Source organism: Streptomyces sp. NPDC002386, assembly GCF_053593175.1.
In genome coordinates, this window is sequence record NZ_JBSFBX010000007.1 from 1 (window position 1) to 57,671 (window position 57,671).

Here is a 57,671-nt window from a genome sequence, read left to right on the forward strand (position 1 = left end):
TCCCCCCCTCCTCCCCCCCCCCCCCCGCCCCCCCGTCCCGCCTGGGGGCCGGGGGTTCCCTTGGTGCCCTACCCGGTCTTCCCTACCCCGCCGGCCGCCCCCCCCCCCCCCCCCCACGGCTCTGTCCGGGCAGGTGAACGGCGGGAGGGGTGCGGGTGATGGCGGTTTCCGTCGCTGTGCCGGCCGTGCTTGTCCCGCTACTGGTCTCCCTGGTCGTGGCCGTCCGGGCGGTGCGGACGGCCGGACCGCAGCGTGTCCTGTTCCCCCGGCTGCGGTCCGGCCGGCCGCGGTTCCACGAGGCCGTGGGCCGGTCAGCCGATGCCCGGACCCGCCGTGCCGGCGAGGGCCTCGAGATCGCTTCTGCGCACCCTGATCACCAGCCAGGCGGTGAGGAACGCGAGCACGGCCATGGCGGCGGCCGGGACGAAGGCCGCGGAGATCCCGTGAGCGAGCACCTCATGCCCCCAGGGCGCGGGCAGCTGCTGCGTCCTGACGAACTGCGCCTTCTGTTCGGGCGTACCGTCGGCGAGGAACCTCGGCAGTTGTTTCTTCGCCTCGTCCGTGCTCGCGGAGCCGAAGACGGTCGTCAGGATGGACAGGCCCAGCGAACCACCGACCTGCTGAGTGGCGTTGAGAAGCCCGGAGGCCGCTCCCGCCTCGTGCTGCGCCACACCGGAAACGGCCGTGACGGTGACCGTCACGAAATTGAGGCCCATGCCGAAGCCGAACACCACCATCGGTCCCAGCACGCCGCCGAGGTAGGAACTCTCGGGCGTGATGAAGGTCTGCCACACCAGTCCGATCACCACGAGCGCCGAGCCGGTCATCATGAAGGGCTTGGGTCCGAGCGTGGGCAGGAAGCGCTGGGACAGACCCGCGCCGACCGCGATCGCGAAGGTCACGGGAAGGAAGGCGAGGCCCGCCTCGATCGCGCTGTAGCCGAGTACGTTCTGCACGAACAGCACGATGTAGAAGAACATGCCGAACATCGCCGCAGCGAGACTCAGCATGATCACGTACGTGCCCGAGCGGTTGCGGTCGGCGAACATCTTGAGCGGGGTGATCGGCTCCTTGGCCCGAAGCTCGGTGAAGACGAAGGCGAGAAGGAGCACCACCGCGGCGCCGAAGGACCCCAGGGTGAGACCGTCCCGCCAGCCCTCCTCCGAGGCGCGGATGAACCCGTACACCAGCGTGGCCATGCCGGCCGTCGACGTGAGCGCGCCCGCGATGTCGAACCGTCCCGGGTGCCGCTCGGACTCGCTGATGTACAGCGGGGCGAGGAACGCGATCAGCAGCCCGATCGGCACGTTGACGAAGAGCACCCACCGCCAGTCGAGCCAGTCGGTCAGCATCCCGCCCGCCAGCAGGCCGATGGCACCACCGCCTGCGGACACGGCGGCGAACACGCCGAAGGCCCGGTTGCGCTCCGGCCCCTCGGGGAACGTGGTGGTGATCAGGGCGAGCGAGGTGGGCGAGGCGATCGCGCCGCCCACTCCCTGAAGAGCGCGCGCCGCGAGGAGTTGCCAGGGTTCCTGGGCGAGCCCGCCCAGCAACGAGGCGAAGGTGAACAGCAGGATGCCGGCCATGAACACCCGGCGCCGGCCGAGGATGTCGCCGGCCCGCGCGCCGAGCAGCAGCAGGCCGCCGAAGGTGAGCGTGTAGGCGCTGACCACCCAAGTGAGGTCGGTGGTGCTGAACTTGAGAGCGTCTTGAATGTGCGGGAGCGCGATGTTCACAATCGTCGCGTCGAGTACCACCATGAGCTGGCAGGCCGCGATGACCGTGAGCGCGATGCCGGGATGCCCGTCCCGGCGGGCCGCGCCCGGTTGCCGTTCTTGGAGCAGCTGAGAGGTTGTCACTATGGGTCCCCCACAAAGGCTTTAGTGAACGCTCGCGTTCACTTTCGCGTCAACGGTAGTGAGTCCCCAACAGTGAACGCAAGCGTTCACTTAATTCCGCGTCGCGTGTCGTGTCCCCCTTGCTGCGACGTGACGCGGCCCCGCCCCGGAACCCCCGCTTCCCCTTGCATGCTGGAGAAACACAGATGGATACCTCGCGCTGGACGGCCGCTCCCGCTCAGGCGGCCTCCCCCCGTCGGCGCGGCGCGGTGCTCGAGCGCGCGATCCTGGACGCCACCCTGGAGCAGCTCAGCACGGTCGGCTGGAGCGGTCTGACGATGGAGGGTGTCGCGGCCGGCGCCCAGACCGGCAAGGCCGCGGTCTACCGCCGCTGGCCCTCCAAGGAAGATCTGGTCGCCCACGCCCTCGAGGCCGGACTGCCCCCCGTCGAGGAGGTCCCCGACCTCGGCGGCGTCCGGGAGGATCTGCTGGCCCTGTGCCGGCGCGCGCGGGACGCCATGTTCTCGCTTCCCGGTTTCGCCCTGCGCGCCGTCATTCACGAATGCGATCCGGCTCAGGTCGAGCGCTTCCACAGTGTGATCTTCGACGGAGTGGTCGAGCCGATGATCGAGCAGCTACGGGAGGTCGTAATCCGAGGTATCGGGCGGGGAGAGGTGCGCCCCGACGCCGACAACGGCTACGTCTTCGACGCCGTCCCGGCGATGATGATGTACCGGACCAAGATGTGCGCCAGCGAATGGAGCGACCAGGATCTTGAGGAGATGATCGACCGGCTGATGATGCCGCTGTTGCGGCGGCACGGGTCCTGAGGGGGGTCGGGCGCGCCCCCGGTCCGATCTTGGGGGCCGGGGTGTCGCGTGGTCCCACCGGCGGCGTAACCTAAGGGCGCCATGCCGTACGAACCACCTACACACACCGTCGAGCGCTCCCTGCGCGCCACGACCGGAGCGAAGGTCATTGCCGGTGTCGACGAGGTGGGGAGGGGTGCGTGGGCCGGCCCCGTCACCGTCTGCGCGGCGATCACCGGACTGCGCCGGCCGCCCGAGGGCCTGACCGATTCCAAGCTGCTGACCGTGAAGCGGCGTACGGAACTGGCCGGGATACTGCGGTCGTGGGTCACGGCCTACGCCCTGGGGCATGCGACGCCCGAGGAGATCGACGCCCTGGGGATGACCGCCGCGCTGCGGCTGGCCGCCGTCCGCGCCCTGGAGCTCCTGCCGGTCCGCCCGGAGGCCGTGATCCTGGACGGCAAGCACGACTACCTCGGCGCCCCGTGGCAGGTACGCACGGTCATCAAGGGTGACCGGTCCTGCGTGGCCGTCGCGGCGGCGTCGGTGATCGCCAAGGTGCAGCGCGACAAAATGATGGCCGAACTGGGTGTCGACCATGCAGACTTCGGATTCGCGGACAACGCGGGATATCCGTCGCCCGTGCACAAGGCGGCACTGGAGGTACGGGGGCCCACCCCGTACCACCGCTTGTCGTGGGCGTATCTTGATGCGCTGCCCCAGTGGCGGCACCTCAAGAAGGTCCGCAGCTGGACGGAAGGAAGCGTTCCGGAGATCGAGGGCCAGCTCGGCTTCGACTTCTGACGGTTCCGCTCGCACTGATGTGCCACCCGGCCAACCATGCCGCACCAACGTTTGATAAAAATCAGCTCATGCCTCTCATTCCCGAGGAGCCTCAGATTCACGAGAGTGCCCAGGGTCCCCGCACCGCGCCGACCCCACGCCCCGTACCCGGCCCCCGTCCCGCGGCTCCGTCCCGCCCCGGTCGTCCAGGCCCCCCGCGGCCCGCGCCGCCGGTGCAGCGCGCTTCGCGTGACACGGCCCCGGTCAAGCCGGCCCCGTCGGGCCCGGCCGCTCCCGCCGCCACGGCTCCGGCCGCCTCACCGGCGACTCCGCAGATCCAGCTCATCCCCGCCTCGGTCGAGGGCGCGCTCGACGCCGCCGAAGAGGCAGTGGACCTGCTTCTGGACTCGGGCCGCGCCCCCGGAGAGGTGCTGGTGGTCACCACCGACTCCCAGCACCCTTGGGCGGAGCACGAGTTGTCCTTCGGAGAAGCCTCCTACTGGAAGCAGCACGACTCCGGTGACGACGTCTTCTACACGGACGCCGTCCACGCCCCCCGTGCCGCGACCCGCCCCGTGGTCGTCGTGGCCGTCAACGGTGAGTCCGCCGCCACCGCCCTCCCACTGGCCCACTCGCGGGCCGGAGCGCTGCTGATCGTCTGCGGTGACCCGCAGCAGATCAACGCGGTGCTGGGCGCGGGCGTCTGAGGAACGTCCGGGCCCCTCGGGGCCGGGTATGACGAAGAGCCGCCCCGGCGACATACGTACGGTGCGGCTTTCGGCATGCCCGGTCAACCGGCGGCGGCGGTTTCGCGCGCGTTGAACGGCCCCGTTCGCGAGCGTCCGAAGTAGCGGTGTGGACCCGCGCCTGTCCGTGGCAGCGCGGTGGGCAGCCCGCGGGACGGCAGCCCTCCCGGCATCGCCGTAGCGCGGGGGGTTCCGTGCCCCGCCGCACCCTGGCCCTACCCGAAGGTCCGACCCTCGGGCGTGCCCGCGTCAGCGGGCAGCCGCGCGGCGCAGGACTTCGGAGACCGGGCCACCGGTGCGGGGAGGCAGCGGCGGGGCCTGCGACATGGCGAAGGACTCGGGTTCCGAGTGGGCGTTCGGATGGCGTCCACCCCGGCCCTCACCGAGTACCTGCCAGCCGTCGCCGGTCAGGGTGATGTACGCCCCGCAGCGCAGCCCGTGCAGCGTGCAGGCGTCACGCAGCCCCCACATCCAGGCGCCGTCCTCCGCCGTCCAACGCGCTTCGCCCTCACGGCAGTAGAGCAGCACGGCGGTGCGTACCGGCGTGCGGCGGCGCAGGTCGTGCGGGATGACCCGGCGCAGCTGGTCCAGCAGCGCGTTGCGGAACATCCAGCCGTCGGCCGGCGCGGGGCGCCGTATGAACGACGCGCTGGCGCACAGCCGTTCCTCCGGATCCAGGACGGCGACGACCGCCATGGAAGGCCGGGGGCGATGGCGGGCGTGCAGACCGCCTACGACCTCACGGGGGTTGCGCAGCAGGGGGATTCCGGCGGCTGCCCACTCCGCGGGCTCGAGCAGGCGACTGGCGGAAGCGGCGGACGCGGACGTCGACAAGGAGGCCGCCGAGGACGAGGCGAATCCGAAGGTCACGTTCCTCCCTTCGGCTACGCGCCCACACTGCGGGCGAGGTCGGGTTCGTGGGAGCGCGCACCGCGGCGAAGCCCACGGATCGTGGGCGAGCCGTGCGGGGAGCGGACTTCAATTCTTCCTGTCGAACTTGGATGCGGCAACGAGCAATTGAGGCCGCCGACGCTTATCTGGTGGTGCGTGGCTTATATCCCTACCCACAGGGGTCGCCGGCGACCCCTGTGAGGCTCGGCCCGGGCACGTTGTGTCGCACGCGAGCTGTGCCGACCGGGCTCGCGGGGTGCGCCGTCACCCCTGGACGGCCAGCACCAGGGGCAGCACGCCTTCGGCACCGGCCTTTCTGAGCAGGCGGGCCGCGACGGCCAGGGTCCAGCCGGTCTCGGTGAAGTCGTCCACCAGCAGGACCGGACCACGCGCCTCGGCGAGCGTGGCGGCGAGGGCGGGCGGCAACGTCAGCGAGCCGTCGAGAGCCTTCAGCCGCTGGGCACTGTTGCTGCGCGGCACCCGGGGCGCGTCCCCGGCGTACTCCACGGAGCCGAGCAGCGGCAGCCGGCCGACCTCGGCGATGCGGGCGCCCAGTGAGCCGATCAGGACAGGCCGGGAGCGGGAGGCGACGGTGACTACACCCATCGGCCGGGCCTGGGCGTCGGCCGCCCCCGGGGCCCAACCGCCTGGCCCCTTCGCCCAGTCGGCCAGTACGTCCACCACGGCTCGCGCCACGTCGTCGGGCACCGGCCCGTCGGGAGCCTGGGATGCCAGCAGGGGCCGCAGCCGGTTACCCCAGCCGATGTCCGACAGCCGGCCCAGGGCCCGCCCGGGCGAGGCCTGTTCGGCGGCCGCGATGCGGCCCTTGAGACTGATCCCGATCGCCGGGAGCCCGGTCGGCCACATACGGCGCGGCTCCACCTCGACCCCGGCACGCCCCAGGTCGACGCGCGCGGCGTCCAGCGCCGCCGTCGTGGTGTCGGCGCTGAAGCGCGGTTCCGCACAGTTGTCGCAGCGGCCGCAGGGCTTGGCGCCCTCGTCGTCGAGCTGCCGCTGCAGGAACTCCATCCGGCAGCCCGTGGTGGACGCGTAGTCACGCATCGCCTGTTGCTCGGCCCCGCGCTGCCGGGCCACCCAGTCGTACCGCTCGGTGTCGTAGGACCACGGCTGCCCTGTCGCGATCCAGCCGCCCTTGACCCGCCGCACCGCTCCGTCCACGTCCAGGACCTTCAACATCGTCTCCAGCCGGGAGCGGCGCAGTTCCACCAGCGGTTCCAGGGCCGGGAGGGACAGCGGCCCGTCGGCCCGGGCGAGAACGTCCAGAGTGCGGCGCACGAGGTCCTCGGAAGGGAAGGCGAGCGAGGCGAAGTACTGCCAGATCGCCTCGTCCTCCTTGCCCGGCAGCAGCAGCACCTCGGCGTGTTCGACACCACGGCCCGCGCGGCCGACCTGCTGGTAGTAGGCGATGGGGGAGGACGGCGAACCGAGGTGCACCACGAACCCGAGGTCCGGCTTGTCGAATCCCATGCCGAGCGCCGACGTCGCGACCAGCGCCTTGACCCGGTTGGCGAGCAGATCGTCCTCGGCCTGCTGCCGGTCGGCGTTCTCCGTCCTTCCCGTGTACGAGGCGACGGTGTGGCCGCGCTGGCGCAGGAACGCGGTGACCTCCTCGGCGGCCGCCACGGTGAGCGTGTAGATGATGCCGGAGCCCGGCAGGTCGTCCAGGTGGTCGGCGAGCCAGGCCATCCGGTGCGCCGCGTCCGGGAGGCGCAGCACACCGAGGCTCAGGCTCTCCCGGTCCAGCGGACCCCGCAGCACCAGGGCGTTCGAGGTACCGCCGGTGCCGAGCTGCTCGGCCACGTCGGCGGTCACGCGGGCGTTGGCAGTGGCGGTGGTGGCCAGCACGGGGACACCGGGCGGGAGCTCGCCCAGCATGGTGCGCAGCCGGCGGTAGTCCGGGCGGAAGTCGTGCCCCCAGTCGGAGATGCAGTGGGCCTCGTCCACGACGAGCAGTCCGGTCGCCGCGGAGAGCTTGGGCAGGACCTGGTCGCGGAAGTCCGGGTTGTTCAGCCGCTCCGGGCTGACCAGCAGCACGTCGACCTCGCCGCGCTCGATCTCGGCCTGGACGCCGTCCCATTCCTCGGTGTTCGCGGAGTTGATGGTCCGGGCGTGGATGCCGGCACGCGCCGCGGCCTCCACCTGGTTGCGCATGAGCGCGAGCAGCGGGGAGACGATCACCGTGGGCCCGCTGCCTCTGGCCCGCAGAAGCGACGTCGCCACGAAGTACACCGCGGACTTCCCCCAGCCCGTGCGCTGCACGACCAGGGCCCGGCGCCGCTCGGCGACCAGCGCCTCGATCGCCCGCCACTGGTCCTCACGCAGCCGTGCCGTTGCCGTGGTGTCCCCGACGAGCCGGGCGAGAACGGCGTCGGCCTGCGCCCGGAGGTCCGCGTTGCTGGTGTGCTCCATGCGTCCCATACAACAGGACGGGACTGACAATCGGGCGGGACCGAGGTGGAGTGCGGCCATCCACCGCACTCGGACCGTGGAAAATCGCGTGCAGCGCGGGTCACTCGGTCGCGCGTCTTGTCGTGTCCCTGATTCGAGTTGTCCACAGGCTCAAGCGGGATCCCGGTATCCGCGAGATCGTCGGCGCATGACGAATCACGGCGAAACGACCGGACCCTTCGAAAACGGTGACCTCACGGGGCACGAGCCGCTGGGCGGCCCACCGAACGACCAGTCCGCCCACGACCCCCAGGTCACCCTGCGGACCCCCGCCGAGCTGGCCGACGCCCTGCCGTACCTGCTCGGCTACCGCCCCGAGGACAGCATGGTGCTGGTCGCCCTGCACGACCGGGAGGGCCGCGGCAGGTTCGGCGGCCGCGCCCGGTTGGGTATCCCGGCGAGCCGGGAGGACTGGCCGGAGGCCGCCCGGCAGCTGGCCCGCGGCTTGGTGGCCGGCAGTGAACGACGCGGCACCCGGCCCGAGCAGATGGTCGCCTACGTCTGCCAGGAACCGGCCGCGGGCGAGACGGGCCGGGACGTCATGAAGCGGCTCGCGCCGCTCGCCCAGCTCCTGCGCACCGAATGCGGCGGGCTCGACGTGCCGGTGATCGAGGCCCTGTGCGTCGCGGACGGCCGGTTCTGGTCGTACTGCTGTCCGGTCAAGGGGTGCTGCCCCGACGATGGAACACCGATGGGTCTGCCCGGCACCTCGGTGCTGGCCGCCGCGGCCACCTACGCGGGTATCCAGGTGCGCGGCACGCTCCGTGAGCTGCGGGCCAGGCTGCTGCCCTGGGAGACGGGCGCGGCCTTGGAACAGGAGGTAGCCCTGGACGCGGCAGGCATGTCCCTGGTGCCCCGGATTCTGGACGACGCCGAACGTGTGCGCGTCGCCGAGGAGACCCTCGGTCTCGCCGACCGGGTAATCCGTCGGTTCGCCGCGGCTGCGCCGGCGTCCGGTGTCCATCAGGCGGACCTCCGCGACGACGGCCTGCTCGCGCACGACGAGGCGGCGGCATTGATCCTCGGACTTCAGGACCGCACGACTCGCGACCGCGCGGCCGCGTGGATGGAGGGCGACGACGCCGGTCCGGCCCTGAGGCTCTGGCGGGCGCTGTCCCGCCGCTGCGTGGGCCCGTACGGCGAGCACGCGGCCGCTCCGCTGACCCTGGCGGGCTGGGTCGCCTGGTCTTCCGGCGACGAGCTGGAGGCCCGGGAGGCCCTCGCCATGGCCCTCGGCGCCGACCCCGACTACCTGTTCGCCCGGCTGTTGCACCAGGCCTGCAACGAAGGGCTCGACCCCGAGTCGATCCGCCGCTGTCTGCGCGCCGAACGCGAGCGGCCCGTCGAGCGGGAGGCGGAGCAACGGCCTGTCCCGGCGGCCGGGGCCGCGTGCGACGAGTCGTCGTCCACCCCTGCCCGAGGATCCGGCGCCACCACACGGCCCGGCGGTCCCGGTGCCGAGCGCGCCCCGGCGGCCGGTGGCTCACGGCGTCGGCGCCGGACCCGGACCACAGGGTCCGTCGACGGCACCGCCCGGCCGGCACGAGGGGACGAAGGGCACCGGCGCCCGGCCGGCTCCCACCCCCGGGCGTCGGGCGCCGGACCTTCCCGGCCGGGCGACGCCAAGCCGGGCGCGGCCCGCGTGGGGGCGGGTGAGGGCATGTCCCGCGGCACTGCGGCGGCCGGAGGAGAACGAGAGAGCGAGGGCGAGGGATGAGAGCCAGGGGTTGAGGCGGCACGGGTGACGGATGAGAGCTCAGGGTTGAGCCGGGTGAGGACGCGGATGCGCCGGACGCGCTCCGGGCCGTCCCCTGCCACACGGCCCGGTACAGGGGTCTGACCTCGTGCGACACCGGTGGCACGAGGAGGGGGAGTCCGTATCGCGCTCATACCGGAACGAAGTGGATCCGGTTCCGGGACGGCCGGCGAAGGGAGTGTTTATCGTCAGGCAGACGACTATGATCGCCGCATGCCCTACGACCCGTCAGCCTTTCCCCCCTTCGCCGTCACCGTGGACCTGGTCGTGCTGACCGTGCGCCGCCATTCGCTGTGTGCGCTGGCGGTGCGCAGGGGTGAGGCGCCGTTCCAGGGGCGGTGGGCGCTTCCCGGCGGTTTTGTACGGGCCGACGAGGACCTCTCCCAGGCGGCGGCGCGGGAGCTGGCCGAGGAGACCGGGCTGCGCGCCCATGACCCTGCGGCTCCGGCCCAGGACAACGGCGCCCATCTCGAACAGCTCGCCACCTACGGTGACCCGAAGCGGGACCCCCGGATGCGGGTCGTCAGCGTGGCCCACCTCGCGCTCGCCCCGGATCTGCCCGCGCCCCGGGCGGGCGGCGACGCGAGCAATGCGCGCTGGGCGCCCGTCGAGGAGCTGCTCCAGCAGAGCGGATACGGCCGCGACGGCGAAGCAGTGGCACCGCTCGCCTTCGATCACGCCCAGATCCTCGCCGACGGGGTCGAGCGGGCCCGATCCAAGATCGAGTACTCCTCGCTGGCCACCGCGTTCTGCACGCCCGAATTCACCGTGGGGGAGCTGCGGCGGGTCTACGAGGCCGTGTGGGGGGTGGCCCTCGACCCGCGCAACTTCCATCGCAAGGTCACCGGGACACCTGGATTCCTCGTGCCCACCGGCGGTACGACCACCCGCCAGGGTGGCCGGCCGGCCCAGCTCTTCCGGGCCGGCGGCGCCACCTTGCTCAACCCGCCGATGCTCCGTCCAGAGGTCTGACCGGCGCGGGACCCCGGCACCCGCTGGGCCGGTGTCGACAAGGGCGCGGCAGGCACCTTTCCGCCTATTGGCGGACGCGTGGACCTCTCGACTTGCGCACCACGGAAGAACAGATAGGGGGATACCAGGAAATCCGGACATCGCGCGCTATCTTGCTGCAGGTGATCCAGGCCTTCGGATTGACCAGCAACCCCCGCAAGGCGCACCCGCCCGCCGTCGACGACGTCTCCTTCGAGGCGCGCGCCGGTCATGTCACTGCGCTCCACGGCGCCGGGGGAGCGGGCAAGACGACGACGCTCAGGCTGATGCTCGAACTGCAACCGGGCCGTGGCATCACCCATTTCCGGGGCCGGCCCCTGCACCGGATCGCTCATCCGTCACGGGAGGTCGGCGTGCTCCTCGGGGACGTGCCCGGTCATCCGGCCCGCTCGGTCCGCGGCCACCTGCGCATGCTGTGCGCGGCGGCGGGTGTTCCTGTCCGCCGCGCGGATGAGGTGCTCGAAGTCGTTGGTCTCGTCAGCCTCCGTGAGGAACGCCTCGGGACCCTGTCGCGTGGCATGGACCGCAGACTCGGACTGGCCTGCGCGCTGCTGGGCGACCCGCACACGCTGGTGCTGGACGCGCCCACCGCATGCCTGTCCGCCCGGGAGGCGCGCTGGCTGCACGGCATGCTGCGCGCGCACGCGGACCAGGGCGGCACCGTGCTGTTCACGACGGCCGACCCGAAGGAGGCCGCTCGCACGGCGGACCGGGTCGTGACCCTCGACGGCGGCAGGCTCTCCGCGGATCAGGAGGGCAGGGAGTTCGCCCGTACCCGGCTGCGCCCGCGCGTGGCCGTCCGCAGCCCCTATGCGGCCCGCCTCGCGGCCGTGCTCACCAAGGAGGCCCGTACCGCCCAGCGCTCCGTCGAGGTCGTGCGAGAGACCGGCAATCGCCTCTCGGTGTACGGCAGCACGACCGCAGACGTCGGTGAGATCGCCTTCCGGCACGGCATCCTCGTCCATCAACTCGCCGACGAGGTAGGCGACATGGGTCCCGGACCGGGATCCGGAGGCGGGGTGGGCACGGACGGGGAGCCGCCGTCCGCCGGGCGGGGCACTGCCGTCCCGGACCACTCCCCGCAGGGGTGGAAGCAGGCCGCGTCCGGCTCGTCGCCGCAGGGGAGGAACGCGGCACCCGCGTCGGCGGTGCCCGCTGTTCACTCCGAGGAGCGCAAGCGATCGGTGTCCCGTGTCTCCCTGCCGGACGACGCGGTGGAGCAGAACGCCGACGGCCCGAGCCTGGTGTCCGTGGGGACGCCCGACGCGCTCCCCGGGAGCGCGGACACGGCCGAGGGAACGCAGGCGGAGGGCTCGAAGTCCGGCGCCGCATCCGCGAAAGGACGTACGCCCGCCGGCGCCGCTGCCGTCGCCGAGGCACCCGAGGGCGGTGCCGACACGGCGGCCGCCGACGTTTCCGCCGTCGCCGCCGATACCCGACCGGACGTGCCCTCTGCGGAGACCGACTCCCCGCAGACCGCCCTCGGCGCACGAGTCAGAACCGATGTCACGACGGCGGTCGCCGTCGATGCCCCCGCCGTCGGCACTGTCCCCGGCGCGCGGACACCGGGCACCGGGCATCCCGGCAGCAGGCGGTCCCGGACTGAATCGCCGTCGGCCTCGCTCGCCGAGACGGCCCGCACCCTCGACGCCCAGTCCCCCCTCCCGCCTCCCCTCTCCGTCCGCACCGCTCGCGGCCCCCTGCGCCCGCTGCGCTACGAACTGCGGCGCGCCGCGGGAATCGGCACCGGCTTCCTCACCTGCGGGGCCGCACTGCTGGTGTCCGCGCTCACCGCCGTCCTCCTCGCCCGGATCGGCCACACCCCACAGGCTCGGCTCTTCGCCGCGTGGCCGCGGGAACTGCCGCTCCCGCCGGCGGCGCTCGCAGCGGGGCTGCTCGGGGCCCTGGCCTTCGGGGACGAGTTCCGTCACCCCGCCCTGGCGGCGGACCGCGGCACCGTGCCCCGTCGGCTCGGGCTGCTCACCGCCAAACTCTTCGTCTCCGGAGCCACCGGACTGATGCTCGCCTTCCTCACGGTGGGCTGCGACGCCGAGGTGCTTTACCTCGTCTACGGTCGGGAACTGACCCAGGTCCCCTCGGACTGGCTTTCGCTGAGCGCGAGTTGGTTCGCTCTGGTGGTCGGCTGCGCCTGGGCCGGGGTGCTGGCGGCCGGGGTCTTCCGGTCCACCACGGCTGGTCTCGCCGCCGTCCTCGCCGTCCCCGTCGTCCTCGTCCCCGTCCTGCGGTGGGTGCTGGGCGGACCGGCCGTGCGAACGGCGGCCGGCATCCCCGGGCGGATGCGGGAGGTGCTGCTGGTGCAGTGGCCCTTCGGAGGTGACCGCTACCTACTGGCCACGGTCCGGATCGTCGTCCAACCGGTCGGTAGCGCAATGACGTTGTCGCTGGCTGCGCTGTTGTGCGCATACCTGGTCACGACGGTGCGGACCAGGGTCCGATGACCACCGGCGCGAACGCATCCGGTCCCGCCGTGCCAACAACTCCCCGAATACGGCTCGTTTCCTTCCGATAAGGCGTCAATTGCGACGGGGTGAGCGATCACCCTTTCGTGTGCTTTTCACCAAAGACCTCAAGGGAGTTGAAGACGACGCCGACAAAGGATGCGTGAGTACCCTTGCGCACACCATGATGACCGCCGCCCGCTCCTCAGACTCCGGTCTGGTCGGCCCGGGCGAACTCGACCGCTACCCCTACACCGACGCCGCGGTGAACGACCGGGTCGGACCTCCCGCCGCCTGGGAGGGGGCGGAGCCCGAGCTGGGCCGCGTGGGCCGGCGTGCCGCGGGCAGTCGCGGACGCGGACTGCACGGCCAACTCGTTCAGCAGCTCGGTCAGATGATCGTATCGGGCGACCTGGGGGCCGACCGCCCGCTCGTGCCCGAGGAGATCGGCCAGCGTTTCGAGGTCTCCCGCACCGTCGTTCGTGAGTCCCTCCGCGTCCTGGAGGCCAAGGGCCTCGTCAGCGCCCGCCCGAACGTCGGCACGCGCGTGCGTCCCGTCAGTGACTGGAACCTCCTGGACCCGGACATCATCGAGTGGCGCGCCTTCGGGCCGCAGCGCGACGACCAGCGTCGGGAGCTGAACGAGCTCCGCTGGACGATCGAGCCGCTCGCCGCCCGCCTCTCCGCCGGGCACGGACGTGAGGAGGTGCAGCAGCGCCTGTCCGACGTGGTCGAGATCATGAGTCACGCCATGGCGCAGGGCGACGCGCTGACGTTCTCGCGTGCCGACACGGAGTTCCACGCGCTGCTCATCCAGATCGCGGGCAACCGCATGCTCGAGCACCTCTCCGGGATCGTCTCGGCCGCTCTTCAGGTCTCCGGAGGTCCGGTCACGGGCTGCGACCGGCCGAGCGAGGCATCCCTCGCGCTGCACGCGCGGATCGTCGACGCGCTGGGCACGGGCGACGGCACCGCGGCGGAGACGGCCATGCGCCAGCTGCTCACCGTCCACCCCGAGGTGGAGCGCGTGGTTCCCGCGCCGCGCGAGCACTGACCCGTTTCCCAGTGGTGCGGTCGTCGGTGTGCCGCGGTGCCGTGGCCGGCGCGACGGCCGGGCTCGGGGACCGGCCGTCGCCGGCCCCCGCCGGAATCCTCGGAGTCCGGCGGGGCCCGGCGTCGCCCTGGCCCTACGCGATCGGCCCCGGCCGACGGGGTGGCTGTGCAGGTGATCCTGTATGACAGTCTTCGACAGCTTTTGACCGCTTACGGGGTGTGACTCGGGCCACGCAGATTGGGCGTAACGCTCGTGGGAGCAGCGCGATGACCTAAGAGGTGACAGCCGCGAAGGGAATACGGACGCCTGGCAAGGCGCTGTGCATCCTCCCGGCTCCCGCCCGCTCCGTCGGCCCACCCCCGGCCGGTGGTCGGCTCCTGTCCGCCGTGGACGGGGCCGGAAGCCGTTTTCCAACGTTCCGAGAGGTTGTTCGTGTCGGCCAGCACATCCCGTACGCTCCCGCCGGAGATCGCCGAGTCCGTCTCTGTCATGGCTCTCATTGAGCGGGGAAAGGCTGAGGGGCAGATCGCCGGCGACGATGTGCGTCGGGCCTTCGAAGCCGACCAGATTCCGGCCACTCAGTGGAAGAACGTACTGCGCAGCCTCAACCAGATCCTTGAGGAAGAGGGTGTGACGCTGATGGTCAGTGCAGCAGAGCCCAAGCGCACCCGAAAGAGCGTCGCAGCGAAGACCCCGGCCAAGCGCACCGCCACCAAGACGGTCGCGGCGAAGACGGTGACCACCAGGAAGGCCACCGCCACCACGGCCGCCCCGGTCGCACCCGCCGCCCCGGTCGCCGACGACCTCGCCGAGGACGCCGCGCCCAAGAAGGCCGCGGCCAAGAAGACGACCGCCAAGAAGGCGGCCACGAAGAAGACCGTCGCCAAGAAGACCGCGGCCAAGAAGACCACGGGCAAGAAGGACGACGCCGAACTGATCGAGGACGAGGTCCTCGAGGAGACCAAGGCCGCCGACGAGCCCGAGGGTACCGAGAGCGCGGGCTTCGTCCTGTCCGACGAGGACGAGGACGACGCTCCGGCCCAGCAGGTCGCCGCCGCCGGTGCCACCGCCGACCCGGTCAAGGACTACCTCAAGCAGATCGGCAAGGTCCCGCTGCTCAACGCCGAGCAGGAGGTCGAGCTCGCCAAGCGCATCGAGGCAGGCCTGTTCGCCGAGGACAAGCTGGCCAACGCCGACAAGCTCGCTCCCAAGCTCAAGCGCGAGCTGGAGATCATCGCCGAGGACGGCCGCCGCGCCAAGAACCACCTGCTGGAGGCCAACCTCCGACTGGTGGTCTCCCTGGCCAAGCGCTACACCGGCCGCGGCATGCTCTTCCTGGACCTCATCCAGGAGGGCAACCTCGGTCTGATCCGCGCGGTCGAGAAGTTCGACTACACCAAGGGCTACAAGTTCTCCACGTACGCCACCTGGTGGATCCGGCAGGCGATCACCCGCGCCATGGCCGACCAGGCCCGCACCATCCGTATCCCGGTGCACATGGTCGAGGTCATCAACAAGCTCGCGCGCGTGCAGCGCCAGATGCTCCAGGACCTGGGCCGCGAGCCCACCCCGGAGGAGCTGGCCAAGGAACTCGACATGACCCCGGAGAAGGTCATCGAGGTCCAGAAGTACGGTCGTGAGCCCATCTCGCTGCACACCCCGCTGGGCGAGGACGGCGACAGCGAGTTCGGTGACCTCATCGAGGACTCCGAGGCCGTGGTTCCCGCCGACGCGGTCAGCTTCACGCTGCTGCAGGAGCAGCTCCACTCCGTCCTGGACACCCTGTCCGAGCGTGAGGCCGGCGTCGTCTCCATGCGATTCGGTCTCACCGACGGCCAGCCGAAGACCCTCGACGAGATCGGCAAGGTCTACGGCGTGACGCGTGAGCGCATCCGCCAGATCGAGTCCAAGACCATGTCGAAGCTGCGCCACCCCTCGCGTTCGCAGGTGCTGCGCGACTACCTCGACTAGGTCCCGGCCGTAGCGACGCCGAAGGCCCGGCTCCTCTCGGGAGCCGGGCCTTCGTGCTGCGCGCGACGCCAGGCTGAATGACCCTGGGTGTCCCAGTGACGCCTCAGAGTGAGGAAGCCGTATGCGTCGTTCGATTGCCCGGGCACTGATCGGGCCGCTGGCCCTGGCGGCCGTGATGACCGCCATACCCCTGACCACCTCGGCCGCCGCGGCCCCGGGCGGCGTGGTCGTCGGCGGGTTTCCCATAGACGTCTCCCAGGCTCCGTGGACCGTGGCGCTGTCGAGCCGTGACCGGTTCGGGGGTACGCGGGCGGGGCAGTTCTGCGGCGGTGCGGCGGTCTCGCGGACCACCGTGCTCACCGCGGCACACTGCGTGGCGGACGAGGTCCTGGGAACGCCCCCGAACCGGGTGCGCGACCTGCGGGTCATAGCGAACCGTACGGACCTGCTGTCCGCCAAGGGCGAGGAGATCGCCGTACGGGACGTCCGGGTGAATCCGCGCTACGACGTCGACGGCAACTCCGGCGACTTCGCGGTGCTCACACTGGCCGAGCCGCTGCCGCGCGGTGCCGTGGTGGCGATGGCACCCGAGGGTGATCCCGCGTACAAGCCCGGGACCAAGGCCCTGGTCTCCGGCTGGGGCGACACCACGGGCGGCGGCGAGTACCCGCGTCACCTCCGTGCCGCACATGTGCGGGTCCTCGAGGACGGCGTCTGCGCCCGTGCCTATCCCGGAGGTCCGGACGGAACCTACCGGGCCGACACCATGCTCTGCGCGGGAGAGCCCGCGGGTGGCCCGGACGCCTGCCAGGGCGACAGCGGCGGCCCGCTCGTGGCATCGGGCAGGCTGATCGGGCTGGTGTCCTGGGGGAGCGGGTGCGGGCAGCCAGGAGACCCCGGTGTCTACACACGGGTGTCCGACATCCTCCGGAGCCTGGGAGGGCCGGCAGCGGGTCCCCAGCGGCCCCAGAGGGGCTCCTGAGGGTTTCACGGAGGTACGAGCGCGGGCGGCCGCTCCTGGAAAGGGAGCGGCCGCCCGTTCACCGGCCTGTGCCGGGGCTGGCTCGTCGTGGGTGCGAGATTCAGCGCTCTTCGTCGGAAGTGGTGCTCGGAGCGGACGTCAGCCGCTCTGTCTCGTCCTGTATCTCAGCGGCGATCTTCTTGAGTTCCGGCTCGAACTTGCGACCGTGGTGGGCGCAGAAGAGCAGTTCTCCGCCGCTGAGCAAGACGACGCGCAGGTATGCCTGGGCGCCACAGCGGTCGCAGCGATCGGCGGCCGTCAACGGGCTCGCGGGGGTCAGAACAGTAGTCACGTCGCCTCTTCTCTAGCTCGACGAGCTGTCGTACCAGGGTCAACATCCAACCAGCCCGAAAACGTTCCCGCTCGTGGCTTTTCCTCGAAAAAATCTTCCGGGGCGGCTGTCTGCTGCCGGTTGGCGGCGAATGTGCCGTAGTGCGTGTCTTGGGTGCTTACGGTTTCGCGCGGTATCCGGTCTTCCGTCCTCCCGGCTGGGTTGCCGGTTGTTCATGAGGACGTGCCCGGAGCCTAAATGGTTCATGCCTCCAAGGGAACGTGATGTGGACTTCACCCCATCGAGGGATCGAACATCCATACGACTGTGGACTAGGGTGAGATTTCGACGAGGGTGGCGTTACAACGGCTCTACCAGGCCTCGGTACCCTCTGAGCGGCAACCGAAGCCGCCCCCTTACCCACAAGGGGGTCACCTGAAATTCAGCGAGGAGCGAACCGCGTGACCGCCGATACGTCCGTGCCGTCCACAGCGCTGCTGGCAGGAGCAGACCGGGACGGTTCCAACTACACCGCGCGGCACCTGCTCGTCCTCGAGGGCCTCGAGGCCGTGCGGAAGCGCCCGGGCATGTACATCGGCTCGACCGACAGCCGCGGTCTGATGCACTGCCTGTGGGAGATCATCGACAACGCCGTGGACGAGGCCCTGGGCGGGTACTGCGACCACATCGAGGTGATCCTCCACGACGACGCCTCCGTCGAGGTGCGGGACAACGGCCGCGGCATCCCCGTGGACGTGGAGCCCAAGACCGGCCTCTCCGGCGTCGAGGTCGTGATGACCAAGCTCCACGCCGGCGGCAAGTTCGGCGGTGGCTCCTACGCCGCCTCCGGCGGTCTGCACGGCGTCGGCGCCTCCGTGGTCAACGCCCTCTCGGCCCGCCTCGACGTCGAGGTGGACCGCAGTGGCAACACCCACGCCATCAGCTTCCGGCGCGGCGTTCCCGGGGCCTTCCGCGGGAACGGGGCCGATGCCAAGTTCGAGGCCGGAAGCGGCCTGGCCAAGACCAAGAAGATCCCCAAGTCGCGTACCGGCACACGCGTGCGGTACTGGGCCGACCGGCAGATCTTCCTGAAGGACGCCAGGCTCTCCCTGGAGACGCTGCACCAGCGCGCCCGGCAGACCGCGTTCCTGGTTCCGGGCCTGACGATCGTCGTCCGGGACGAGTTCGGGCTGGGCGAGGGCGGCAGCAAGGGCGAGGAGTCCTTCCGCTTCGACGGTGGCATCAGCGAGTTCTGCGAGTACCTGGCAAGCGACAAGGCGGTCTGCGACGTCCTCCGCTTCTCGGGTCAGGGCACCTTCAAGGAGACCGTCCCGGTCCTGGACGAGCACGGTCAGATGACCCCGACCGAGGTCGCGCGTGAGCTCGGCGTCGACATCGCCCTGCGCTGGGGCACCGGCTACGACGCGAAGCTGCGGTCGTTCGTGAACATCATCGCCACCCCCAAGGGCGGCACCCACGTCGCCGGCTTCGAGCAGGCCATCACCCAGACGATGAACGAGGTGCTGCGGACGAAGAAGATGCTCCGCGTCGCCGAGGACAACATCGTCAAGGACGACGCCCTGGAGGGTCTCACCGCCGTCGTCACGGTGCGCCTCGCCGAGCCCCAGTTCGAGGGCCAGACCAAGGAGGTCCTCGGTACCTCGGCGGCCCGCCGCATCGTGAACAACGTCGTCACCAGGGAACTGAAGGCGTTCCTGACCTCCACCAAGCGGGACGCGGCCGCCCAGGCCCGGGTCGTGATGGAGAAGGTCGTCGCCGCCGCCCGTACCCGGGTCGCGGCCCGCCAGCACAAGGACGCGCAGCGGCGCAAGACCGCCCTGGAGTCCTCGTCCCTTCCGGCGAAGCTCGCGGACTGCCGCAGCGACGACGTCGACCGCAGCGAGCTGTTCATCGTCGAGGGCGACTCGGCGCTCGGTACGGCGAAGCTGGCCCGGAACTCCGAGTTCCAGGCGCTGCTGCCCATCCGCGGCAAGATCCTCAACGTGCAGCGGTCGTCGGTGACCGACATGCTCAAGAACGCCGAGTGCGGCGCGATCATCCAGGTCATAGGAGCGGGCTCGGGCCGTACCTTCGACATCGACGCGGCCCGCTACGGCAAGATCATCATGATGACCGACGCCGATGTGGACGGGTCCCACATCCGCTGCCTGCTGCTGACGCTGTTCCAGCGCTACATGCGGCCCATGGTCGAGTCCGGACGGGTCTTCGCCGCGGTGCCGCCGCTGCACCGCATCGAGCTGATCCAGCCCAAGAAGGGCCAGGACAAGTACGTCTACACGTACTCGGACCGCGAGCTGCGCGACAAGCTCATGGAGTTCCAGAGCAAGGGCGTCCGGTACAAGGACTCCATCCAGCGCTACAAGGGCCTGGGCGAGATGGACGCCGACCAGCTGGCCGAGACCACGATGGACCCGCGGCACCGCACCCTGCGCCGGATCAACCTCTCCGACCTGGAGGCCGCCGAGCAGGTCTTCGACCTGCTCATGGGTAACGACGTGGCTCCGCGCAAGGAGTTCATCTCCGGTTCGGCGGCGACGCTGGACAGGTCGCGGATCGACGCGTAGCCGCACCACCCGGCCTCTGCCGGCCGGTCCGCCGACCCGGGCGCACCGGCCGGCCGAGGCCGGCTGGATTCGGGCGCGTTGCCGTCTCTCCACCCGTGGGTGGAGAGCGGCCCGCCCCTCGATTCCACCCGCGATCCACCCCCGCTCCGATCTCCCCGACGACTGGTTTCCGTAGCTTCGATGGTGTCGGCGGCACACGCTCCCGACACCACCATCTCGCTCACGGAGGCAGTGATGTCCGGGTTCGTCAACGCGCTGGTGATCGTGGCCGTCGCCGCCGTGGTGATCGCGCGGCAGTTCCGTACCCGCGCGATCGACACGGACCGGCGCTGGTGGCTGCTGCCCGTGATCCTCGCGGTGGTGGCCCTGCGTGAACCCGGCATACTCGACGACCACCACCCCACAGCCTCGGCCGCCCTGCTCGCCGTCGAACTGCTCATCGGAGTGATCACGGGCGCCGGCTGGGCCTGGACCACACGGATCTGGACGGCGCCGGACGGGGGCGTGTGGACCAGGAGCACCAAGGCCAGCGCCGTCGTCTGGCTCGTCGGCATAGCCCTGCGCGCCGGCGTCTTCGCCCTCGGCGCCGCGTCAGGCGTGCACCAGGACGGTTCCGCGCTGATGCTGGGTCTCGCCGGCACCCTGCTGGTGCGCGCCGGGATCCTGGCCTGGCGGGCACAGTCCCTCGGCGGCCCGAGCCGCCCGGCCCCCGCCTACGGTGACGACATGTGCCTCGCGTGGAAGGAGCGCGTGTGACGGAGAACGCTCTGACCCGCTGGCCGAGCCGGGAGGCGCTCGGCCGGGCGGGCACAAGCCGGCCCCGGCGGATGCTCGCCTGGGCGGTCCGGTTCCTGGTACTCGCCCTGCTGCTGTGGGGCGCCTTCAGCCAGAGACACGTCGGCATCTGGGGGGCGCTCGCGGCCGCGGCGGGAGTCCTGCTCGCCGGACTCGTCGCCTGGGCGTTCTTCCACACCACCTACGAGCACCGGCTGGTGTCCTCGCTCGCGCTCATGGCGGTGCTCCTGGGCATCGCGGTGGCGGCAGAGGCCACCGGGTTCAGAGGGCCGGCCCTGGTGATCTGGTGCGGATGCGGAGTCTCGGCCCTGGAGCGGCTGCCCCTGGGGGCCGCGCTTCCCGTGACGTCCGTGGCGCTGGCCTCGTTCTCCGCCTTCAACAACGACGTGTGGCTCACCACGGCCGCCACGGTGGCGGGCATGGCCCTCGCCGGATATGTGCTGCGGCTCGACGCGGAGGCCCGGGGCGGCGCACAGCGTCTGCTGGCCCAGGAGCGCGCCGCCCGTGCCGCCGAGGCGGAATCGGCGGCGCTGGCCGAACGGGCGAGGATCGCCCGGGAGATCCACGATGTGCTCGCACACAGCCTCTCGGCGCAGCTGGTGCACCTGGAGGCCGCCCGGTTGCTGATCGAGCGCGGTGCGGACCGGGACCAGATCCTGGAGCGGGTGGTGGCCGCCCGGGGCATGGCCCGCGACGGCCTCGCCGAGACCAGGCAGGCCCTGAGCGCGCTGCGTGGTGATCTGACCCCGCTGGAGGAGTTCCTGACCGGACTCGTCAGCGCGGCCGACGGTGCCGATGTCACCGTCACGGGTGAGCGCAGACCGCTGCCGGTCGAGGCGTCCCAGGCCGTGCGACGGGTCGCGCAGGAGGCGCTGACGAACGTCCGCAAGCACGCCCAGGGTGCCAAGGTGCAGCTGCGGCTCGACTACGGCGAGCACGAAGTCACGCTGGGCGTACGGGACTCGGGCGGTCGTCCGGGCGAACTCACGGCTTCCGGTGGCGGGTACGGTCTGCGGGGGATGCGGGAGCGTGCCGAGCTGCTGGGCGGTTCGCTCGACGCGGGGCCGGACGAGGAAGGGTTCTTGGTGACGCTGAAGGTGCCCGTATGACGGAGGCCGGGGAGAGGAAGCCCGCGCGGGTCGTGGTCGCCGACGACCAGACCGTGGTCCGGGAAGGCATCGTGATGCTGCTGGGTCTGCTGCCCGGCCTGGAAGTGGTGGGGTCCGCCGGAGACGGTGAGGAGGCGGTGCGGCTGGTCGCCGAACTCGCGCCGGACGTTGTGCTGATGGACCTGCGGATGCCGCGCTGTGACGGAGTGGAGGCCACGCGCCGGATCCGGTCGGAGTACCCGGGAACCCAGGTGGTGGTCCTCACCACCTTCGGGGACGACGAGTCGCTGTTCCCGGCGCTGCACGCGGGAGCCCGCGGCTATCTGACCAAGGACGCGGGCGGCGACGAGATCGTGCGGGCCGTGCAGAGCGTTCTGTCGGGAGAGGCGGGACTGGCGCCGAGCGTCCAGCGGCGGCTGCTGGAGAGGCTGTCGGAGCCCGCGCCGGCGCCGGCACCTGTCGTGACCGAGGCGCCCGACGGGCTGACCGCCCGGGAGGCCGAGGTCCTGGTGCTGATCGCCGAGGGCCTGAGCAACCAGGAGATCGCCCGTCGGCTGCACGTCTCCACGGCGACGGTGAAGACCCACATCAACAATCTCTTCGCCAAGACGGGGCTCAAGGACCGGGCGCAGGCGGTGCGTTACGCCTACGCGAAGGGACTGGTGCGGCCCCAGTGAAATGAGTCACCTGATGGGGTGAAGCGTCCTGGGAAGAGAAGTCACAGATCTTCCCGGTCTGTCCATCCTTGGGTATGCAGTCAAGCGACGGTCGTGCCCGGGGAGCCGGGGACGGTGCCGGGAGTTCGGCCGGCAATCACGAAGACCATCACACGGCCTCCCGCGAGGTGAGATACGAGGACCCCTGGTACGACGCCCTGGCCTCCGGCTGGGGTGAACCGGACGGCACCGGCACGCCGGCCCGGGCCGTACCGGCACCGCGCGGGGAGTCGGACGCGGCGGCGCTCCGCGCCCGCGACGTGTACCTCGAGGTGCAGCGCAGCGAGGCCTTCCAGGAAGTGCGCGGACGGTACCGGAGGTTCGTGGTGCCGGCCGGCGCCGCCTTCCTCGTCTGGTACGTGGGATACGTGGTCACGGCGACGACCGCTCCGGGGCTCATGGCGAGGCCGGTGGTGGGGGCGGTGAACGTCGGAATGCTGGCAGGACTGGGCCAGTTCCTCAGCACCTTTCTGCTCACCTGGGGCTACGCCCGGCATGCTCGGCTGCGCCGGGACCGGCTCGCGCTCGAACTGCGCTGGAACACCCAGGAAATGACCCGTGGAGCCCGGGGAGGCACCTCGTGACCGGCGAGCACCAGACACTGGCACTGCTGCTGTTCAGCGGGTTCGTGGCCGTCACCCTGGCCATCACGACCTGGGTGAGCCGCAGGCGGCACGGTTCCGCGGAGGAGTTCTACGCCGGCGGGCGGTTGTTCTCCCCGATGGAGAACGGTTTCGCGGTCTCGGGCGACTACGTGTCGGCCGCCTCCTTCCTCGGGGTCACCGGGCTCATCGCGCTGTACGGGTACGACGGGCTGCTGTACGTGGTGGGCTTCTTCGTGGCCTGGCTGGTCGTGCTGTTCCTGGTGGCGGAACTGGTGCGCAACTGCGGGCGGTTCACGCTCGCCGACGTGGTCGCCGCTCGGATGAGCGAGCGGCCGGTGCGGATCGCGGCGGGCACCGCCTCGGTCACCGTGTCCGTCATGTACCTGGTGGCCCAGATGGTGGGCGCGGGCAGCCTGGTGGCCCTGCTGCTGGGGCGCACGAGCGGGACGGCCCAGGCGTGGACGGTCATCGCGGTCGGCGCCCTGATGGTGACCTATGTGTCGCTGGGCGGGATGCGGGCCACCACGTGGATCCAGATCGTGAAGGCGGTCCTGCTGCTCAGCGGGACGGTCGCGCTGACCGTGCTGGTGCTGGTGCGCTTCCACGGCGACCTGGACCGGCTGCTGGTCACGGCGGCCGAACGCAGCGGCCACGGCGACGCGTTCCTGGCGCCGGGGCTGAAGTACGGCGGGAACTGGACCGCCCGCCTCGACTTCATCAGCCTGGGCCTCGCCCTGGTGCTGGGCACGGCGGGGCTGCCGCACATCCTCTCCCGGTTCTACACCGTGCCCACCGCGCGGGCCGCCCGCCGCTCCGCGGTGTGGTCCATCGGCCTGATCGGCGGCTTCTACCTGATGGCGATCGTGCTCGGGTTCGGGGCCGCCGCCGTGGTCGGTCCCGAGGCCCTGCGCAGCTCCAACGCGGCCGGGAACACGGCGATGCCCCTGCTCGCCCTCGATCTCGGCGGAGGCGTCGGCTCCACGGGCGGTACGGTGCTGTTCGCGGTGGTCGCCGCCGTGGCCTTCGCGACGATCCTCGCGGTGGTCGCCGGGATCACCCTCGCCTCCTCGGCGTCCGTGGCCCACGACCTGTACGCGTCGCTGCGGCGTCCGCACACCAAGGTGCGCGGCGAGGTCGCGGTGGCCCGTGCCGCGGCCGTGGGCATCGGCGTCGTCGCGATCGCGCTCGGTCTGCTGGCCCGCGACCTGAACGTCGCCTTCCTCGTCGGTCTGGCCTTCGCCGTGGCCGCCTCGGCGAACCTGCCGGTGCTGGTGTACTCGCTGTTCTGGCGGGCCTTCACCACACGCGGCGCCGTGTGGGCCGTATACGGCGGACTGGTCCCGGCTCTCGTGCTGGTGGTGCTGTCCCCGGTGGTGTCCGGCAGCCCGGGTTCGCTGTTCCCGGACATCGACCTGCAGTACTTCCCGCTGCAGAACCCGGGCATCGTCTCCATCCCGTTGGGCTTCCTGGCGGGCTGGCTGGGCACGGTGACCTCGGACGAGGTCGCCGACGAGGCCAAGTACGCGGAGACCGAGGTGCGGTCGCTGACCGGCGCGGGCGCCGTCTAGCGGGGACGGGTGAACGGGGCGGCCGCACCGCGCGTGGACGTGGTGCGGCGTGCCGGCCGGGGGGTACCGGCGCTCACGGTGCCACCCATGCGTACCGGTGCTCCGGGCGGCCGGTGTCGCCGTACTTCAGGGAGAGGCTGAGGCGGCCCGCCTGTTCGAGGTGGCGGAGGTAGCGCTGGGCCGTGGAGCGGCTCAGGCCGGTGCGTGCCGCGACCTCGTGGGCGGACAGCGGCTGGTCCGCGCCGTGCAAAACGTCGCAGATGAGGTCCGTGGTGGGCTCCGAGTGGCCGCTGGGAAGGCCCGGGGCGGTCGGGGCCGGGGAGGTGCGCAGCGCGCCGAAGATCCGGTCGACCTGCTCCTGGCCCGTCAGCCCCCGGCCGCCGACCCGGTCCACGGTGCGGCGCAGGGCCGCGTAGGAGTCCAGGCGGGTACGCAGCGCGGCGAAGGTGAAGGGCTTGACCAGATAGTGCAGGGCGCCCAGGCGCATGGCCTGCTGGACGGTCGTGACGTCGCCGGCGGCTGTGATCATGATGACGTCGGTGCCGTGGCCCTGCTCCCGCATGCGGTGGACGAGCTCGAGACCGGTCCGGTCCGGAAGGTAGTGGTCGAGCAGAACCAGGTCGATGGCGGCGCGTTCGATGGCGGCCAGAGCCTGTGCGGCGCTGTGCGCGCGGGCGGCCACCCGGAAACCGGGAACCTTCCCCACGTACTTGGCGTTTATCTCTGCGACGCGGAAGTCGTCGTCCACGACCAGGACGTCAATCATCGGGCCTCTCCTCCAAGGCCGGCGAGCGTTAAGCCCGTGTTTCGGCTCCGCAGTTGTAACGCGAGCAAAATGAGCACAACAGGTGCTTGCGAGCAAAAGAACGGCATGTGCTCACAAGACTGCTGCTGTGGCCGGGGCCACACCTACCGTCCCGGGCCATGAGCACAGACACCAGCCCCGCCATCGAGCTACGGGGCGCGAGCAAAACCTTCAGGACCCCGTCGGGGGGTCTGCACACGGCCGTGCGCGGCCTGGACCTCACCGTGCGGCGCGGCGAGTTCGTGGCCGTCGTCGGGCCGACCGGCTGCGGGAAGTCCACGACGCTGACCCTGGTCAGCGGCCTGGAGGAGCCCAGCGAGGGCGAGGTGCTGGTGGCCGGGGAGCCGGTCGACGGCGTCGGTGACAAGGTCGGCTTCGTCTTCCAGCAGGACGCCACCTTCCCCTGGCGGACGGTGCTGTCCAACGTGATGGCGGGGCCCCGCTTCCGTGGCGTGCCCAAGGCGGAGGCCAGGCAGAAGGCCCGCGAGTGGCTGGCCCGGGTCGGTCTCGCGGCCTTCGAGGACCGCTATCCGCACCAGCTCTCCGGCGGCCAGCGCAAGCGCGTCGCCCTCGCCGCCACCTTCGTCAACGACCCCCAGATCCTGCTGATGGACGAGCCGTTCTCGGCGCTCGACGTGCAGACCCGCGCGCTGATGTCGGACGAACTGCTGGAGCTGTGGGAGGGCACGGGCGCGTCGGTCGTCTTCGTCACCCACGACCTGGAGGAGTCCATCGCGCTGGCCGACAAGGTCGTCGTGATGACCGCGGGGCCCGCGACCGTGAAGCAGGTCTTCGACATCGATCTGCCGAGGCCCCGCAAGGTCGAGTCGGTGAGGCTGGAGCCGCGGTTCATCGAGATCTACCGCGAGATCTGGGAGTCCCTCGGCGAAGAGGTCCGCATCACCCGCGAGAGGGGTGCCGCGAATGTCGCCTGAGGTGCTCAGCACGCCGGTCGTCGACACGGTCAAGGTCCCGGGCCGCGCGGAGTCACGCGCTCAGGCCGCCCGCAGACGCAAGGTGGTCGTCACCGCCGCGCGGGTGCTCCTCCTGGTGGCCGTGCTCGGCCTGTGGGAGGCGCTGTCCCGCGCCGAGATCATCGATCCGTTCAACTTCTCCATGCCCTCGAAGATCTGGGACCAGATCACCACCTGGGTGCTGCACGGGACCGCACAGGGCTCCCTGGGCGAGCAGATCTGGTACACGCTGCACGAGGCGCTGCTCGGCTGGGCCATCGGCGTCATCGCCGGTGTGGTGTTCGGTATCGCTCTGGGGCGGATCGCCTTCCTCGCCGATGTCCTCGGCCCGTACATCAAGGTCCTCAACTCCCTTCCCAGGATCGTCCTGGCCCCGATCTTCGTGATCTGGTTCGGCCTGGGCCCCGCCTCCAAGGTCGCGTCGGCCGTGGTGCTGGTGTTCTTCCCGGTGTTCTTCAACGCCTTCCAGGGCGCGCGCGAGGTCGACCGCAACCTGGTGGCCAACGCCCGGATCCTCGGCGCGAGCGACCGCAAGGTGACGCTGCAGGTGGTCGTCCCCTCGGCGACCTCCTGGATCTTCACCAGCCTCCATGTCAGCTTCGGCTTCGCCCTCATCGGCGCCATCGTCGGCGAGTACATCGGCGCCACGAAGGGCATCGGCCTGCTCGTCGCCGCGTCCCAGGGCACCTTCAACGCCGCCGGCGTCTACGCCGCGATGGTCATCCTCGCGGTCGTCGCGCTCCTCGCCGAGGGGCTGCTGACCTTCGCCGAACGCCGCATCTTCCGGTGGAAGCCGGCGAACTCCGACCACTGAGCCCGGCCCGCCCGGCGCAGCCGTGAAGCCGTGGCACTCCAAGACGCTTCCCTCATCCGCACCGCCCCCTCACAAGGACGTGAACCCTCATGCGCAAGACCGCCAGATACGCCGCGCTCGCCGTCTCCGGCCTGCTCGCCCTCTCCTCGCTCACCGCCTGCGCCAATGACGCGGCGAGCAGCACCTCGGCCGGCGGGAGCAAGGGCGACGGCAAGGGCACGAAGGTCAAGATCATGGTCGGCGGCCTGGACAAGGTCATCTACATGCCGGCGATGCTGACCCAGCGTCTCGGCTACTTCGACTCCGAGGGCCTCGACGTCGAACTGCTCAGTGAGCCCGCCGGTGTCCAGGCCGAGACCGCGCTCGTCTCCGGCCAGGTCCAGGGCGCGGTCGGCTTCTACGACCACACCCTCGACCTGCAGACCAAGGGCAAGGCAGTGGAGTCCGTCGTGCAGTTCTCGCACGCCCCCGGCGAGGTGGAGGTCGTCGCCGCCAAGAAGGCCGGTGACGTCACCTCTCCGAAGGACTTCAAGGGCAGGAAGCTCGGCGTCACCGGCCTCGGTTCCTCGACCGACTTCCTCACCAAGTACCTCGCGGTGAAGAACGGCGTGAACGTCAGCGAGTTCACCCCGGTCGCCGTGGGCGCCGGCCCCACCTTCATCGCCGCGCTGCAGCAGGGCTCCATCGACGCCGGTATGACCACCGACCCGACCGTCGCCACCATCCTGGACAAGAAGGCCGGGAAGATCCTCCTCGACATGCGCACCCCCGAGGGCTCCCAGGAGGCGCTCGGCGGCCCGTACCCGTCGTCCAGTCTGTACATGCAGACGGACTGGGTGAACGGGCACAAGGAGACCGTCCAGAAGCTCGCCAACGCGTTCGTCAGGACGCTCAAGTGGATGTCCACCCACAGCGCCTCCGAGATCGCCGCCAAGATGCCCGCCGACTACTCCCAGGGCGACAAGACGCTCTACGCGGAGGCGATCAAGAGCACGCTGCCGATGTTCACCAAGGACGGCGTGATGCCGGCGAACGGTCCCGAGACCGTCGAGAAGGTCCTCAAGGCGTTCAACCCCAACATCAAGAACGCAAAGGTGGACCTGAAGAAGACGTACACCACCGAGTTCGTCGAGGCCGCCGAGTAGCACCCCGGATCCACCCGCTCAGGCGCGGGTCGCCCACACGTAACGGTGTTCCGGGCGGCCCGCGTCGCCGTATTTGAGCGTCAGCCGGGCCCGTCCGGTCCGCTCCAGGAGCTTGAGATAGCGCTGGGCGGTCTGCCGGCTCACGCCGGTCAGATCGGCGATCTCCTGCGCGGACAGGGCGCCTTCGGCCTGCATCAGGGCCCGGCGCACCAGTTCGGCGGTGGTGGGGGAGTGGCCCTTGGGCAGCTCGGGCTCCGACGGTGCGGACAGGGCGCCGAAGATCCGGTCCACCTCGGCCTGTTCGGCCTCACCGCCGCCGTCCAGGGTCCGGCGCAGCACGGCGTACGCCTCCAGCTTGGCCCGCAGTCCCGCGAACGCGAACGGCTTCACCAGGTACTGCAGCGCGCCCTGCCGCATGGCCGCCTGGACGGTCGAGACGTCCCGCGCGGCCGTCACCATGATGACGTCGGTCTGGTGGCCGCGCCGGCGCATCTCCTGGACCACCGCCAGCCCGGTGTCGTCGGGCAGGTAGTGGTCCATGAGGACCAGGTCGATCCGGGGCAGCGCGTCCAGCAGGCGCAGCGCCTCGGCCGCGTTGTGCGCCTCGCCGGCCACACGGAAGCCGGGCACCTTCTCGACGTAGGCGGCGTTGACCCGGGCGACGCGGGTGTCGTCGTCCACGACCAGGACCTCGATCACCGTGCCTCCTCCCCGGCGGGGGCCGGCCTCTCCTGCGTGGCCGCACCGGACACTCCGGGTCCGGCGAGCGCGGGGTCCCGGTCCGGCGCGGCCAGCGCGTCGGTGAGCGCCTCGGGGAGTACGACGGTGAACTCCGCGCCGCCGCCGTCCGCCGTGCCCACGGTCGCGCCGCCGCCCTGCCGTTCGGCGAGCCGGCGCACCAGCGGAAGACCCAGGCCCCGCTTGCCGTGCGCGGGCGGCTTCTTGGTGGACCACCCGTCCGTGAAGACGATCTCGCGCTGGTCCGCCGGGACACCCGGCCCGGTGTCGCACACTCGCAGCACGACCGTACGGCCCTCGGTGCGCAACTCGACCTCCACACGCGCGTGCGGGGTGCCCGCGACCGCGTCCAGCGCGTTGTCCACCAGGTTGCCCACGACCGTCACGAGTCCGCGCGGGTCGACGAGCCGGTCGGGGAGGCGGGTGCGCTCCGACACCCACAGGGCGACACCGCGCTCGGCGGCGACGGTCGCCTTGCCGACCAGCAGGGCGGCCAGCAGCGGGTCCTGGATCTTCTCCGTGACCTGTTCGGCGGTGACCCGGTGGTCCCCGACGACCTCGCCGACGAACTCCACGGCGTCGTCGTACATCTCGAGTTCCAGCAGACCGAGCAGCGTGTGCATGCGGTTGGCGTGCTCGTGGTCCTGCGCGCGCAGCGCGTCGATCAGACCGCGGGTGGAGTCGAGTTCGCGGCCCAGCTGTTCCAGCTCGGTGCGGTCGCGCAGGGTGGCCACCGCGCCCCCGTCGTCGGTGGGCATGCGGTTGGCGACCAGGACCCGCTGCCCGCGCACGGTCAGCAGATCGGTGCCGGTCACCCGGCCGGCCAGGACGTCCGCGGTGCGGCCCTCGCCCAGTGCCTCGTCCGGCGACTTTCCGACGGCCTCGTCGCCGAGGCCCAGCAGCCGACGGGCCTCGTCGTTCAGCAGGCGGACACGGCCGGCCCGGTCGAGGGCCACCACGCCCTCCCGGATGCCGTGCAGCATCGCCTCGCGCTCGGCCAGCAGCGCGGAGATGTCCGAGAAGGCCAGGTCCCTGGTCTGCCGCTGCACACGGCGGGAGATCAGCCAGGCGGCCAGCGCGCCCACCGCGAGGGCGCCGCCCGCGTACGCGAACAATCCGGGTATCGCGGCCAGCAGCCGGGCGCGCACGCTGTCGTACGCGATGCCGACCGACACCGCCCCGATGATCCGGTGATCGGCGTCGTACAGCGGCACCTTCCCGCGCGCGGAGCGGCCCAGGGTGCCCTTGTCGATCTCCATGACGTCCCTGCCGTCCAGCGCGTCGGTGGGATCGGTGGAGACCGGCCGGCCGATCTCTTGCGGTGTGGGGTGCGACCAGCGCACCCAGTGACGGTCCAGCACCACGATGTACTCGGCGTTGGTGGAGTGCCGGATCCGCTCGGCCTCCCGCTGCACCGGGCCGTTCCGGCTCGGCGGGGTGGTCAGCACGCCCTCGGCGATCTCCGGGTCCTGCGCCGTGGTCTGGGCGATGGCCAGCGCACGGCGCATCGCCTCCTGGTCGAGCTGTTTGCTCAGCGGCGCCAGGAACAGCCCCGTCGCGAGCACCGCGACCCCCGCGGCGATCGCCACCTGCATCAGCAGCACCTGCGAGAACACCCGCCGGGGCAGACCGAGGCGCAGACGGCGTGCGGGGGGAGTGGGGCTCATGCCCCCGACCGTACGTGGGCGGCCCGGCCCGCCCCCAGCCGGTGTGGCACGGATCTCCCGGTCGGCGCCGGACGGGCCGGGGCCGGTGGCTCCGGGATCAGCTCGCCAGTGCCGTCGTCCCCAGCTCGCGCACCGCGACCACGTCCATGCGCGCCGGCGCGCCGAGCACCGAGGCGCCGCAGCTCTCCGGGCGCGGCGGCAGGGACGCCCCCTGGGCCACCGTGACGCGCCAGCGGCGGCCGTCGGCATGGGCGACGGTGACCTCCCAGCGGGGCGCCCTGCCCTCGGTCCGTACGACGCTCAGCGCGCCCGCCCGGCGCACCCCCGCCACCGAGCGCACGGCCAGCTCGGCGGCCTGGCCGGGCCGTTCCCAGGCGGAGCAGCCGCGACAGCCCTCCAGCTCCACGCGTCCCTCCTGGACGCCGTGCAGGGCCGCCTCGACCGTGTGCGCGTCCACCCGGCCGTAGGCGTAGCCGTACGGCAGCACGAGCACGGTCGGCGAGAAGCGATGACCACCCAGATGGGTGACCTCCCAGACGCCCCGCACACCGGAGGCGGCCAGTTCGGCGGCGAGGGGACGGCCGAGGAGGGCGCAGCAGCGGTCGCGCTTGCCGTTGGTGCAGACGAGCGCCAGCGGATCACCGCTGTGCGGACGGCCGCCGAGCGCCGTGCCGAAGGAGCGGTGGTCGCCGGCGCCGAGAGCCGCGAAGTCGAGGTCGAGCAGGCGGCGCGGGTCGCGGACGGTGGCGCCGTGCAGCCACACGTTTCCGGGCACGGTGTGTGCCGCGTACACCTGCCGGGGTTCCGGGGTCCCGGGGTCGGCGTGCCGGCCGGGGCGCCGGACCAGCGCGACCCGGACGCCGGTCCCCTCGGCGGCGGCCTCCAGGGCGCGGCCGACGGCGGGATCGAGATGGCTCGACGTGAGCGCCTTGGCGCCCCACGGCCCGGACTGCTCCAGCAGCAGCCACGTCGTCGCCGTGGCGGCCGTGGCGGAAACGGGCTCGTCGAGGTTCCGGGAGACGGTCGCGCACCTACTCACAGAGGCGAGCCTAACCTGACTCCTCCCGGGGCGACTTCCGGCCGGACCCGTGTCCGCTCCGGCGGCGGCGCGGGCGGCCTCACTCCGGCAGGGGCTGCGGGGGACGCGGGCCGACGTAGTGACCGCTCGGGCGCATGCGCAGCGGGCGTTCGCCGTACTCCTCCAGGGCGTGGGCGATCCAGCCCGCTGTGCGCGCGACGGCGAAGACGGTCTCCCCGGCGGTGGCGGGCATGCCGCAGGAGGCGGTGAACACCGCGAGCGCCAGGTCGACGTTGGCGTGCAGCGGAGCGTGCCGCGCGGTCGTCGCGACGACGTCGCGGGCCGCGAGGAGTGCCGGCTCGGCGTGCGGCACCTGCTCCAGCAGGCCGAACAGCACGCGCGCGCGGGGGTCTTCGCCGGAGTAGAGCCGGTGTCCCAGCCCGGGAACACGTCGTCCCGCGCGCAGTTGGTCCGCGATCACCGGGACGGCGGTGCCCTGGTCCAGCACATCGGCCAGCATCCGGTGGGCGAGGCCGCTGGCGGCACCGTGCAGCGGCCCCTCCAGGACGCCGAGTCCGGCCGAGACGGCCGCGTACGCGTGCGCGCGGGCCGAGGCGGCGACCCGGACGGCGAGCGTGGAGGCGGCCAGGTCGTGGTCGGCGAGCAGGGCCAGGGCGGTGTCCAGGACGCGCAGGGAGGCCTCGTCGGCGCGGCGGCCGGTCAGCCGGCCCCACAGGCGGTGGGCGAGCGGGCCGTCGTCCTCGTGGTCGTGCCGGACGGGTGGCAGGGCGGCCACGAGGGTGGGGATGAGGATGCGCCCGGTCCCCAGCACCGTCTCCTCGGAGAGGTCGAAGCGCAGCGGGTCCTCGGCGGCCGCGGCGATGGCCGCCACCCGCAGCCGGTCGGCCGGGGAGGTGTGCTCCGGCAGGGCGTTCACGGCGCGGCGGGCGACCTCGACGGTGGTCCGCGGCGCGGTGAAGGTCATACCCGGGGTCAGCCGCCCTGTCCACAGCCACTCCGCGACCTCCTCGTAGGAGTGGCGCGCGGCCAGTTCGGTGGCGTCGACACCGCGGAAGTAGTAGCGGTCCTCCTCGATGAGGGTGATGCGGGTCCGGACGGACAGGTCGCCCCCGGAGCCCGGACTCCCCGCGGCCTCCCGGCGGTTGCGGCGGGCGAGCGCCTCGACGTCCTTCGCGTCGAAGGTGCTGGCGCGGCCACCTGGTTCCCGCTCGCTGCTGAGCAGGCCGCGGCTCACGTAGGCGTACACCGTCTCCGGCTTCACTCCGAGCAGCTCGGCGGTCTCCCTGGTGCTCAGCCTTCGCCCGGGCCGCCGGTCCTGAGCGGGTTCCTGATCGCGCATGGGGGTCACCGTAGCCGCCTCTCCACATCTTGATTGATATACATTGATTCAATCAATATTGACAGCTATTGAGTCAAGCATGGACAGTCGGATCAAGTCCAGGGAGGAGACACCATGTCCGTCAACAGGACCGCACCCCGTGTGGAAGTACCGCGTGGCCTCGCGGGGGTCGTCGTCACCGACACCCGTGTCGGAGACGTCCGGGGAACCGAGGGCTTCTACCACTACCGGGAGTACTCGGCCGTCGAACTCGCCCGGACCCGCGGCTTCGAGGACGTCTGGCACCTGTTGGTGCACGGCACCCTGCCGGACCCCGGGCGCGCCGCCTCCTTCGCGGCGGAGACCGCGAGGCTGCGCCGGCTGCCCGAGGACGTCCGCGCGGCCCTCCCCGCCATCGCCGCGGCCGGCCGCGAATCCGGGCCGCTGGCCGGCCTGCGTACGGCGCTGTCGCTGCTGGGTGCCGCGCGAGGGTTCCGCCCGGTCTACGACACGGACCCGGAGCGGCGGCGCGCCGACACCGTGGCCGCCTGCGCGGCCGTGCCCACGCTGCTCACCGCGCTGTACCGGCTGGGCAGGGGCCTCGAACCCGTCGAACCCCGAGAGGACCTTCCGTACGGGGCGAACTACCTCTACATGCTGACGGGCGAGGAGCCGGATCCGAAACGGGCCCGTGCGGTCGAGCAGTACCTCATCTCGACCATTGACCACGGATTCAACGCGTCAACCTTCACCGCGCGGGTCATCGCGTCCACGGGCGCCGACGTGGCCGCCTGTCTGGTCGGAGCCGTCGGCGCCCTGTCCGGGCCGCTGCACGGCGGGGCGCCGAGCCGCGCGCTCGACACCCTGGACGCGATCGGAACACCGGACCGGGCCGACGCCTGGATCCGGGAGCGGGTGCTCGCCGGTGACCGTGTCATGGGCTTCGGCCACGCCGTCTACCGCACGGAGGACCCGCGTTCGCGAATGCTGCGGGAGATCGCCCTGGACTTCGGCGGCCCGCGCGTCGATCTGGCCGTCGAGGTCGAACGGCACGTCGAGGCGGTCCTCAGCGAGCTGAAGCCGGGCCGCGAACTCCACACCAACGTCGAGTACTACGCGGGCGTGGTCATGGAACTGTGCGGCCTGCCCCGCGAGATGTTCACCCCCACCTTCGCGGCGGCCCGGGTGGTCGGCTGGAGCGCCAACATCCTGGAACAGGCGGCGGACCCGAAGATCATCCGGCCGGTCGCGCGCTACGTGGGACCGGAGCCGCCGGTCGCGGTGCCGCCGGCGGCCTGAGGCGCCGACCACGGCCTGGAGGCCGACTCGGAACCGACCCGGAACCGACCCGGAACCGACCCGGAACCGACCCGGAACCGACCCGGAACCGACCTGGAGCCGGGCCGGCATCAGGCCGGCGGGCGCCGGGCCGGGCCGGTGCCGGACCGGACGGCCGTCGCGGAACGAGCCGTCGGATGCGCGCCCCGTCGCTTCCCCTCCCGCTCGTATCCTGGTCGCGCAGTCGATTCCCGCTGTGTCCGTCCGCGCGCCGGGCCACGAGCCGGTTCGCGCGTCCGTGTGTGAGAGAGGTCGCCCGTTGGGGAACAGCCCGGCGAACAGCCGCAGCCCGCAGCAGATCCCGGTGGTCGTGCTCGCCGGATTCCTGGGCTCCGGGAAGACCACGCTCCTCAACCACCTGCTGCACCACAGCGGGGGCAGCCGCATCGGGGCGATCGTCAACGACTTCGGCGCCATCGAGATCGACGCGATGGCGGTGGCGGGCGCCCTCGGCGACTCGACGGTCTCGCTCGGCAACGGCTGCCTGTGCTGCGCCGTCGACGCCAGCGAACTCGACGTCTACCTGGACCGGCTCGCCGCCCCCGCCGCCGGCATCGACGTCATCGTCATCGAGGCCAGCGGACTCGCCGAGCCGCAGGAGCTGGTGCGCATGGTGCTGGCCAGTGAACATCCGCGGATCGCCTACGGCGGCCTCGTCGAGGTCGTCGACGCGGCCGAGTTCGACGACACCCGCGCCAGGCACCCCGAGATCGACCGGCATCTCGCCCTCGCCGACCTCGTCGTGGTCAACAAGCTGGACCGGGCGCCGGACGCCGACCGTGTGCTCGCGCTCGTCCGCTCGCTCACCGACCGCGCGGCGGTCCTCCCCGCCACCTACGGCCGCGTCGACCCGGAGTTCCTCTTCGACTGCCGGCCGAGCGAGGAGCGCGTCGGGCAGCTCTCCTTCGACGATCTGCACGAGCACCGCGAGGACGGCCACGACCACGCCGGTCACCTGCACACCGGCTACGACAGCCTGTCCTTCACCTCGGCGCCGCCCATGGACCCCCGCCGCCTGATGAGCTTCCTGGACACCCGCCCCGAGGGGCTCTACCGGATCAAGGGATACGTCGACTTCGGGCCGTACGACACCCTCAACCGGTACGCCGTGCACGCCGTCGGCCGGTTCCTGCGCTTCCGGCCCGAGCCCTGGCCGGCCGCCGGCCCCCGCAGCACCCAGCTCGTGCTGATCGGCTCCGGCATCGACGCCGACGCCCTCCACGAGGAACTCCGGGCGTGCGGGAACGACGGCCCGCACGTCGACGAGCACGGCATGTGGGGCGTCCTGCGCTTCGTGCCCGGCTCCGAGGAGGAGCCGGGCACGGAGACCCACGAGGTGTAGCGGCCGGGCGCCCTACGACACCGGTCCCGCGACCACCGCCACCGTCTTCGGCAGCGACGTGCCCGAGCCGTCGCGGCGCGGGTCCGGCTCCGGCAGTTCCACCGGGGTGCCGTTCTTCTGCGCCGCCCGTGCCGGGACGGGGCCCGCCCAGGCCAGCGACAGGCAGTCCTCGCCCTTCAGGAACCGCTGGCAGCGCACGCCGCCGGTGGCCCGGCCCTTGCGCGGGTACTGGTCGAACGGGGTCAGCTTGGCCGTCGTCTGCACCGAGTCGTCCAGCGTGCCGCGCGAGCCCGCCACCGTGAAGACCGCCGCGTCGTCGGCAGGGTCGACCGCGGTGAAGGAGATGACCTTCGCGCCCTCGGTCACCTTGATGCCGGCGATACCGCCGGCCGGGCGGCCCTGCGGGCGGACGATGGACGCCTGGAAGCGCAGCAGCTGCGCGTCGTCCGTGATGAACACCAGGTCCTCCTCGCCGGTGCGCAGCTCCACCGCGCCGACGATCCGGTCGCCCTCCTTGAGCGTGATGACCTCCAACTCGTCCTTGTTGGACGGGTAGTCGGGCACCACACGCTTGACGACACCCTGCAGCGTGCCGAGCGCCAGGCCGGGGGACGACTCGTCCAGCGTGGTCAGGCAGACCACCGTCTCGTCGTCCTCCAGGGACACGAACTCCGCCAGCGGCGCCCCTCCGGACAGGTTCGCCGTCGCCGCTTCGGGCAGCTGCGGAAGGTCGACCACGTTGATCCGCAGCAGCCGGCCCGCCGAGGTGACCGCGCCGATCTCGCCGCGCGCGGTCGCCGGGACCGCCGAGAGGATCACGTCGTGCTTCACGCGCCTGGCCCCGGCCGCCTCCGGGAACGGCTGGTCGGTCGCCGTACGGGCCAGCAGCCCCGTCGAGGACAGCAGCACCCGGCACGGGTCGTCGGCGACCTGGAGCGGCACGGCGGCCACCGGCGCGCCCCCGGACTCCAGCAGGACCGTACGCCGGTCGGTGCCGAACTTCTTCGCCACCGCGGCCAGTTCGGCCGAGACCAGCTTGCGCAGCTCCGCGTCCGACTCCAGGATCCGGGTCAGCTCCGCGATCTCCGCGGTGAGCCTGTCCTTCTCCGCCTCCAGCTCGATGCGGTCGTACTTGGTGAGCCGGCGCAGCGGCGTGTCGAGGATGTACTGCGTCTGGACGTCGCTCAGCGAGAACCGCTCCATCAGGCGCTGCTTGGCCTGCGCCGAGTTCTCGCTGGACCGGATCAGCCGGATGACCTCGTCGATGTCGACCAGGGCGGTGAGCAGACCCTCGACCAGGTGCAGCCGGTCGCGCCTCTTGCCGCGGCGGAACTCGCTGCGGCGCCGGACCACGTCGAAGCGGTGGTCGAGGTAGACCTCCAGCAGCTCCTTCAGGCCCAGCGTGAGCGGCTGGCCGTCGACCAGGGCGACGTTGTTGATGCCGAAGGACTCCTCCATCGGCGTCAGCTTGTAGAGCTGCTCCAGGATCGCCTCCGGCACGAAGCCGTTCTTGATCTCGATGACCAGGCGCAGCCCGTGCTCACGGTCGGTGAGGTCCTTGACGTCGGCGATGCCCTGGACCTTCTTGGAGTTGACCAGGTCCTTGATCTTGGCGATGACCTTCTCCGGGCCGACCGCGAAGGGCAGCTCGGTGACGACCAGGCCCTTGCGGCGGGCGGTCACGGTCTCGACGGTGACCGTCGCCCGGATCTTGAACGTGCCGCGTCCCGACGCGTACGCGTCCCGGATGCCGTCCAGGCCGACGATCCGGCCGCCGGTGGGCAGGTCGGGGCCCGGGACGTGCTTCATCAGCGCGTCCAGGTCCGCGTTCGGGTGCCTGATCAGATGGCGGGCCGCCGCCACGACCTCGCGCAGGTTGTGCGGCGGCATGTTCGTCGCCATGCCGACCGCGATGCCCGAGGAGCCGTTGACCAGCAGGTTCGGGAAGGCGGCGGGCAGTGCCACCGGCTCCTGCTCCTGGCCGTCGTAGTTCGGCGCGAAGTCGACCGTGTCCTCGTCGATCGACTCGGTCATCAGGCTCGTCGCCTCGGTCATCCGGCACTCGGTGTACCGCATGGCCGCCGGCGGGTCGTCGTTGCCCAGCGAGCCGAAGTTGCCGTGGCCGTCGACCAGCGGGACACGCATCGAGAAGCCCTGCGCCATGCGCACCAGGGCGTCGTAGATCGACGAGTCGCCGTGCGGGTGCAGCTTGCCCATGACCTCGCCGACGACCCGGGCGCACTTCACGTAGCTCCGCTCGGGACGCAGGCCCATCTCGTTCATCTGGTAGACGATCCGGCGGTGCACGGGCTTGAGTCCGTCACGGGCGTCCGGCAGGGCGCGCGAGTAGATGACCGAGTACGCGTACTCGAGGTAGGAGCCACGCATCTCGTCAACGACGTCGATGTCGAGGATCCTCTCCTCGTACGAATCGTCGGGCGGCGGGGTCTTCGTGCTGCGGCGGGCCATCGCTGCCGGCTCCTCCAGATTTCTGTTCGCTCGGGGTTGACGGATCTGACGCGGACCATTGTGGACCGCGGCACTGACAACCCGGGCCGCGACCCGGTCCCCCGCGGTGCGGCCCGGTGCCGGGAAGCCCTCCCACGGCACGCGGGACGCAGGCTACGCGATCCGCTGTGGGCGTACGTCCGGCGGGAACTTCGCCGAGGCTCCGCACGCTTGCATACAGTGGCAGGACCGGCAGGAAATCCGCGGTTTCCATCAACCGCCTCCGCTCGCGAAGGGACGTACATGCCCATGGGTCACACGACCACAGCCGAGGCAGGCTCCGGGGGCCTGACAGCGACCGAGCACCGCCTGGCCAACGGTCTGCGCGTGGTGCTCTCCGAGGACCACCTGACCCCCGTGGCGGCGGTCTGCCTGTGGTACGACGTCGGCTCCCGCCACGAAGTCAAGGGACGTACCGGCCTGGCTCACCTTTTCGAGCACCTGATGTTCCAGGGCTCCGGCCAGGTCACGGGCAACGGCCACTTCGAGCTGGTGCAGGGCGCCGGCGGCTCGCTGAACGGCACCACGAGCTTCGAGCGCACCAACTACTTCGAGACCATGCCCGCCCACCAGCTGGAGCTCGCCCTCTGGCTGGAGGCCGACCGCATGGGCTCCCTGCTGGCCGCCCTGGACGAGGAGTCCATGGAGAACCAGCGGGACGTCGTCAAGAACGAGCGCCGCCAGCGCTACGACAACGTCCCCTACGGCACCGCCTTCGAGAAGCTGACCGCCCTGGTCTACCCGGAGGGCCACCCCTACCACCACACGCCGATCGGCTCGATGGCCGACCTGGACGCGGCCACCCTGGAGGACGCGCGCCAGTTCTTCCGGACGTACTACGCGCCCAACAACGCGGTGCTGTCCGTGGTCGGCGACATCGACCCCAAGCAGACCCTCGCCTGGATCGAGAAGTACTTCGGCTCGATCCCCGGCCACGACGGCAAGCCCGCGCCCCGCGACGGCTCGCTGCCGGAGGTCATCGGCGGCCAGCTGCGCGAGGTCGTCGAGGAGGAGGTCCCGGCGCGCGCCCTGATGGCCGCCTACCGGCTCCCGCACGACGGCACGCGCGACGCGGACGCGGCGGACCTGGCCCTGACCGTCCTCGGCGGCGGCGAGTCCTCCCGCCTGTACAACCGGCTGGTGCGCCGCGACCGCACGGCCGTCGCGGCCGGCTTCGGTCTGCTCCGGCTGGCCGGCGCGCCCTCGCTCGGCTGGCTGGACGTGAAGACCTCCGGTGACGTCGAGGTCCCGGTGATCGAGGCCGCGATCGACGAGGAGCTGGCCCGGTTCGCCGAGGAGGGCCCCACGCCCGAGGAGATGGAGCGCGCCCAGGCCCAGTTGGAGCGCGAGTGGCTCGACCGGCTCGGCACGGTCGCCGGCCGCGCCGACGAACTGTGCCGGTTCGCCGTCCTGTTCGGCGACCCGCAGCTCGCCCTGACGGCGGTCGAGCGCGTCCTTGAGGTGACCCCCGAGCAGGTCCAGGAGGTCGCCAAGGCCCGCCTGCGGCCGGACAACCGCGCGGTCCTCGTGTACGAGCCCAAGTCCCCGGAGACCGTCCAGGACGCCGACGTCCCCGAGGACCCGGAGGCCGAGGCGACCGTCGAGGGCCGCCACGACAACGAGGAGACGGCCAAGTGAGCGAGCTCGCCCCGATGGACTTCCACCCCCAGCCGCAGCCGGGCGAGGCCAGGCCCTGGGCGTTCCCCGCCCCCGAGCGCGGCACGCTGGACAACGGCCTGACCGTGCTGCGCTGCCACCGCCCCGGCCAGCAGGTCGTCGCCGTGGAGGTGCTGCTCGACGCGCCCCTGGACGCCGAGCCGTCCGGCCTGGACGGCCTCGCCACGATCATGGCGCGGGCCTTCTCCGAGGGCACCGACAAGCACTCGGCCGAGGACTACGCCGCCGAGCTGGAGCGGGCCGGCGCCACGCTCGACGCGCACGCCGACCACCCCGGCGTCCGGCTCAGCCTCGAGGTGCCCGCCTCCCGCCTGGCCAAGGGGCTCGGTCTGCTCGCCGACGCCCTGCGCGCCCCCGCCTTCGCGGAGAGCGAGGTCGAGCGGCTGGTGCGCAACCGGCTGGACGAGATCCCGCACGAGCTGGCCAACCCCTCCCGCCGCGCCGCCAAGGAGCTCTCCCGGGAGCTGTTCCCGGCCACCGCGCGCATGTCGCGCCCGCGCCAGGGCACCGAGGAGACGGTCGAGAAGATCGACGCGGCCGCGGTCCGCGCTTTCTACGACCGTCATGTGCGTCCCGCGACGGCGACCGCGGTCGTGGTCGGCGACCTCACCGGCATCGACCTGGACGCCCTGCTCGCCGACACCCTGGGCGCCTGGACCGGCACCCCCGCCGAGCCGCGCCCGGTGCCGCCGGTGACCGCCGACGACACCGGCCGGGTCGTCATCGTCGACCGGCCCGGCGCCGTCCAGACGCAGCTCCTCATCGGCCGGATCGGACCCGACCGGCACGACCGGGTGTGGCCCGCCCAGGTGCTCGGCACGTACTGCCTCGGCGGCACGCTCACCTCCCGCCTGGACCGTGTGCTGCGTGAGGAGAAGGGCTACACCTACGGCGTGCGCGCCTTCGGGCAGGTCCTGCGGTCCGCGCCGGACGGCACCGGCGCCGCGATGCTCGCCATCAGCGGCTCCGTGGACACCCCGAACACCGGCCCGGCGCTCGACGACCTGTGGAAGGTGCTGCGCACCCTCGCGGCGGAGGGCCTGACCGACGCCGAGCGGGACGTCGCCGTGCAGAACCTGGTCGGGGTGGCACCGCTGAAGTACGAGACCGCTGCTGCCGTCGCGAGCACCCTGGCCGACCAGGTCGAGCAGCACCTGCCCGACGACTACCAGGCGACGCTGTATCAGCAGCTCGCGGCCACCGGCACCGTCGAGGCCACCGCGGCGGTCGTCAGCGCCTTCCCGGTGGACGGTCTGGTGACGGTCCTCGTCGGTGACGCGGCGCAGATCAAGGAGCCCGTGGAGGCGCTCGGCATCGGCCAAGTCACCGTCGTCGCCGCCGAGTAGCGGCCGCACGGCGACACGCGCGCGTGGGGACCTCGCGGCCGACGGGCCGTCAGGTCCCCATCGTGTGCGCGGACCTTCCCGAAACGGGTGGGTCACCCTTGTCCAGATGTCCGAATTGAGGCGGAGGTTGCCCGTCTGCCCTGTGGGATGCGCTACAAAAGCCCGGATCCGTTTGGGTGCCGACGACCGGGCCGCTTAGCTTCTTCCGGGCTGTCCGTCAGGCAGTGCGCCGCGCCCGCGGCACCGGACAGTCATCGCCGAGTCCCCGTACGGCGCGAGCCAGGGGAGCCGGGGACCCATCGCAGTCCCTGGGGTGAATCGGACGCCCGCGCGTGAGCGAGGGGGTCCGTAGGAGACCTTCCTGCTCCGAACCCGTCAGCTAACCCGGTAGGCGAGAGGGAAGGAAAGGACCAGCCACTTCATGGCGTTCATGTGCGCCTCCGGGAAGCACCGCAAGCCCGGCCGCGTGAAGCGCACCACCGCCCAGGCGGCCGGTGTCGCAGCCCTCACCACCACCGGTGTCATCGGCACGCTCGCCGCCTCCCCGGCGCTCGCCGCGGAGCAGCCCGTCGAGCAGACGGGCCTCACGCCGGTGATCAGTGTGAGCGACGAGGTCGCCGAGCAGATCGACGAGCAGGCCGCCGCCCAGACGCAGGCCGCCGAACGGCAGGCCGCCGAGGAGGCCGCCGCCAAGGCCGCCGCCGCGGAGGCGAAGAAGGAACGCGAGGCCGCGGCGCGCGCCGCCCGCGAGGCCGAGCGCAAGCGCCTGAACGCCTTCGTCGCCCCGATCGTGCACTCGTACGTCTCCACGGCCTACCAGGCCAGCAGCTCCCTGTGGTCCTCCGGCTCGCACACGGGCATCGACTTCCACGCCGCCAGCGGCACCTCCGTGCACGCGGTCGGCGCCGGCACCGTCGTCTCCACCGGCTGGGGCGGGGCCTACGGCAACGAGATCGTGATCCGGATGGCCGACGGCATGTACACCCAGTACGGCCACCTGTCGTCCATCGGCGTCACGGTGGGCCAGAAGGTGATTCCGGGCCAGCAGATCGGCCTGTCCGGCGCGACCGGCAACGTCACCGGCCCGCACCTCCACTTCGAGGCCCGTACCTCTCCCGACTACGGCTCGGACGTCGACCCCATCGCCTACCTCCGCGAGCACGGCGTGCACGTCTGACCCCTTCCGCGCGGACATCCGAAAGCCCCGGCTCACCGAGCCGGGGCTTTCGCGTTTTCTGCGGTTCCCGAGGGAACGGTCGGCCAAAAAATATGCATGGATTCCGACCCGCCGTCGGAAATTCCGCTCCCGTGGAATAGAGTCACGGATCAACACGTCCATCGCCGGCGTTGAACGGGGATCAAAGCGGAGGTCGGTCATGCGTATTCCGGCGCACTCGGTGTGCACGGCGATCCGGGACGACATCGTCGCGGGTGTCCATGAGCGCGGCGGCCGGCTCACCGAGGAAGTCCTGGCCCGCCGCTACGGCGTCTCGCGCGTCCCGGTCCGTGAGGCCCTGCGCACCCTGGAGGCGGAGGGCTTCGTGGTGACGCGGCGGCACGCGGGCGCGTGCGTGGCCGAGCCGACCGAGCAGGAGGCCGCCGACCTGCTGGAGATGCGCGTGCTCCTGGAGCCGCTCGGCGCCTCCCGGGCCGCCCAGCGGCGCACCGAGGCGCATCTGAAGGTGCTGCGCGGCCTGGTCAGGCTGGGGCAGGAACGGGCCAGGAGGGGCAACAGCGAGGATCTGCGCGCCCTGGGGGGCTGGTTCCACGAGACGCTCGCCCAGGCCTCCGGCAGTCCCTCGCTGACCTCGATGCTGACCCAGCTCCGGCACAAGATCGCCTGGATGTACGCGGTGGCGGCCCCGCCGAGCCCGGTGGACTCCTGGGCCGAGCACGGCGCGATCGTGGACGCGGTGGCGCGCGGCGACGGCGAACGCGCGCGTGCGCTCACGGCGCTGCACACCGAGCGCTCGACGGTCGCGCACCGGCTGCGCTTTTCCGGCGGCGAGAGCCCCGCCGCGCGCCCGGACCGTGTGAGGACTTCGCAACATGCCGTAAACATGTCGGGCCCGCGGCATTAACACGTGGGCCGTATACAAAGAGGGGGAAATTTCGTGACGGGGTATTTCCGCTGCCCGAATTTCCCGCGCGGCCCAATTGGCCGCCGAAACGGCGGAGCCGTGCCGCCCGGAAAGGGCGGCACGGCTCCGGTATTTCCCGTGGTCCGGTGCTCAGACCGTCTCGGGCAGTTCCTCGAGGCCCTCGGCGACCAGCTTCGCCAGCCGGTCCAGGGCGACGTCCGCGCCCTCGGCGTCGGAGGCGAGGACGATCTCCTCGCCGCCCTGGGCGCCCAGACCCAGGACGGCCAGCATGGAGGCCGCGTTGACGGGGTTGCCCCCGGCCTTGGCGATCGTCACCGGGACGCCTGTGGCCGTGGCGGCTCGGACGAAGATGGAAGCGGGGCGGGCGTGGAGGCCCTCGGCCCAGCCGACGTTGACGCGGCGCTCAGCCATGTGTTGCTGCCCTTCGGTGTTCAGGTTGTCTAGACCAGTTTCCCATATCGTGAAGCGTGCCCCGGGCGGACCTGTGTCCCGCCGCCGGTGCCGCCGGACCGCGGCCTCGGTCCGGCTTGTCGTCCTCCACAGACTGCCTCGCGACGTCGCCGTACGCGAGCCGTACCCTGGGGCCCATGCAGAGCCCGGCGGACCGGCAGGACCGGCACGAGTACCCCGCTCACTGGGAGGCGGACGTGGTGCTGCGCGACGGGGGCACCGCGCGCATCAGGCCCATCACCGTTGACGACGCCGACCGCCTGGTCAGCTTCTACGAGCAGGTCTCGGACGAGTCGAAGTACTACCGCTTCTTCGCGCCGTACCCACGCCTGTCCGCCAAGGACGTCCACCGCTTCACTCACCACGACTTCGTGGACCGGGTGGGACTCGCGGCCACGATCGGCGGCGAGTTCATCGCCACCGTACGCTACGACCGCATCGGCACCGACGGCATGCCCGCGTCCGTGCCCGCCGACGAGGCCGAGGTCGCCTTCCTGGTCCAGGACGCCCACCAGGGCCGCGGCGTCGCGTCCGCCCTGCTGGAACACGTCGCGGCCGTCGCGCGCGAGCGGGGCATCCGGCGCTTCGCCGCCGAGGTGCTGCCCGCCAACACCAAGATGATCAAGGTGTTCACGGACGCCGGGTACACCCAGAAGCGCAGCTTCGAGGACGGCGTGGTCCGCCTGGAGTTCGACCTCGAGCCCACCGACCGCTCGGTCGCCGTCCAGCGCGCACGGGAGCAGCGCGCCGAGGCCCGCTCGGTACGCCGGCTGCTGGCACCCGGTTCCGTCGCCGTCGTCGGCGTCGGCCGCACGCCCGGGAGTGTCGGCCGCGGCGTCCTCGGCAACATCCGCGAGGCCGGTTACCGGGGCCTGCTGCACGCCGTGAACACGGCCTTCCCCGAGGACCTGGAGGAGGTCGACGGGGTGCCCGCGCACCGCTCCGTGCGGGACATCGACGGCCCCGTCGACCTCGCCGTGGTCGCCGTCCCGGCCGAGCACGTGCCAGCGGTGGTCGCCGAGTGCGGCGAGCACGGGGTGCAGGGGCTCGTGGTGCTGTCCGCCGGATACGCCGAGAGCGGCCCCGAGGGGCGCGAGCGGCAGCGCGCCCTGGTGCGGCAGGCGCGCGCGTACGGCATGCGGATCATCGGCCCCAACGCCTTCGGGATCATCAACACCGCGCCCGGCGTCCGGCTGAACGCCTCGCTGGCCCCGGAGATGCCCAGGCCCGGCCGCATCGGCCTGTTCGCCCAGTCCGGTGCCATCGGCATCGCCCTGCTGTCCCGGCTGCACCGGCGTGGCGGAGGGGTCACGGGCGTCACGGGCGTGTCCACCTTCGTGTCGTCCGGCAACCGGGCCGACGTCTCCGGCAACGACGTCCTCCAGTACTGGTACGACGACCCCGAGACCGATGTCGCCCTGATGTACCTGGAGACCATCGGCAACCCCCGCAAGTTCAACCGCCTCGCCCGGCGCACGGCCGCGGCCAAGCCGCTGGTCGTGGTCCAGGGCGCCGGATCCGCGCCGCAGGGACACGCGGTACGGGCGACGCGGCTGCCGCACGAGACCGTGTCGGCGCTGCTCCGGCAGGCCGGTGTCATCCGGGTCGACACGATCACCGAGCTGGTCGACGCGGGCCTGCTGCTGGCCCGGCAGCCGCTGCCCGCCGGGCCCCGGGTGGCGATCCTCGGGAACTCCGAGTCGCTGGGCCTGCTGACGTACGACCGCTGTCTCGCGGAGGGACTGCGGCCCTCGCCCCCGCTGGACCTGACCACCGGCGCGACGGCGGAGGACTTCCACCGCGCGCTGTCCCGGGCCCTGGCGGACGACACGTGCGACGCGGTCGTCGTCACGGCGATACCGGCGATCGGGGAGGGCTCACCGGGCGACGCCGAACTGGCGGAGGCGCTGCGATCGGCGGCCGCCGGGGTGTCCGGCAAGCCGGTGCTCGTGGTGCACGTGGAACTCGGCGGGCTCGCGGAGGCGTTGTCGGCCGCGGCGAGCACGGCCCCCCAGGCCGCCCCGCAGGATCCGGCCGCGGCGGGCGCCGCACCGCAGGCTCCGCCCGCCCAGGGCGCCGCGAACGCCGCACCCCGGTCCGCGCGGGCACCCGGCGCCCCGGACGCCACCGGTCCGTCCCGCCCCCCGCGGCGGCCGCCGGCCGCCGTGCCCGAGGCGCCGGCCGTCCCCCCGGTGGAGGGGGCCCGCCTCATCCCGGCCTACCCCGCCGCCGAACGTGCCGTCCGCGCCCTCGCCGAGGCCGTGAAGTACGGCCAGTGGCGGCGCGAGGCCACCGATCCCGGGAAGGTCCCGGAGTACGAGGACATCGACGAGAGGGGCGCCGCCGAACTGATCGGCGTCCTGCTCGAACGCGGGCAGGGGCTCACCCTCGGGGAGGCGGAGACCTGCGAACTCCTCGGCAAGTACGGCATCCCCGTCCGCCGCGCCCTGCCCGGGCCCAGCCCGGACGCCGCCGCCGAGGCCGCCCGCACCCTCGGATACCCGGTGGCCCTCAAGGCCACCGCCCCGCACCTGCGGCACCGCGCGGACCTCGGCGGCGTACGCCTCGACCTGGCGAACGAGGAGCAACTGCGCCGCTCCTACGCCGAGTTGACCGAGCTGTTCGGAAAGCCCGACGAACTGCGGCCGGTGGTGCAGGCCATGGCGCCGAGGGGTGTCGACACGGTCGTACGCGCGGTGATCGACCCGGCGGCCGGCGCCGTGCTGTCCTTCGGGCTGGCCGGGGCCCCCTCGCAACTGCTCGGCGACATGGCGCACCGGCTGGTCCCGGTCACCGACCGGGACGCGACCTCGCTGGTGCGGTCCATCCGCACCGCGCCGCTGCTGTTCGGCTGGCGCGGCTCCACGCCCGCGGACACCCCCGCACTGGAGCGGCTGCTGCTGCGAGTGTCCCGGCTGGTGGACGACCATCCCGAGGTGGTGGCCGTCACCCTGGAACCGGTCGTCGTCGCGCAGCGGGGCGTGAGCGTCCTCGGCGCGACCGTGCGCCTCGCGCCGCCCCCCGCCCGCGACGACCTCGGCCCGCGCACCATGCCGGCGTACTGAGCGGGGGAGCGGCCGGGCCGCCGGCGGGGGCCGATCGGACGGCCCTCCCGCGCGGGGGAGGCCCGGCGGCCGCGGCCGCCGGCGACTGGCCCGGAGCGCCCTTGCCCACGGATTAGGATGGACGCCATGGCCAAGACCAGTACGACGACCCAGGGGCTGCGCGCGGCGATCGAGCGCAGCGGCTACTACCCGGCCCTCGTGGCCGAGGCGGTGGAAGCCGCCGTGGGCGGCGAGCCCATCCGGTCGTACCTGGTCCACCAGGAGACGACGTTCGACCAGAACGAGGTGCGCCGGCACGTGACCGTGCTGGTCCTCACCGGCAACCGCTTCATCGTCAGCCACACCGACGAGCAGGCCGCCGACAGCACGTCCCCGACGCCCTACGCCACCACCTCCACGGAGTCCGTGAAGCTCGGCCGGATCTCGTCCGTCGTGGTCAGCCGGGTGGTCGCCAACCCGGAGCAGTACAAGCCGGGCACCCTGCCCCGCGAGATCGTGCTGACCATCGGCTGGGGCGCGGTCAGCCGTATCGACCTGGAGCCCGCCGCCTGCGGCGACCCCAACTGCGAGGCCGACCACGGCTACACGGGCAGCTCCACGGCGGACGACCTCAGCCTGCGGGTGAGCGAGGCCGGCGACGGCCCCGAGACGGTGCGCCAGGCGCTCGCCTTCGCCCAGGCCATCTCCGAGGCGACCGCGGACCCCACGCGCTGATGGCGCAGCTCTCCGCCTGGGACCACCCGGAGCCCCTCGCCCTGGCCAGCGCGCCCCTGCCCCAGTACGGCAGCGGCTCGCTCGCCGACCTGCTGCCCACCCTGGCCGCCGGCCTCGGCGTCCCCGGCATGACCGCCACGATCGCGGAACTCACCCCGGCCGACCGGGTCTGCGTCTTCCTGGTCGACGGGCTCGGCTGGGAGCAGCTCAGGGCCCACCCCGACGAGGCCCCCTTCCTGAACTCGCTGCTCGGCAGCTCGCGCGGCGGCACCGGCCGCCCGCTCACCGCCGGCTACCCGGCCACCACCGCGACCTCCCTGGCCTCCGTCGGCACCGGCCTGCCGCCCGGCGCGCACGGCCTGCCCGGCTACACCGTCCGCAACCCCGCCACCGGCGAGCTGATGAACCAGCTCCGCTGGCAGCCGTGGGCCCCGCCGCGCCCCTGGCAGCCGTATCCCACGGTCTTCCAACTGGCCCACGACGCCGGTGTGCACGCCGCCCAGGTGTCCTCGCCGGCCTTCGCGAGCACCCCGCTGACCAAGGTCGCGCTGAGCGGCGGCACCTTCCACGGCCGGCTCACCGGCGAGGACCGCATGGACCTCGCCGCCGAGCAACTGGCCGCCGGTGACCGCTCGCTGGTGTACACCTACTACGCCGAGCTGGACGGCGCCGGGCACCGCTACGGCGTCGCCTCGGACACCTGGCGCGGCCAGCTCATGAACGTCGACCGGCTCGCCCAGCGCCTCGCCGAGCAGCTTCCGCCGCGCAGCGCGCTCTACGTCACCGCCGACCACGGCATGGTCGACGTGCCGTTCGACGAGGAGCACCGGATCGACTTCGACGAGGACTGGGAGCTGGGCGCCGGTGTCGCCCTGCTCGGCGGCGAGGGCCGGGCGCGGCACGTGTACGCGGTGCCGGGCGCCGAGGCCGATGTGCTGACCGTCTGGCGCGAGGTGCTCGGCGAGCAGTTCTGGGTGGCCTCGCGGGACGAGGCGATCGAGGCCGGCTGGTTCGGGCCGCGCGTCGACGAGCGCGTGTACGCGCGCCTCGGGGACGTGATCGCGGCGGCGCACGACGACGTCCTGGTCATCGCCTCCGAGCGGGAGCCCAAGGAGTCGGCGCTGGTCGGCAACCACGGCTCGATGACCCCCGCCGAGCAGTTCGTCCCGCTGCTCGAAGTACGCTCCTGAATCCCCCTGCCCGTCCCCGCCGAAAGGTGCTCATCCCCTCATGCCCGAGCTGGTGTTCTTCTCCGGAACCATGGACTGCGGGAAGTCGACGCTGGCTCTGCAGATCGAGCACAACCGCTCCACGCGCGGCCTCGTCGGGGTGATCTTCACCCGGGACGACCGGGCCGGCGAGGGCAAGCTGTCCTCGCGGCTCGGCCTGGTCACCGACGCGGTGGAGGTCGAGGACGGCCAGGACCTGTACGCCTACCTCGTCGTCCGTCTCTCCCAGGGCGGCCGGGCCGACTACGTGATCGCGGACGAGGCCCAGTTCCTCGCGCCGGAGCAGATCGACCAGCTCGCGCGCGTCGTGGACGACCTCGGGCTGGACGTCTACGCGTTCGGCATCACCACCGACTTCCGCTCCAAGCTCTTCCCCGGCTCCCAGCGGCTGGTGGAACTGGCCGACCGCATAGAGGTGCTCCAGGTCGAGGCCCTGTGCTGGTGCGGCGCCCGCGCCACCCACAACGCCCGCACGGTGGACGGCGAGATGGTCGTCGAGGGCGCCCAGGTGGTCGTCGGCGACGTCAACCACGCGGCGGGCGAGATCGGCTACGAGGTGCTGTGCCGCCGCCACCACCGCCGCCGCATGACCGCCGCGACGTCCCGCGCGGCGGCCCTGTCCCCGGACGTGCTGCCGGTCACGGCCGACTGACCGGGCCGACCGGCGGGGCGGCGGAGCCCGGTCGGCCGGACCGGTGCCGGACCCCGACGCACCTGGGGGGCCGGACGGGGACCTCAGCGCGGGTTCTCGATCACCGAGAACACCGCCCCCTCCGGGTCCGCCACCGTGGCGACCCGGCCGTGCGGGCCGTCGTGGGCCGGGTCCAGGACCCGGCCGCCCAGTTCGGTGACCTGCAGCAGCGTTTCCCCGGTGTCGGCGACCTGGAAGTACGTCAGCCAGTGGGCGCCCCGGTCGCCGGGCAGGGCATGGCCCAGGCCGGTCAGGCCGGCCACCGGCTGTCCGCCGGCGCGCAGGGTCACGTGGTCGGAGTCAGCGGAGACCTCCGGCTCCTCCTCGTAGCCGAACACCGTCTCGTAGAACTTGGCCACGGCGGTGGTCTCGAAGGTGAGCAGCTCGTTCCAGGCGGGGGTGCCCGGGACGCCGCCGACCGACGTGCCGAGGTGGGCCGCGCCCAGCCAGATCCCGAAGACCGCCCCGGAGGGGTCGGCGGCGATGGCCATCCGCCCGGCCTCGGCCGCGTCCAGCGGACCCACGGCCACCGTGCCGCCGCACAGGCGGACCTGGTCGGCCGTGGCGTCCACGTCCCGCGAGGCGAAGTACGGCGTCCAGGCGACCGGCAGCCGGCGCTCCGGCGGCAGCTGGCCGATGCCGGCCACGTCGTGGCCGTCCAGCAGCGCCCGCACGTATGGGCCGAGCTGCCGCGGACCCGGCCGGAACTCCCAGCCGAACAGGGCCCCATAGAACCTCTCGGTCGCGGCCAGTCCGTGCACCATCAGGCTCACCCAGCAGGGTGTGCCGGGCGCGCGCCGCGCGTGCGGGCCGGCCGACTCCCGTGCCTCGGTCATCGATCACTCTCTCCCCGGCCCTCACGGGGGCCGTGTCGCTTCCGCCAGCCGGAGGGGTGTGCCGCCCACGCGCGCACACCCGTGCCGGCACCCGCGTCCTCCGGGGTGGCGCACGCCTGGCCGCGCCGACCGCCCGGGGCACCGGGAAGGTTGCCTGCTCCGTCGTCTCCCGCCGCTTCCTGACGATGGCCGACGAGTGTCCGACAGTTGTACAGCCTGTGCCCGATCCCGTACGCCGGGTGATCGGACCTGTCCGGCGGGAGAGTAGCCGGACCTGGACGCCGCGGCCACCCCTGACGTAAGGATGACGCCATGACAGCCATCATCAGCGCGACCGAACTGGCCCACGAGATCGAGGGGGAGGCCCCGCCCGTCCTGCTGGACGTCCGCTGGCAGCTCAGCCTCGCGAAGGCGGCGGGCGAACCGGAGTTCGACGGCCGGGCCGAGTACGCGGCCGGGCACATCCCCGGCGCGGTCTTCGTCGACCTGGACCGGGAGCTGGCCTCGGCCCCCGGCGAGGGCGGCCGCCATCCACTGCCCGACCTCGCGGAGTTCGGCGCCGCCATGCGCCGCGCGGGTGTGTCGGCCACCCGCCCGGTCGTCGTCTACGACGGCGGTGTGGGCTGGGCCGCCGCGCGCGCGTGGTGGCTGCTGCGCTGGACGGGTCACCCGGACGTGCGGTGCCTCGACGGCGGGTTGCCGGCCTGGCAGGGCGCACTGTCCACCGCGACGCCCGCTCCGGCCGAGGGCGACTTCCGGCCCGTGCCGGACCCCGCCGGGCTGCTGGACGCGGACCAGGCGGCCGCCCTGGCCGAATCGGGCGTGCTGCTGGACGCGCGCGCGGGGGAGCGGTACCGCGGCGAGGTGGAGCCCATCGACCGGGTCGGCGGGCACATCCCGGGCGCGGTGTCGGCGCCCACGACCGAGAACGTGGGCCCGGACGGCCGGTTCCTGTCCGCGGCGGACCTGCGGGACCGCTTCAAGGCCCTGGGGGTGTCCACGGATGTTCCCGTGGGCGTCTACTGCGGCTCGGGCGTGTCGGCCGCCCAGGAGGTGCTGGCGCTCGCGGTCGCGGGCATTCCGTCGGCCCTGTACGTCGGTTCCTGGTCGCAGTGGTCCTCGGACCCGTCCCGTCCGGTGGCGGTGGGCCCGGACCCGCGGTAGACGACGAGGAGGACGAGAAGTGGGGGCACGCGCGCGTGCCCCCACTTCCGACAGGTCCTACGACGGTTTCACACGGTCGTACGGCCCGTTTACTCCTGCTTCTTGCGCCGGGTCCCGAACACGATCTCGTCCCAGCTCGGGACCGCGGCCCGGCGGCCGGGGCGGACACCGTCGGCCTCGGCCTGGCGGTCGGTCGAACCGATGAGCCGGTCCCGGTGGCTGCCCACCGAGCGCGGCATGAGGACGTCCGCGTAGGCGGATCCCGCCGACGCGGCGGGCGCCGGGGGCTCCTCCTCGGCGACCTCCTCGGGCGGCTCCTCCGCCGAGATCTCCACCGGCCGTTCCGGGACCACCAGGTCGCCCCGGAAGCTGGGCACCGCCTCCAGCAGGCTGGTCAGCGAGTCGCGTTCGCCGGTGCTCTCCTCGGCGGGCTCGGACGCCTGCGCGGGCAGGCTCGGCCGGTCCCGGTCGACACGCTCCAGGGCACGGTCCATGCCACGGTCGCGCGGCAGCCGGGCGATGCGCGGGACGAACGGGAAGCTCGGCTCCGGCACGGCGAGGTCGTCGGACTCGCCGATCAGCGAGCGGGCCTCCTCGTCCACGGCCTGGACCAGCCGCCGGGGCGGGTCGTACGTCCAGCTCGCCGAGTGCGGTTCGCCCGCGACCCGGTAGACGAGCATGACCTCCCAGGTGCCGTCGTCGCGGCGCCAGGAGTCCCACTGCACGGTGTCCTTGTCGGCGCCGCGCAGCAGCAGCCGCTCCTGAACGGCCTCGCCGAGCAGCGGACCGGAGTTCTCGCCCGGCCTGCGGACCGGGGTCTTGCGGGCACGCTCGGCCATGAAGGCGCGTTCGGCCAGCACCGGTCCCTCGAAGCGCCGCACCCGGTCGACCGGGATGCCGGCGAGCTGGGCGACCTCTTCCGCGGTGGCACCGGCTCGTATACGCGCCTGGATGTCACGCGGGCGGAGATGGCTCTCGACCTCGATCTCGATCTGGCCGAGACGGGGACGGTCGCCGCGGACGGCGGCGCGCAGCCGTTCGTCGATCGGGAGTGTGTACTCCGTGGAATCGGCAGCCTTGAGCACCAGCCGTGTGCCGTCATTGGAGACGGCCACGACACGCAGTTCGGGCATGGGGACCTCCCGGGTGGTGCCTGCCGACGTCACGTGCGTCGCTGCTTCCGCTAGTCGAGTGTGGCCTGCCCGGGTGCAGCCTGCCACAACCTTGCCGAGTTGCCCGGCGTGTCGGGCATGGGCCCTGGGTCGCCGTTATGGCACGGTTACCTATTCGCAACGCTAAGTGACAAACTCCGTCACCCTGTGCAACTAGCCCCCTCCCGGCTGCCCTGCGAGGTCGCGGACACCCTGGTGGGACACCGGACCCAGGGCTCGCAACAGTACTCCATTTGGACCATGTGCGTGGATGGGCGCGCCGCCCAACTTCTGGCAAGGGGTGCGACTTGGCCGCTCATCACCGGGTTGCGACGATCTTGGAGGTGGCGAACTTCACTTAATCCCCGGAAACGGAACTAATCGCTACGCCCCCAGAACCCTCCTCAAGTAGTCGTTCTGGAACAGGCGTTCCGGGTCGAGCCGGTCGCGCAGCGCCGTGAACTCGGCGAAGCGCGGATACACCCCGGAGAAGTACGCCGCGTCGCGCGTGTGCACCTTCCCCCAGTGCGGCCGGCCCTCGTGCGCGGTGAGGATGCGCTCGGCGGCGGTGAAGTAGGCCTGGTACGGCGTCCCCCGGTACATGTGCACGGCGATGTACGCGCTGTCCCGGCCGGAGGCGGTGGACAGGGTGATGTCGTCGGCGGGCGCGGTGCGCACCTCGACCGGGAAGCTGACGCGCAGTCGGGAGCGGTCGACCATGGTCCGCAACTCGCGCAGGGTGTCCGCCAGGGCCGCGCGCGGGACGGCGTACTCCATCTCCACGAAGCGCACCCGGCGCGGCGAGGTGAAGACCTGGTAGGGGATGTCGGTGTACGTCCGTGCGGACAGCGCCTTGCTGGAGACCCGCGCGATGGCCGGGACGGCCGCCGGGGCCGCCCGCCCGACCCACTGGGCCACCTGGAAGACGCCGTTGGAGAGGAACTCGTCCTCGAACCAGCCGGCCAGCCGTCCCACCGGCCGCTCCGGGCCCGCGCTGCGGTTGTTGCGCTTGGTGTTGGTGTTGCCGGTGTGCGGGAACCAGTAGAACTCGAAGTGCTCGTTCTCCGCCCACAGTTGATCGAACTCGGTGATCACCCGGTCGAAGGGCATCGGTTCCTCGCGCGCGGTGAGCAGGAACAGCGGCTCCACCGCGAAGGTGATGGCCGTGACGACGCCGAGCGCGCCGAGGCCTATCCGGGCGGCCGCGAAGACCTCCGGGTTCTCCTTCTCGGAGCAGGTGAGCACCGAGCCGTCGGCCGTCACCAGCTCCAGTCCCCTGATCTGGGCGGCGATCGAGGCCGATTCGCGGCCGGTGCCGTGGGTGCCGGTGCTGGTGGCGCCGGAGACCGTCTGCTCCATGATGTCGCCCATGTTGGTGAGCGACAGGCCCTCGCGCGCCAGGGCCGCGTTGAGCCGCTTGAGCGGGGTGCCGGCCTCCACCGTGACGGTCATGGCCTCCCGGTCGACGCCGCGTATGCCGGTCAGCAGCCGAGGGCGGATCAGCACTCCGTCCGTGGCGGCTATGGAGGTGAAGGAGTGCCCGGTGCCGACGGCCTTCACCTTCAGGCCGTCCTCGGCCGCCCGGCGCACCTCCGCGGCCAGTTCCTCCACCGAGGCCGGCGCGACCTCGCGCGCGGGGCGGGCGGAGACGTTGCCGCCCCAGTTACGCCAGGTGCTGTTCCTCGCGCTCGACATGGTGCTCAACGATGCCTCCCCGACCCGCGGCCGGCCTGCGGAGCCGGCGGTACCCGAGGAAACCGACCGTGACCGCGACGGCCCCGGACACGGCCGGAACCCCGTACCCGGCACGCGCCCCGGCTGCGTCGATCACCCAGCCGGCCGCGGAGGAGCCGAGCGCGACTCCGACCGCGAGGCCGGTGCTCACCCAGGTCATGCCCTCGGTGAGCTGCGCGCGAGGTACGTGCTCTTCGATGAGGGACATCGTCGTGATCATCGTCGGCGCGATGGCCAGCCCCGCAACGAACAGCGCCACGGCCAGAAGCGGCAGGTTTCCGACCAGTAGGAGGGGGATCATACTCACGGCCATGGCCGACACGCCCACGAGCCAGCGGCGCTCCGGTGCCCCGGCGAACCGCATCAGCCCGAAGACCACCCCGGCCGTGCAGGATCCGGCGGCGTACAGCGCGAGGACCACGCTCGCGGCGGCCTTGTGACCGCGTTCGTCGGCGAACGCGACGGTGACCACGTCGACCGCCCCGAAGATCGTGCCGGTGGCCGCGAACGTGGCCACCAGCACCTGGAGTCCGGGCGAGCGCAGCGCGCTGCCGCCGCCGCGCCGCTCACGCGGGTGCGGCCGCGGCTCGGTGGCCTGCTGGGAGGTCAGCCAGAAGACGCCGGCGGCCAGGAAGCACGCGGCCAGCAGGGGCCCCGCCTCCGGGAACCAGGCGGTGGACAGGCCGATGGAGATGATCGGCCCGAAGATGAAGCAGACCTCGTCGACCACCGACTCGAACGAGTAGGCGGTGTGCAGCTTCGGCGTCCCCCGGTACAGGGCCGCCCAGCGGGACCTGATCATCGCGCCCAGGCTCGGCACCGAGCCGATCCCGGCCGCGCAGGCGAACAGCGTCCAGTCCGGCCCGCCGAGGTACGCGGTGAGCAGCAGTCCGCCGGCCGCCGCGAGCGCGACCAGGGTCGCCGGGCGCAGCACCCGCCGCTGTCCGTGCCGGTCCACGAGCCGGGATATCTGCGGCCCGATCGCGGCCGCGGACAGCGCGATGGTGGCGGACAGCGCACCGGCCAGACCGTAGCGGCCGGTGAGCTGCGAGACCATCGTGACCACGCCGATGCCCATCATCGACAGCGGCATGCGGCCGATGAACCCGGCGGCGGAGAAGGACTTCGTGCCGGGCTCGGCGAACAGGGCGCGGTAGGGGCTGGGCACGTGGACTCCGGGGCGGCTCGTAAGGCGCGAATGCGACCGGTACAGCTTACGAGTTAGGTGGCCCTAAGTGCACCCCCGGAAACGGTCGCGGGCGCCACCGGAGGCGCGGACGGACAAGCATCGCGAAAACGTCTCGAACCCGACTCCTCGTCCCGCTGTTCCCGCGCTGTCGGTACCGGGTGGCAGGATCGAGTCATGCCAGACGTGCTCGATCACAGCCCGTACGACGCCCTGCTCCTGCTCTCGTTCGGCGGCCCCGAAGGCCCCGACGACGTGGTCCCGTTCCTGGAGAACGTCACGCGCGGGCGTGGCATCCCCAAGGAACGCCTGAAGGAGGTCGGGCAGCACTACTTCCTGTTCGGCGGGGTCAGCCCCATCAACGACCAGAACCGTGCCCTGCTGAAGGCCCTGCGCGAGGACTTCTCCGAGCACGGCCTGAACCTGCCGGTCTACTGGGGCAACCGCAACTGGGCGCCGTACCTCACCGACACCCTGCGCGAGATGGCGGCCGACGGCCGCCGCCGCGTCCTGGTGCTGGCCACCAGCGCCTACGCCTCCTACTCGGGCTGCCGCCAGTACCGGGAGAACCTCGCCGACGCGCTGGCCACCCTCGAGAGCGAGGGCGTCCAACCGCCGAAGGTCGACAAGCTGCGCCACTACTTCAACCACCCGGGCTTCGTCGAGCCCATGACCGACGGCGTGCTGCGCTCCCTCGCCGACCTCCCCGAGGACGTGCGCGACGGCGCCCACATCGCCTTCACCACGCACTCCATCCCCACCGCCGCCGCCGACACCTCCGGCCCGGCCGAGGCCCACGGGGACGGCGGGGCGTACGTCGAGCAGCACCTGGACGTGGCCCGGCTCATCGCCGACGCCGTCCGCGAGCGCACCGGCGTCGACCACCCGTGGCGGCTCGTCTACCAGTCCCGCTCCGGCGCCCCGCACATCCCCTGGCTGGAGCCGGACATCTGCGACCACCTCGAGGAGCGGCACGCCGCCGGCGTCCCGGCCGTCGTCATGGCGCCCATCGGCTTCGTCTCCGACCACATGGAGGTCCTCTACGACCTCGACACCGAGGCCACGGCCAAGGCCGGGGAGCTGGGCCTGCCGGTGCGCCGCTCGGCCACCGTGGGCGCCGACCCGCGGTTCGCGGCGGCCGTCCGCGAACTGGTCCTGGAGCGGTCCGCGGTGGAACGCGGACAGGACGTCACGCGGTGCGCCCTGGGCGCGCTCGGCCCCAGCCACGACCTGTGCCCCGTCGGCTGCTGCCCGGCCCGCGCCCCGAAGCCGGCCGCCGCCGGCGCCGACAGCCCCTTCGCCTGAGGAGACCCGTGACCGACCCCCTCCACCGGGAACTGCTCGCGCTGGCCCAGGAGGCCGCCCGCCGGGCCGGTGAGCTGCTGCGTGACGGCCGGCCGGCCGACCTGGCGGTGGCCAGGACCAAGTCGAGCCCGATCGACGTCGTCACCGAGATGGACATCGCCGCCGAGAAGCTGATCACCGACCTGATCTCCGGGCGGCGGCCCGAGGACGGCTTCCTCGGCGAGGAGGGCGCCTCCGTCGAGGGCACCAGCGGCGTCCGCTGGGTGATCGACCCGCTCGACGGCACGGTCAACTACCTCTACGGCCTGCCGACCTGGGCCGTGTCCGTCGCGGCCGAGCAGGACGGCGAGACCGTCGTCGGCGTGGTCGCGGCGCCGATGCGCGGCGAGACGTACCACGCGGTGCGCGGCGGCGGGGCCCGGGCCACGGGCGCGTGGGAGGGAGAGCGGGCGCTGACCTGCCGTCCCGCGCCCCCGCTCGACCAGGCGCTGGTCTCCACCGGCTTCAACTACGTCGAGCGGGTCCGCACCCACCAGGCCGAGGTCGCCGCCCGGCTGATCCCGCTGCTGCGGGACATCCGGCGCGGGGGCTCGGCCGCGGTCGACCTGTGCGACGTGGCCTGCGGCCGGCTGGACGGCTACTACGAGCGCGGCCTGCACGCCTGGGACGTGGCGGCGGGGGACCTGATCGCCCGCGAGGCGGGCGCGCTGACCGGTGGGCGCCCCGGAGAGCGCCCCACGGGCGATCTGACGGTCGCGGGCACCCCGGGCGTCTTCGAGCCCCTCCAGCGACTGCTGGAGGACTTCGGCGCCTGGCACGACTAGTCCGCCCACGGGCGGGCAGGCGTCGCCCAGGGCGCCGGACGAACGGGACCCC

46 protein-coding genes and 1 riboswitch are annotated in these 57,671 nt (G+C 72.2%); of the genes, 31 read left to right on the forward strand and 15 right to left on the reverse strand.

Annotated elements, in window-relative coordinates; genetic code table 11:
* Positions 1-311: 311 nt before the first annotated feature.
* Positions 312-1,859, reverse strand: coding sequence for an MFS transporter (locus ACWCPN_RS15845; RefSeq protein WP_451206084.1), 1,548 nt, complete (start codon positions 1,857-1,859; stop codon positions 312-314).
* Between the two features lie 185 nt (positions 1,860-2,044).
* Here ACWCPN_RS15845 and ACWCPN_RS15850 point away from each other — a divergent pair, with 185 nt between their 5' ends.
* The 3 genes from ACWCPN_RS15850 (at position 2,045) to ACWCPN_RS15860 (ending at position 4,137) form a co-directional block, all read left to right on the forward strand.
* Positions 2,045-2,668, forward strand: a complete 624-nt coding sequence (locus ACWCPN_RS15850) for a TetR/AcrR family transcriptional regulator (protein ID WP_365129895.1) — start codon at positions 2,045-2,047, stop codon at positions 2,666-2,668.
* An 81-nt stretch (positions 2,669-2,749) separates the two neighbouring features.
* Complete coding sequence (locus ACWCPN_RS15855) at positions 2,750-3,451, forward strand: ribonuclease HII (RefSeq protein ID WP_199212281.1); 702 nt, start codon at positions 2,750-2,752, stop codon at positions 3,449-3,451.
* 68 nt (positions 3,452-3,519) lie between these two features.
* Positions 3,520-4,137: a hypothetical protein gene (locus tag ACWCPN_RS15860; RefSeq protein WP_451206087.1), complete on the forward strand. Its 618-nt coding sequence runs from the start codon at positions 3,520-3,522 to the stop codon at positions 4,135-4,137.
* 288 nt (positions 4,138-4,425) lie between these two features.
* Here ACWCPN_RS15860 and ACWCPN_RS15865 read toward each other — a convergent pair whose 3' ends face one another.
* Both ACWCPN_RS15865 and ACWCPN_RS15870 read right to left on the reverse strand, forming a co-directional pair.
* Positions 4,426-5,046, reverse strand: a complete 621-nt coding sequence (locus ACWCPN_RS15865; RefSeq protein ID WP_199212282.1) for a hypothetical protein — start codon at positions 5,044-5,046, stop codon at positions 4,426-4,428.
* Between the two features lie 285 nt (positions 5,047-5,331).
* Positions 5,332-7,497, reverse strand: a complete 2,166-nt coding sequence (locus ACWCPN_RS15870; RefSeq protein WP_451206090.1) for a RecQ family ATP-dependent DNA helicase — start codon at positions 7,495-7,497, stop codon at positions 5,332-5,334.
* A gap of 187 nt (positions 7,498-7,684) precedes the next feature.
* Between ACWCPN_RS15870 and ACWCPN_RS15875 the strand changes: the two genes are divergently transcribed.
* The 6 genes from ACWCPN_RS15875 to ACWCPN_RS15900 all read left to right on the forward strand — a co-directional run bounded on the left by ACWCPN_RS15875 (position 7,685) and on the right by ACWCPN_RS15900 (position 16,769).
* Positions 7,685-9,253: a DUF4192 domain-containing protein gene (locus tag ACWCPN_RS15875; RefSeq protein WP_451206093.1), complete on the forward strand. Its 1,569-nt coding sequence runs from the start codon at positions 7,685-7,687 to the stop codon at positions 9,251-9,253.
* A gap of 252 nt (positions 9,254-9,505) precedes the next feature.
* Complete coding sequence (locus tag ACWCPN_RS15880; protein ID WP_451206096.1) at positions 9,506-10,264, forward strand: NUDIX hydrolase; 759 nt, start codon at positions 9,506-9,508, stop codon at positions 10,262-10,264.
* A 152-nt stretch (positions 10,265-10,416) separates the two neighbouring features.
* Positions 10,417-12,762, forward strand: coding sequence for an ATP-binding cassette domain-containing protein (locus ACWCPN_RS15885; RefSeq protein ID WP_451206099.1), 2,346 nt, complete (start codon positions 10,417-10,419; stop codon positions 12,760-12,762).
* Positions 12,763-12,925: 163 nt separating this feature from the next.
* Complete coding sequence (locus ACWCPN_RS15890) at positions 12,926-13,816, forward strand: FadR/GntR family transcriptional regulator (RefSeq protein ID WP_451206102.1); 891 nt, start codon at positions 12,926-12,928, stop codon at positions 13,814-13,816.
* Between the two features lie 432 nt (positions 13,817-14,248).
* On the forward strand, positions 14,249-15,787 hold the full coding sequence (locus ACWCPN_RS15895; protein WP_451206104.1) for an RNA polymerase sigma factor: 1,539 nt from the start codon (positions 14,249-14,251) through the stop codon (positions 15,785-15,787).
* 121 nt (positions 15,788-15,908) lie between these two features.
* Positions 15,909-16,769, forward strand: a complete 861-nt coding sequence (locus ACWCPN_RS15900; RefSeq protein ID WP_451206107.1) for a serine protease — start codon at positions 15,909-15,911, stop codon at positions 16,767-16,769.
* Between the two features lie 100 nt (positions 16,770-16,869).
* Here ACWCPN_RS15900 and ACWCPN_RS15905 read toward each other — a convergent pair whose 3' ends face one another.
* Complete coding sequence (locus tag ACWCPN_RS15905) at positions 16,870-17,100, reverse strand: DUF7455 domain-containing protein (RefSeq protein WP_390052217.1); 231 nt, start codon at positions 17,098-17,100, stop codon at positions 16,870-16,872.
* Positions 17,101-17,540: 440 nt separating this feature from the next.
* On the opposite strand from ACWCPN_RS15905, the gene ACWCPN_RS15910 reads away from it, so the two are divergent.
* From ACWCPN_RS15910 to ACWCPN_RS15935, 6 genes are all read left to right on the forward strand, one after another.
* Positions 17,541-19,664: a DNA gyrase/topoisomerase IV subunit B gene (locus ACWCPN_RS15910; protein ID WP_451206111.1), complete on the forward strand. Its 2,124-nt coding sequence runs from the start codon at positions 17,541-17,543 to the stop codon at positions 19,662-19,664.
* 234 nt (positions 19,665-19,898) lie between these two features.
* A complete protein-coding gene (locus ACWCPN_RS15915) occupies positions 19,899-20,420 on the forward strand; it encodes a DUF1453 domain-containing protein (RefSeq protein WP_451206641.1) in 522 nt (173 codons plus the stop codon).
* Positions 20,417-21,568, forward strand: coding sequence for a sensor histidine kinase (locus ACWCPN_RS15920; RefSeq protein ID WP_451206114.1), 1,152 nt, complete (start codon positions 20,417-20,419; stop codon positions 21,566-21,568). Before ACWCPN_RS15915 ends, ACWCPN_RS15920 begins: the two co-directional genes overlap by 4 nt.
* Positions 21,565-22,245 carry a response regulator transcription factor gene (locus ACWCPN_RS15925; RefSeq protein WP_451206117.1) on the forward strand — a complete coding sequence of 227 codons (681 nt, stop codon included), beginning with the start codon at positions 21,565-21,567 and terminating at the stop codon, positions 22,243-22,245. The genes ACWCPN_RS15920 and ACWCPN_RS15925 overlap by 4 nt, the downstream gene beginning before the upstream one ends.
* Before the next feature lie 167 nt (positions 22,246-22,412).
* Positions 22,413-22,868, forward strand: a complete 456-nt coding sequence (locus ACWCPN_RS15930) for a DUF485 domain-containing protein (RefSeq protein ID WP_451206119.1) — start codon at positions 22,413-22,415, stop codon at positions 22,866-22,868.
* Entirely contained in the window at positions 22,865-24,457 is a 1,593-nt protein-coding gene (locus tag ACWCPN_RS15935) for a solute symporter family protein (protein ID WP_451206121.1), read from the forward strand. Before ACWCPN_RS15930 ends, ACWCPN_RS15935 begins: the two co-directional genes overlap by 4 nt.
* A gap of 73 nt (positions 24,458-24,530) precedes the next feature.
* Here ACWCPN_RS15935 and ACWCPN_RS15940 read toward each other — a convergent pair whose 3' ends face one another.
* Positions 24,531-25,223 carry a response regulator gene (locus ACWCPN_RS15940; protein ID WP_451206124.1) on the reverse strand — a complete coding sequence of 231 codons (693 nt, stop codon included), beginning with the start codon at positions 25,221-25,223 and terminating at the stop codon, positions 24,531-24,533.
* A 158-nt stretch (positions 25,224-25,381) separates the two neighbouring features.
* Between ACWCPN_RS15940 and ACWCPN_RS15945 the strand changes: the two genes are divergently transcribed.
* From ACWCPN_RS15945 to ACWCPN_RS15955, 3 genes are all read left to right on the forward strand, one after another.
* Complete coding sequence (locus ACWCPN_RS15945; protein ID WP_451206126.1) at positions 25,382-26,197, forward strand: ABC transporter ATP-binding protein; 816 nt, start codon at positions 25,382-25,384, stop codon at positions 26,195-26,197.
* The gene (locus ACWCPN_RS15950) at positions 26,187-27,050 is read left to right on the forward strand and encodes an ABC transporter permease (RefSeq protein ID WP_199212297.1); all 864 of its coding nucleotides are present in this window, start codon (positions 26,187-26,189) and stop codon (positions 27,048-27,050) included. The genes ACWCPN_RS15945 and ACWCPN_RS15950 overlap by 11 nt, the downstream gene beginning before the upstream one ends.
* Before the next feature lie 89 nt (positions 27,051-27,139).
* A complete protein-coding gene (locus ACWCPN_RS15955; RefSeq protein WP_451206129.1) occupies positions 27,140-28,195 on the forward strand; it encodes an ABC transporter substrate-binding protein in 1,056 nt (351 codons plus the stop codon).
* An 18-nt stretch (positions 28,196-28,213) separates the two neighbouring features.
* Here ACWCPN_RS15955 and ACWCPN_RS15960 read toward each other — a convergent pair whose 3' ends face one another.
* The 4 genes from ACWCPN_RS15960 to ACWCPN_RS15975 form a co-directional block, all read right to left on the reverse strand.
* Positions 28,214-28,894, reverse strand: coding sequence for a response regulator (locus tag ACWCPN_RS15960; protein WP_451206132.1), 681 nt, complete (start codon positions 28,892-28,894; stop codon positions 28,214-28,216).
* Positions 28,891-30,600, reverse strand: coding sequence for an ATP-binding protein (locus ACWCPN_RS15965; protein ID WP_451206135.1), 1,710 nt, complete (start codon positions 30,598-30,600; stop codon positions 28,891-28,893). Before ACWCPN_RS15965 ends, ACWCPN_RS15960 begins: the two co-directional genes overlap by 4 nt.
* A 97-nt stretch (positions 30,601-30,697) precedes the next feature.
* Positions 30,698-31,639: a sucrase ferredoxin gene (locus ACWCPN_RS15970; RefSeq protein WP_451206137.1), complete on the reverse strand. Its 942-nt coding sequence runs from the start codon at positions 31,637-31,639 to the stop codon at positions 30,698-30,700.
* 79 nt (positions 31,640-31,718) lie between these two features.
* Positions 31,719-32,978, reverse strand: coding sequence for a citrate synthase (locus ACWCPN_RS15975; protein ID WP_451206139.1), 1,260 nt, complete (start codon positions 32,976-32,978; stop codon positions 31,719-31,721).
* A gap of 114 nt (positions 32,979-33,092) precedes the next feature.
* Here ACWCPN_RS15975 and ACWCPN_RS15980 point away from each other — a divergent pair, with 114 nt between their 5' ends.
* Complete coding sequence (locus tag ACWCPN_RS15980; RefSeq protein ID WP_451206142.1) at positions 33,093-34,256, forward strand: citrate synthase/methylcitrate synthase; 1,164 nt, start codon at positions 33,093-33,095, stop codon at positions 34,254-34,256.
* 298 nt (positions 34,257-34,554) lie between these two features.
* Positions 34,555-35,637: a CobW family GTP-binding protein gene (locus tag ACWCPN_RS15985; RefSeq protein WP_451206145.1), complete on the forward strand. Its 1,083-nt coding sequence runs from the start codon at positions 34,555-34,557 to the stop codon at positions 35,635-35,637.
* Positions 35,638-35,649: 12 nt separating this feature from the next.
* On the opposite strand, the gene ACWCPN_RS15990 is transcribed toward ACWCPN_RS15985, so the two are convergent.
* Positions 35,650-38,106 (reverse strand): DNA gyrase/topoisomerase IV subunit A, encoded by a 2,457-nt coding sequence (locus ACWCPN_RS15990; protein ID WP_451206148.1) that lies wholly within the window; start codon positions 38,104-38,106, stop codon positions 35,650-35,652.
* A 282-nt stretch (positions 38,107-38,388) separates the two neighbouring features.
* Here ACWCPN_RS15990 and ACWCPN_RS15995 point away from each other — a divergent pair, with 282 nt between their 5' ends.
* The 4 genes from ACWCPN_RS15995 (at position 38,389) to ACWCPN_RS16010 (ending at position 43,249) form a co-directional block, all read left to right on the forward strand.
* Positions 38,389-39,783 carry a M16 family metallopeptidase gene (locus ACWCPN_RS15995; RefSeq protein WP_451206151.1) on the forward strand — a complete coding sequence of 465 codons (1,395 nt, stop codon included), beginning with the start codon at positions 38,389-38,391 and terminating at the stop codon, positions 39,781-39,783.
* The gene (locus ACWCPN_RS16000) at positions 39,780-41,168 is read left to right on the forward strand and encodes a M16 family metallopeptidase (RefSeq protein ID WP_451206154.1); all 1,389 of its coding nucleotides are present in this window, start codon (positions 39,780-39,782) and stop codon (positions 41,166-41,168) included. Before ACWCPN_RS15995 ends, ACWCPN_RS16000 begins: the two co-directional genes overlap by 4 nt.
* A 245-nt stretch (positions 41,169-41,413) precedes the next feature.
* Positions 41,414-41,577: riboswitch (cyclic di-AMP (ydaO/yuaA leader) on the forward strand.
* Between the two features lie 12 nt (positions 41,578-41,589).
* On the forward strand, positions 41,590-42,345 hold the full coding sequence (locus ACWCPN_RS16005) for a M23 family metallopeptidase (RefSeq protein WP_451206157.1): 756 nt from the start codon (positions 41,590-41,592) through the stop codon (positions 42,343-42,345).
* A 199-nt stretch (positions 42,346-42,544) separates the two neighbouring features.
* The gene (locus tag ACWCPN_RS16010) at positions 42,545-43,249 is read left to right on the forward strand and encodes a GntR family transcriptional regulator (protein ID WP_451206160.1); all 705 of its coding nucleotides are present in this window, start codon (positions 42,545-42,547) and stop codon (positions 43,247-43,249) included.
* Between the two features lie 150 nt (positions 43,250-43,399).
* Here the strand turns inward: ACWCPN_RS16010 and ACWCPN_RS16015 are convergent, their stop codons facing one another.
* Entirely contained in the window at positions 43,400-43,681 is a 282-nt protein-coding gene (locus ACWCPN_RS16015) for an HPr family phosphocarrier protein (RefSeq protein ID WP_317445823.1), read from the reverse strand.
* 176 nt (positions 43,682-43,857) lie between these two features.
* Between ACWCPN_RS16015 and ACWCPN_RS16020 the strand changes: the two genes are divergently transcribed.
* The 4 genes from ACWCPN_RS16020 (at position 43,858) to ACWCPN_RS16035 (ending at position 49,380) form a co-directional block, all read left to right on the forward strand.
* Positions 43,858-46,785 (forward strand): bifunctional acetate--CoA ligase family protein/GNAT family N-acetyltransferase, encoded by a 2,928-nt coding sequence (locus ACWCPN_RS16020; RefSeq protein ID WP_451206164.1) that lies wholly within the window; start codon positions 43,858-43,860, stop codon positions 46,783-46,785.
* 117 nt (positions 46,786-46,902) lie between these two features.
* Complete coding sequence (locus ACWCPN_RS16025; RefSeq protein WP_199212309.1) at positions 46,903-47,499, forward strand: DUF5998 family protein; 597 nt, start codon at positions 46,903-46,905, stop codon at positions 47,497-47,499.
* On the forward strand, positions 47,499-48,689 hold the full coding sequence (locus ACWCPN_RS16030; protein ID WP_199212310.1) for an alkaline phosphatase family protein: 1,191 nt from the start codon (positions 47,499-47,501) through the stop codon (positions 48,687-48,689). Before ACWCPN_RS16025 ends, ACWCPN_RS16030 begins: the two co-directional genes overlap by 1 nt.
* A gap of 40 nt (positions 48,690-48,729) precedes the next feature.
* Positions 48,730-49,380 carry a thymidine kinase gene (locus ACWCPN_RS16035; RefSeq protein ID WP_451206167.1) on the forward strand — a complete coding sequence of 217 codons (651 nt, stop codon included), beginning with the start codon at positions 48,730-48,732 and terminating at the stop codon, positions 49,378-49,380.
* Positions 49,381-49,463: 83 nt separating this feature from the next.
* On the opposite strand, the gene ACWCPN_RS16040 is transcribed toward ACWCPN_RS16035, so the two are convergent.
* Entirely contained in the window at positions 49,464-50,255 is a 792-nt protein-coding gene (locus tag ACWCPN_RS16040; protein WP_451206170.1) for a VOC family protein, read from the reverse strand.
* Positions 50,256-50,567: 312 nt separating this feature from the next.
* Between ACWCPN_RS16040 and ACWCPN_RS16045 the strand changes: the two genes are divergently transcribed.
* On the forward strand, positions 50,568-51,419 hold the full coding sequence (locus ACWCPN_RS16045; RefSeq protein ID WP_451206173.1) for a sulfurtransferase: 852 nt from the start codon (positions 50,568-50,570) through the stop codon (positions 51,417-51,419).
* A gap of 89 nt (positions 51,420-51,508) precedes the next feature.
* On the opposite strand, the gene sepH is transcribed toward ACWCPN_RS16045, so the two are convergent.
* The 3 genes from sepH to ACWCPN_RS16060 all read right to left on the reverse strand — a co-directional run bounded on the left by sepH (position 51,509) and on the right by ACWCPN_RS16060 (position 55,472).
* Positions 51,509-52,552, reverse strand: a complete 1,044-nt coding sequence (gene sepH / locus ACWCPN_RS16050) for a septation protein SepH (RefSeq protein WP_451206176.1) — start codon at positions 52,550-52,552, stop codon at positions 51,509-51,511.
* 402 nt (positions 52,553-52,954) lie between these two features.
* Complete coding sequence (locus ACWCPN_RS16055) at positions 52,955-54,265, reverse strand: D-arabinono-1,4-lactone oxidase (protein ID WP_451206179.1); 1,311 nt, start codon at positions 54,263-54,265, stop codon at positions 52,955-52,957.
* Positions 54,234-55,472, reverse strand: coding sequence for an MFS transporter (locus ACWCPN_RS16060; protein WP_451206183.1), 1,239 nt, complete (start codon positions 55,470-55,472; stop codon positions 54,234-54,236). The genes ACWCPN_RS16055 and ACWCPN_RS16060 overlap by 32 nt, the downstream gene beginning before the upstream one ends.
* Positions 55,473-55,667: 195 nt before the next feature.
* On the opposite strand from ACWCPN_RS16060, the gene ACWCPN_RS16065 reads away from it, so the two are divergent.
* Complete coding sequence (locus ACWCPN_RS16065; protein WP_451206186.1) at positions 55,668-56,795, forward strand: ferrochelatase; 1,128 nt, start codon at positions 55,668-55,670, stop codon at positions 56,793-56,795.
* An 8-nt stretch (positions 56,796-56,803) separates the two neighbouring features.
* Positions 56,804-57,619: an inositol monophosphatase family protein gene (locus ACWCPN_RS16070; protein WP_451206189.1), complete on the forward strand. Its 816-nt coding sequence runs from the start codon at positions 56,804-56,806 to the stop codon at positions 57,617-57,619.
* Positions 57,620-57,671 lie beyond the last annotated feature (52 nt).

Excerpts from the sequence above, each read along its gene's own strand:
- ACWCPN_RS15850 (WP_365129895.1), top strand. The coding sequence starts at position 2,045 with ATGGATACCTCGCGCTGGACGGCCGCTCCCGCTCAGGCGGCCTCCCCC.
- ACWCPN_RS15855 (WP_199212281.1), top strand. The coding sequence starts at position 2,750 with ATGCCGTACGAACCACCTACACACACCGTCGAGCGCTCCCTGCGCGCC.
- ACWCPN_RS15860 (WP_451206087.1), top strand. The coding sequence starts at position 3,520 with ATGCCTCTCATTCCCGAGGAGCCTCAGATTCACGAGAGTGCCCAGGGT.
- ACWCPN_RS15870 (WP_451206090.1), bottom strand. The coding sequence starts at position 7,497 with ATGGAGCACACCAGCAACGCGGACCTCCGGGCGCAGGCCGACGCCGTT.
- ACWCPN_RS15875 (WP_451206093.1), top strand. The coding sequence starts at position 7,685 with ATGACGAATCACGGCGAAACGACCGGACCCTTCGAAAACGGTGACCTC.
- ACWCPN_RS15880 (WP_451206096.1), top strand. The coding sequence starts at position 9,506 with ATGCCCTACGACCCGTCAGCCTTTCCCCCCTTCGCCGTCACCGTGGAC.
- ACWCPN_RS15900 (WP_451206107.1), top strand. The coding sequence starts at position 15,909 with ATGCGTCGTTCGATTGCCCGGGCACTGATCGGGCCGCTGGCCCTGGCG.
- ACWCPN_RS15915 (WP_451206641.1), top strand. The coding sequence starts at position 19,899 with ATGTCCGGGTTCGTCAACGCGCTGGTGATCGTGGCCGTCGCCGCCGTG.
- ACWCPN_RS15925 (WP_451206117.1), top strand. The coding sequence starts at position 21,565 with ATGACGGAGGCCGGGGAGAGGAAGCCCGCGCGGGTCGTGGTCGCCGAC.
- ACWCPN_RS15940 (WP_451206124.1), bottom strand. The coding sequence starts at position 25,223 with ATGATTGACGTCCTGGTCGTGGACGACGACTTCCGCGTCGCAGAGATA.
- ACWCPN_RS15945 (WP_451206126.1), top strand. The coding sequence starts at position 25,382 with ATGAGCACAGACACCAGCCCCGCCATCGAGCTACGGGGCGCGAGCAAA.
- ACWCPN_RS15950 (WP_199212297.1), top strand. The coding sequence starts at position 26,187 with ATGTCGCCTGAGGTGCTCAGCACGCCGGTCGTCGACACGGTCAAGGTC.
- ACWCPN_RS15955 (WP_451206129.1), top strand. The coding sequence starts at position 27,140 with ATGCGCAAGACCGCCAGATACGCCGCGCTCGCCGTCTCCGGCCTGCTC.
- ACWCPN_RS15965 (WP_451206135.1), bottom strand. The coding sequence starts at position 30,600 with ATGAGCCCCACTCCCCCCGCACGCCGTCTGCGCCTCGGTCTGCCCCGG.
- ACWCPN_RS15975 (WP_451206139.1), bottom strand. The coding sequence starts at position 32,978 with ATGCGCGATCAGGAACCCGCTCAGGACCGGCGGCCCGGGCGAAGGCTG.
- ACWCPN_RS15980 (WP_451206142.1), top strand. The coding sequence starts at position 33,093 with ATGTCCGTCAACAGGACCGCACCCCGTGTGGAAGTACCGCGTGGCCTC.
- ACWCPN_RS15990 (WP_451206148.1), bottom strand. The coding sequence starts at position 38,106 with ATGGCCCGCCGCAGCACGAAGACCCCGCCGCCCGACGATTCGTACGAG.
- ACWCPN_RS15995 (WP_451206151.1), top strand. The coding sequence starts at position 38,389 with ATGCCCATGGGTCACACGACCACAGCCGAGGCAGGCTCCGGGGGCCTG.
- ACWCPN_RS16005 (WP_451206157.1), top strand. The coding sequence starts at position 41,590 with ATGGCGTTCATGTGCGCCTCCGGGAAGCACCGCAAGCCCGGCCGCGTG.
- ACWCPN_RS16010 (WP_451206160.1), top strand. The coding sequence starts at position 42,545 with ATGCGTATTCCGGCGCACTCGGTGTGCACGGCGATCCGGGACGACATC.
- ACWCPN_RS16015 (WP_317445823.1), bottom strand. The coding sequence starts at position 43,681 with ATGGCTGAGCGCCGCGTCAACGTCGGCTGGGCCGAGGGCCTCCACGCC.
- ACWCPN_RS16020 (WP_451206164.1), top strand. The coding sequence starts at position 43,858 with ATGCAGAGCCCGGCGGACCGGCAGGACCGGCACGAGTACCCCGCTCAC.
- ACWCPN_RS16025 (WP_199212309.1), top strand. The coding sequence starts at position 46,903 with ATGGACGCCATGGCCAAGACCAGTACGACGACCCAGGGGCTGCGCGCG.
- ACWCPN_RS16030 (WP_199212310.1), top strand. The coding sequence starts at position 47,499 with ATGGCGCAGCTCTCCGCCTGGGACCACCCGGAGCCCCTCGCCCTGGCC.
- ACWCPN_RS16035 (WP_451206167.1), top strand. The coding sequence starts at position 48,730 with ATGCCCGAGCTGGTGTTCTTCTCCGGAACCATGGACTGCGGGAAGTCG.
- ACWCPN_RS16040 (WP_451206170.1), bottom strand. The coding sequence starts at position 50,255 with ATGACCGAGGCACGGGAGTCGGCCGGCCCGCACGCGCGGCGCGCGCCC.
- ACWCPN_RS16045 (WP_451206173.1), top strand. The coding sequence starts at position 50,568 with ATGACAGCCATCATCAGCGCGACCGAACTGGCCCACGAGATCGAGGGG.
- sepH (WP_451206176.1), bottom strand. The coding sequence starts at position 52,552 with ATGCCCGAACTGCGTGTCGTGGCCGTCTCCAATGACGGCACACGGCTG.
- ACWCPN_RS16055 (WP_451206179.1), bottom strand. The coding sequence starts at position 54,265 with ATGTCGAGCGCGAGGAACAGCACCTGGCGTAACTGGGGCGGCAACGTC.
- ACWCPN_RS16065 (WP_451206186.1), top strand. The coding sequence starts at position 55,668 with ATGCCAGACGTGCTCGATCACAGCCCGTACGACGCCCTGCTCCTGCTC.